48 protein-coding genes and 1 riboswitch are annotated in these 50,895 nt (G+C 69.6%); of the genes, 38 read left to right on the forward strand and 10 right to left on the reverse strand.

The window, feature by feature from the left end; all coding sequences use genetic code 11:
* Positions 1-363, reverse strand: a 363-nt coding sequence (locus tag IPV10_RS12420) for a hypothetical protein (protein ID WP_374192235.1), incomplete at its 3' end; no start/stop codon positions are given.
* A 185-nt stretch (positions 364-548) separates the two neighbouring features.
* Between IPV10_RS12420 and prfB the strand changes: the two genes are divergently transcribed.
* Positions 549-1,658: a peptide chain release factor 2 gene (gene prfB, locus IPV10_RS12425; RefSeq protein ID WP_207484336.1), complete on the forward strand. Its 1,110-nt coding sequence runs from the start codon at positions 549-551 to the stop codon at positions 1,656-1,658.
* Between the two features lie 52 nt (positions 1,659-1,710).
* On the opposite strand, the gene IPV10_RS17060 is transcribed toward prfB, so the two are convergent.
* Entirely contained in the window at positions 1,711-2,748 is a 1,038-nt protein-coding gene (locus tag IPV10_RS17060) for a DUF2510 domain-containing protein (protein WP_242684938.1), read from the reverse strand.
* Positions 2,749-2,769: 21 nt separating this feature from the next.
* Complete coding sequence (locus IPV10_RS12435; protein ID WP_207484338.1) at positions 2,770-4,089, reverse strand: DUF2510 domain-containing protein; 1,320 nt, start codon at positions 4,087-4,089, stop codon at positions 2,770-2,772.
* Positions 4,090-4,273: 184 nt separating this feature from the next.
* Between IPV10_RS12435 and ftsE the strand changes: the two genes are divergently transcribed.
* The 3 genes from ftsE to smpB are packed head-to-tail and all read left to right on the forward strand — an operon-like array spanning position 4,274 to position 6,789.
* Entirely contained in the window at positions 4,274-5,341 is a 1,068-nt protein-coding gene (gene ftsE, locus IPV10_RS12440; RefSeq protein WP_207484340.1) for a cell division ATP-binding protein FtsE, read from the forward strand.
* A complete protein-coding gene (ftsX, locus tag IPV10_RS12445) occupies positions 5,338-6,252 on the forward strand; it encodes a permease-like cell division protein FtsX (protein ID WP_207484341.1) in 915 nt (304 codons plus the stop codon). Before ftsE ends, ftsX begins: the two co-directional genes overlap by 4 nt.
* 60 nt (positions 6,253-6,312) lie before the next feature.
* Entirely contained in the window at positions 6,313-6,789 is a 477-nt protein-coding gene (smpB, locus tag IPV10_RS12450; protein ID WP_207484342.1) for an SsrA-binding protein SmpB, read from the forward strand.
* A 12-nt stretch (positions 6,790-6,801) separates the two neighbouring features.
* Here the strand turns inward: smpB and IPV10_RS12455 are convergent, their stop codons facing one another.
* Complete coding sequence (locus IPV10_RS12455) at positions 6,802-8,685, reverse strand: prolyl oligopeptidase family serine peptidase (RefSeq protein WP_207484345.1); 1,884 nt, start codon at positions 8,683-8,685, stop codon at positions 6,802-6,804.
* A 190-nt stretch (positions 8,686-8,875) separates the two neighbouring features.
* On the opposite strand from IPV10_RS12455, the gene IPV10_RS12460 reads away from it, so the two are divergent.
* Positions 8,876-9,817: a methylenetetrahydrofolate reductase gene (locus IPV10_RS12460; protein ID WP_207484347.1), complete on the forward strand. Its 942-nt coding sequence runs from the start codon at positions 8,876-8,878 to the stop codon at positions 9,815-9,817.
* Positions 9,818-9,932: 115 nt separating this feature from the next.
* On the forward strand, positions 9,933-12,245 hold the full coding sequence (gene metE / locus IPV10_RS12465; RefSeq protein WP_207484348.1) for a 5-methyltetrahydropteroyltriglutamate--homocysteine S-methyltransferase: 2,313 nt from the start codon (positions 9,933-9,935) through the stop codon (positions 12,243-12,245).
* Positions 12,246-12,297: 52 nt separating this feature from the next.
* Here the strand turns inward: metE and IPV10_RS12470 are convergent, their stop codons facing one another.
* A complete protein-coding gene (locus IPV10_RS12470; RefSeq protein ID WP_374192236.1) occupies positions 12,298-14,133 on the reverse strand; it encodes a flavin-containing monooxygenase in 1,836 nt (611 codons plus the stop codon).
* Between the two features lie 80 nt (positions 14,134-14,213).
* Here IPV10_RS12470 and IPV10_RS12475 point away from each other — a divergent pair, with 80 nt between their 5' ends.
* Positions 14,214-15,398, forward strand: coding sequence for a GAF domain-containing protein (locus IPV10_RS12475; RefSeq protein ID WP_207484349.1), 1,185 nt, complete (start codon positions 14,214-14,216; stop codon positions 15,396-15,398).
* 4 nt (positions 15,399-15,402) lie between these two features.
* On the opposite strand, the gene lexA is transcribed toward IPV10_RS12475, so the two are convergent.
* Complete coding sequence (gene lexA, locus IPV10_RS12480) at positions 15,403-16,089, reverse strand: transcriptional repressor LexA (protein ID WP_207484350.1); 687 nt, start codon at positions 16,087-16,089, stop codon at positions 15,403-15,405.
* Between the two features lie 262 nt (positions 16,090-16,351).
* Between lexA and IPV10_RS12485 the strand changes: the two genes are divergently transcribed.
* The 6 genes from IPV10_RS12485 (at position 16,352) to IPV10_RS12510 (ending at position 20,798) form a co-directional block, all read left to right on the forward strand.
* The gene (locus IPV10_RS12485; protein WP_207484351.1) at positions 16,352-16,723 is read left to right on the forward strand and encodes a LysM peptidoglycan-binding domain-containing protein; all 372 of its coding nucleotides are present in this window, start codon (positions 16,352-16,354) and stop codon (positions 16,721-16,723) included.
* 84 nt (positions 16,724-16,807) lie between these two features.
* Positions 16,808-17,902, forward strand: coding sequence for a histidinol-phosphate transaminase (locus IPV10_RS12490; RefSeq protein WP_207484352.1), 1,095 nt, complete (start codon positions 16,808-16,810; stop codon positions 17,900-17,902).
* Positions 17,899-18,516, forward strand: coding sequence for an imidazoleglycerol-phosphate dehydratase HisB (hisB, locus tag IPV10_RS12495; protein ID WP_207484353.1), 618 nt, complete (start codon positions 17,899-17,901; stop codon positions 18,514-18,516). Before IPV10_RS12490 ends, hisB begins: the two co-directional genes overlap by 4 nt.
* A complete protein-coding gene (hisH, locus tag IPV10_RS12500; protein ID WP_207484354.1) occupies positions 18,513-19,151 on the forward strand; it encodes an imidazole glycerol phosphate synthase subunit HisH in 639 nt (212 codons plus the stop codon). The genes hisB and hisH overlap by 4 nt, the downstream gene beginning before the upstream one ends.
* Positions 19,152-19,270: 119 nt before the next feature.
* A complete protein-coding gene (gene priA / locus IPV10_RS12505) occupies positions 19,271-20,017 on the forward strand; it encodes a bifunctional 1-(5-phosphoribosyl)-5-((5-phosphoribosylamino)methylideneamino)imidazole-4-carboxamide isomerase/phosphoribosylanthranilate isomerase PriA (protein WP_207484359.1) in 747 nt (248 codons plus the stop codon).
* Positions 20,001-20,798, forward strand: a complete 798-nt coding sequence (locus IPV10_RS12510) for an SseB family protein (protein ID WP_207484360.1) — start codon at positions 20,001-20,003, stop codon at positions 20,796-20,798. Before priA ends, IPV10_RS12510 begins: the two co-directional genes overlap by 17 nt.
* Positions 20,799-20,968: 170 nt before the next feature.
* On the opposite strand, the gene IPV10_RS12515 is transcribed toward IPV10_RS12510, so the two are convergent.
* A complete protein-coding gene (locus IPV10_RS12515; RefSeq protein WP_207484362.1) occupies positions 20,969-21,367 on the reverse strand; it encodes a DUF1844 domain-containing protein in 399 nt (132 codons plus the stop codon).
* A gap of 206 nt (positions 21,368-21,573) precedes the next feature.
* Here IPV10_RS12515 and infC point away from each other — a divergent pair, with 206 nt between their 5' ends.
* From infC to argH, 21 genes are all read left to right on the forward strand, one after another.
* The gene (infC, locus tag IPV10_RS12520; RefSeq protein ID WP_207484364.1) at positions 21,574-22,248 is read left to right on the forward strand and encodes a translation initiation factor IF-3; all 675 of its coding nucleotides are present in this window, start codon (positions 21,574-21,576) and stop codon (positions 22,246-22,248) included.
* A 74-nt stretch (positions 22,249-22,322) separates the two neighbouring features.
* Positions 22,323-22,517, forward strand: a complete 195-nt coding sequence (rpmI, locus tag IPV10_RS12525) for a 50S ribosomal protein L35 (protein WP_060927878.1) — start codon at positions 22,323-22,325, stop codon at positions 22,515-22,517.
* A gap of 33 nt (positions 22,518-22,550) precedes the next feature.
* Complete coding sequence (rplT, locus tag IPV10_RS12530; RefSeq protein ID WP_207484369.1) at positions 22,551-22,937, forward strand: 50S ribosomal protein L20; 387 nt, start codon at positions 22,551-22,553, stop codon at positions 22,935-22,937.
* A 103-nt stretch (positions 22,938-23,040) separates the two neighbouring features.
* Positions 23,041-23,853, forward strand: coding sequence for an RNA methyltransferase (locus IPV10_RS12535; RefSeq protein ID WP_207484370.1), 813 nt, complete (start codon positions 23,041-23,043; stop codon positions 23,851-23,853).
* Positions 23,854-23,857: 4 nt separating this feature from the next.
* Complete coding sequence (locus tag IPV10_RS12540) at positions 23,858-24,526, forward strand: response regulator transcription factor (protein WP_207484371.1); 669 nt, start codon at positions 23,858-23,860, stop codon at positions 24,524-24,526.
* A gap of 6 nt (positions 24,527-24,532) precedes the next feature.
* Entirely contained in the window at positions 24,533-25,909 is a 1,377-nt protein-coding gene (locus IPV10_RS12545) for a HAMP domain-containing sensor histidine kinase (protein WP_207484372.1), read from the forward strand.
* Positions 25,906-26,868: a TAXI family TRAP transporter solute-binding subunit gene (locus IPV10_RS12550; protein WP_207484373.1), complete on the forward strand. Its 963-nt coding sequence runs from the start codon at positions 25,906-25,908 to the stop codon at positions 26,866-26,868. The genes IPV10_RS12545 and IPV10_RS12550 overlap by 4 nt, the downstream gene beginning before the upstream one ends.
* Before the next feature lie 328 nt (positions 26,869-27,196).
* Entirely contained in the window at positions 27,197-27,943 is a 747-nt protein-coding gene (locus IPV10_RS12555) for an amino acid ABC transporter ATP-binding protein (RefSeq protein WP_207484412.1), read from the forward strand.
* A 46-nt stretch (positions 27,944-27,989) separates the two neighbouring features.
* Positions 27,990-28,904 (forward strand): glutamate ABC transporter substrate-binding protein, encoded by a 915-nt coding sequence (locus tag IPV10_RS12560; protein ID WP_207484374.1) that lies wholly within the window; start codon positions 27,990-27,992, stop codon positions 28,902-28,904.
* Positions 28,905-28,978: 74 nt separating this feature from the next.
* On the forward strand, positions 28,979-29,635 hold the full coding sequence (locus IPV10_RS12565) for an amino acid ABC transporter permease (protein WP_207484377.1): 657 nt from the start codon (positions 28,979-28,981) through the stop codon (positions 29,633-29,635).
* Positions 29,632-30,555: an amino acid ABC transporter permease gene (locus IPV10_RS12570; RefSeq protein ID WP_207484379.1), complete on the forward strand. Its 924-nt coding sequence runs from the start codon at positions 29,632-29,634 to the stop codon at positions 30,553-30,555. The genes IPV10_RS12565 and IPV10_RS12570 overlap by 4 nt, the downstream gene beginning before the upstream one ends.
* A gap of 67 nt (positions 30,556-30,622) precedes the next feature.
* Positions 30,623-31,663 (forward strand): phenylalanine--tRNA ligase subunit alpha, encoded by a 1,041-nt coding sequence (gene pheS / locus IPV10_RS12575; RefSeq protein WP_207484381.1) that lies wholly within the window; start codon positions 30,623-30,625, stop codon positions 31,661-31,663.
* A complete protein-coding gene (pheT, locus tag IPV10_RS12580; protein ID WP_207484387.1) occupies positions 31,663-34,191 on the forward strand; it encodes a phenylalanine--tRNA ligase subunit beta in 2,529 nt (842 codons plus the stop codon). The genes pheS and pheT overlap by 1 nt, the downstream gene beginning before the upstream one ends.
* Positions 34,192-34,292: 101 nt before the next feature.
* Positions 34,293-35,258, forward strand: a complete 966-nt coding sequence (locus IPV10_RS12585; protein ID WP_207484389.1) for an NAD-dependent epimerase/dehydratase family protein — start codon at positions 34,293-34,295, stop codon at positions 35,256-35,258.
* Positions 35,259-35,299: 41 nt separating this feature from the next.
* A riboswitch (TPP riboswitch) is annotated at positions 35,300-35,393 on the forward strand.
* Positions 35,383-36,924, forward strand: a complete 1,542-nt coding sequence (locus IPV10_RS12590; protein ID WP_207484391.1) for a bifunctional hydroxymethylpyrimidine kinase/phosphomethylpyrimidine kinase — start codon at positions 35,383-35,385, stop codon at positions 36,922-36,924. (Overlaps the previous riboswitch by 11 nt.)
* A 267-nt stretch (positions 36,925-37,191) precedes the next feature.
* Positions 37,192-38,256 (forward strand): N-acetyl-gamma-glutamyl-phosphate reductase, encoded by a 1,065-nt coding sequence (gene argC, locus IPV10_RS12595; protein ID WP_207484393.1) that lies wholly within the window; start codon positions 37,192-37,194, stop codon positions 38,254-38,256.
* On the forward strand, positions 38,253-39,410 hold the full coding sequence (gene argJ / locus IPV10_RS12600) for a bifunctional glutamate N-acetyltransferase/amino-acid acetyltransferase ArgJ (RefSeq protein ID WP_207484395.1): 1,158 nt from the start codon (positions 38,253-38,255) through the stop codon (positions 39,408-39,410). Before argC ends, argJ begins: the two co-directional genes overlap by 4 nt.
* Entirely contained in the window at positions 39,407-40,324 is a 918-nt protein-coding gene (gene argB / locus IPV10_RS12605; protein ID WP_207484397.1) for an acetylglutamate kinase, read from the forward strand. The genes argJ and argB overlap by 4 nt, the downstream gene beginning before the upstream one ends.
* On the forward strand, positions 40,321-41,526 hold the full coding sequence (locus tag IPV10_RS12610) for an acetylornithine transaminase (protein ID WP_207484399.1): 1,206 nt from the start codon (positions 40,321-40,323) through the stop codon (positions 41,524-41,526). The genes argB and IPV10_RS12610 overlap by 4 nt, the downstream gene beginning before the upstream one ends.
* Before the next feature lie 3 nt (positions 41,527-41,529).
* Entirely contained in the window at positions 41,530-42,465 is a 936-nt protein-coding gene (gene argF / locus IPV10_RS12615; RefSeq protein WP_207484401.1) for an ornithine carbamoyltransferase, read from the forward strand.
* Positions 42,465-43,895: an argininosuccinate lyase gene (gene argH, locus IPV10_RS12620; protein WP_207484403.1), complete on the forward strand. Its 1,431-nt coding sequence runs from the start codon at positions 42,465-42,467 to the stop codon at positions 43,893-43,895. Before argF ends, argH begins: the two co-directional genes overlap by 1 nt.
* Positions 43,896-44,003: 108 nt before the next feature.
* Here the strand turns inward: argH and IPV10_RS12625 are convergent, their stop codons facing one another.
* Together IPV10_RS12625 and IPV10_RS12630 are read right to left on the reverse strand one after the other, a co-directional pair.
* Complete coding sequence (locus tag IPV10_RS12625; protein ID WP_207484405.1) at positions 44,004-44,840, reverse strand: endonuclease domain-containing protein; 837 nt, start codon at positions 44,838-44,840, stop codon at positions 44,004-44,006.
* A gap of 194 nt (positions 44,841-45,034) precedes the next feature.
* A complete protein-coding gene (locus IPV10_RS12630) occupies positions 45,035-45,619 on the reverse strand; it encodes a DUF1349 domain-containing protein (RefSeq protein ID WP_207484406.1) in 585 nt (194 codons plus the stop codon).
* A 62-nt stretch (positions 45,620-45,681) separates the two neighbouring features.
* Here IPV10_RS12630 and IPV10_RS12635 point away from each other — a divergent pair, with 62 nt between their 5' ends.
* The 4 genes from IPV10_RS12635 to IPV10_RS12650 are packed head-to-tail and all read left to right on the forward strand — an operon-like array spanning position 45,682 to position 49,264.
* Positions 45,682-46,326: a SatD family protein gene (locus tag IPV10_RS12635; RefSeq protein WP_207484407.1), complete on the forward strand. Its 645-nt coding sequence runs from the start codon at positions 45,682-45,684 to the stop codon at positions 46,324-46,326.
* On the forward strand, positions 46,323-47,126 hold the full coding sequence (locus IPV10_RS12640; RefSeq protein WP_207484408.1) for a hypothetical protein: 804 nt from the start codon (positions 46,323-46,325) through the stop codon (positions 47,124-47,126). The genes IPV10_RS12635 and IPV10_RS12640 overlap by 4 nt, the downstream gene beginning before the upstream one ends.
* A gap of 28 nt (positions 47,127-47,154) precedes the next feature.
* Positions 47,155-48,456, forward strand: a complete 1,302-nt coding sequence (gene tyrS, locus IPV10_RS12645) for a tyrosine--tRNA ligase (RefSeq protein WP_207484409.1) — start codon at positions 47,155-47,157, stop codon at positions 48,454-48,456.
* A gap of 13 nt (positions 48,457-48,469) precedes the next feature.
* Positions 48,470-49,264 carry a DUF4184 family protein gene (locus IPV10_RS12650; protein WP_207484410.1) on the forward strand — a complete coding sequence of 265 codons (795 nt, stop codon included), beginning with the start codon at positions 48,470-48,472 and terminating at the stop codon, positions 49,262-49,264.
* Here the strand turns inward: IPV10_RS12650 and IPV10_RS12655 are convergent.
* Positions 49,249-50,562 (reverse strand): CoA transferase, encoded by a 1,314-nt coding sequence (locus IPV10_RS12655; protein WP_242684939.1) that lies wholly within the window; start codon positions 50,560-50,562, stop codon positions 49,249-49,251. The genes IPV10_RS12650 and IPV10_RS12655 overlap by 16 nt on opposite strands.
* Between the last annotated feature and the right edge of the window lie 333 nt (positions 50,563-50,895).

Consider the following 50,895-nt stretch of genomic DNA (forward strand, 5'->3'; position numbering starts at 1 on the left):
CCCGTCGAGCAGTGCTTCCCGCAGTGCGGGGTAGCGGGCCGGGAGTCGTTCCCCGGAGGTGACGCTGACCTCCCGGTGCACGGCATCCGCCGCCTTGCTCACTTTCGATGCACCGGGGGCATCCGTGAGGAGGGCCCGTTGCAGGAGCTCATTCAGGTTCCGGCATCCGAACCCGTTCGCGAAATCCACATCCGCACTCGCGACAGTCTCCACGACCACCGCCTCCAACAGCCGCAGCGCCTTCCCCGCACCCAGCAGCACCGTGAGCTTCTCGGCACCCGACAGGGTGCCGACCGTATCCGCACCAAGCATCCCGGCGAGGTCGGAGACGACCCCCTCCAGGACTGCCGCGGTGCTGTTCATACCCTCCATTGAACACCGGACCACCGACATTCCGACCCCGGAATCGGCCAGGTCAGCAAAGAAAAGCAGATACTTCTCGAGACCCCATCTGAGCGACGCTGTCGACGCGTCAGCCTCGTCTCCTCGAGGCGCCTGTAGGGCCTCGGGTGCTGCGTGCGCACCCGGCACGTTAGTCTTGAGGTGACATGCTCGAACTCGATCTCTCCGCCGACATCCAGGCCCTCCGCGTCACCTACGGTGACATCCGCGAGGTCGTCGATGTCGATGCGCTCCGCTCCGACATCGCCCGACTCAGTGAAGAGGCCGGTGCCCCCGACCTCTGGGATGACACCGTGCGGGCTCAGAAGGTGACCAGCGCGCTCAGCCACCGCCAGTCGGCGCTCGCCAGGATTGAGGGGATCGGGCGTCGCCTGGACGACCTCGAGGTGCTCATCGACCTCGCCAACGAGATGGGCGACGAGGACTCCGCGATCGAGGCACGCAACGAGCTCGCCGCTCTCACCGACATCATCAGCCAGCTCGAAGTGCAGACGCTGATGGACGGCGAATACGACGAGCGCAGCGCCATCATCACCATCCGCTCCGGCGCGGGCGGCGACGACGCCACCGACTTCGCCGAGATGCTGATGCGCATGTACCTGCGCTGGGCCGAGCGGCACAAGTACCCCGTCAAGGTCATGGACACCTCCTACGCGGAGGGGGCGGGCATCAAGTCCGCGACCTTCGAGATCGATGCGCCCTACGCATTCGGCACCATCTCGGTCGAGGCCGGAACCCACCGCCTCGCCCGCATCAGCCCGTTCGGATCGGCCGACAAGCGCCAGACGTCCTTTGCGGCCGTCGAGGTCATCCCGCTGATGGAGGAGGCGACCGAGGTCGACATCCCCGAGAACGACATCCGCGTCGACGTCTTCCGCTCCTCCGGCCCCGGCGGTCAGTCGGTCAACACGACCGACTCCGCCGTGCGCCTCACGCACCTCCCGAGTGGCATCGTCGTCTCGATGCAGAACGAGAAATCGCAGATCCAGAACCGCGCGGCCGCCATGCGCGTGCTGCAGACCCGACTCCTGCTGCTGCAGAAGGAGGAGGAGGCCGCGAAGAAGAAGGAGCTCGCCGGCAACATCACGGCGAGCTGGGGCGATCAGATGCGCTCCTACTTCCTCTACGGGCAGCAGCTGGTCAAGGACCTCCGCACCGGGCATGAATCCGGCAACCCGGCTGCGGTCTTCGACGGCGATCTCGACGGCTTCATCTCGGCGGGCATCCGCTGGCGCAAGCGCAAAGAAGAAGACTGAGCATACGAGTGAGGCCCCGGAGCGATCCGGGGCCTCACTCGTATGCGGTCGATCAGTAGGCGGCGCCCTCGAGCGTGCCGGTGACATCCTCGTAGCTGATGACGATGCACTGGATCGACCGATCGTCCCAGCGGGTCCACAGCGCCTGCGTCGGGTAGTACCAGTAGTAATCGAGTGTCGATTCGGTGTAGCTGATGCCTATGAACTCCTCGAACGCGGCGTGGCAGATGCGGTCTGTCTCGGCCTGGACCTCGCTGTCGCCCGGGAAGTCTCCCTCCGGCAGCTCGGTCACGAGGTACACCTCGTCGGTGTGCGGCTGGTCGCAGGGGACGACCGGCACCTCGAAGACCTCTTCCTCCCAGTCCTCGACGAGAGGCAGGCAGTCACCGACCTCGAGCTCGGCGACGACGACCATCTCGGCGCCCTCGATCACCGAGGGGCCCTCCGTCTCGTCCGCGGGATCGTCAGCGGCCGGCGGATTCGCGCTGGGTGCGACGACGGGGGAGTCGTCGGCTGTCAGGGCCGAGCCGATGCCGACCGAGATCAGTGCGATGGCTGCTGCGAGGACCCCGCCGAGCAGCGTCACGCCCAAGCCCGTGATCCCCGGCCACTTCGCGCCGCGAAGGAACAGCGACACCAGCGAGACGACGAAGGCCAGGCCGAGCACGATCCAGCCGGCCACCGCGATCGGCGGGATGCAGGCGAGCACGACGCCGACCACTGCCGCACAGAGACCGACGAGTCCGAGAACCGAGACCTTTCCTGCGGGTGCGGCAGCCGGTGCCGGGGCATACCCGGAGGCTGCCGGATATCCGGATCCTGTCGGGTATCCCGATGCTGCGGGGTATCCCGATGCTGCTGGGTATCCCGGGGAGGGAACAGCGGGCGACAGCGGAGTCTGCGACGGGATCGCGTAGGGAGGCGTGAAGGGCTCGGCATCGACCGCGGTGGCCTCCGGAGCCGGTACCTCCGGAACCGGCTCCGCCGGCGTGGCCGACGGTGCGGCCGTCACGTGCGTCGTCCACTGCGTGCCGTCCCACCAGCGGAGCTGGCCGGAGCCGTCGTCGTACCAGCCGGCCGGTGTCGTCATCGGATCGTCCGTTCCCGAGGATCAGCCGGCACTGGGTTCCACGGAGATGCGAGCGATCTCCTGCATGAACTCGTTGGTGATGACCACGGTGTAGGAGGTGCTCTCGGCGACGTCGAAGGTGATCAGTCCCTCGATGCTCTCGCCTGCGCTCAGGTCGCCGCTGTCGAGCTGTCCGTCCGCGAAGAAGTCGTAGGTGCCCTGGGCGCCGTCGGCGGTCTCGATCGCGAAGTACAGCGGATTGACGGAGGTGGTGCCCTCGACCCCGGTCCACGTCAGATCGACGATCAGGAAGCCGCCTTTCGTCGAGGGGAAATCCGTGCCGTCCGTCGTGCTCCAGGTCGCGGACTCGAGAGTGATCTCGCTCGATCCGGAGAGCTGCTGGATGATCACCGGTTCGCCGAGAGTGCCTTCTACGACCTCGGGCGGCGTTCCGAAGTCCTCGTCCGTCCCCTCGTCCGTCCCCTCTTCGGTGCCGAGGGACGGCGGCGCGGACGGAAGATCCGGCATGGACTGGCCGAGGGCGAGCGCGAAGAACACGAAGGACATGATCACGCCGAGGATGGTGCCCACGACGGAGACGATGACACCAGTGATGCCCGGCCACTTCCTGCCCTTGAGGAAGAGCGAGATCAGGGAGACGATGAACCCCGCCGGGAGCAGGATCCATCCGACGAAGGCGATGATCGGCACGCAGACGAGGATGAGACCGAGGACGGCGAGTCCGAGGCCGACGAGCCCGAGCACCGACATCGGCACCGGGCCTGCGGGTGCCGTGCCGTACGGTGCCTGGTAGCCGCCCGCGGGGTATCCCGGGATCGACTGCGCGTAACCGGGCGCCGCAGCCCCGGGATAGCCGGGTGCGGCAGCGGCGTAGCCGGGCGTCGCGGGGGTGTACGGCTGCGGAGCCTGGCCCGGGTATCCCTGGGCGGGCCCCGGGTGCGCCTGCGCCTGCGGAGCGGGGTATCCGGTGCCCGGATGCACCGGCGCACCTGCCGCGTACGGCGGCAGCTCGCCCGCACCCGGAGTCGCCTGCACCGTGGTTCCCGGTGCGATGAACGGAGTGACGGGCTGCTCCGCAGCCGGAGCCGACCAGCTCTGCGCGTCCTCGGGGGCGATCACGGTCTCGGACGCGGTCTCTCCCGCCGGCTCGGCCGGTGCGTAGGACTCCGCCGGGATCTCCGGAACAGCGGCCACCTCGGGCACTTCAGGCACCTCAGGCACCTCAGGCACCTCAGTTGCGGCAGGCTCGGCGACCGGAGCGAAATGCTCGGTCCACTGCTGTCCGTCCCACCAGCGATGACGCCCGGATCCGTCGTCGTACCAGCCTGCTGGTGTCGTCATCATGTCCCCTCGAAGCTCGGCGTCCGTGGGGCGCACGGACATCGCACTCTCATGTATATCAGCGCGAGGTTGCGCCGCATCCTCCGGATCATGGGCAGGATTCACCATCCCGCGACGACAGCCACGACGCCTGCGGGGTGTCGCTCGCAGGCAGACGAATGCCCGCGCTTAGGCTCGAAGCGCCATGATTCGGTTCGAGAACGTCACGAAACGCTATCGCGGGACCACGAGGCCCGCACTGTCCGGAGTCGATTTCGAGGTGCAGCGAGGGGAATTCGTCTTCCTCGTCGGCGCTTCGGGGTCGGGCAAGTCGACATGTCTTCGCCTCATCCTCCGCGAGGACGTGCCCACGTCGGGCCGCGTCGCCGTGCTGGGGCGCGACCTGCGCTCCCTCGCGAACAGGAAGGTCCCGTATTTCCGCCGCCACATCGGCTCGGTGTTCCAGGACTTCCGGCTGCTCTCCTCGAAGACGGTGTTCCAGAACGTCGCCTTCACGCTGCAGGTGACCGGTTCCTCGCGCGGGTTCATCCAGCAGGCCGTGCCGGAGGCGCTCGCGCTCGTCGGACTCGACGGCAAGGAGAAGCGGATGCCGCATGAGCTCTCCGGCGGCGAGCAGCAGCGCGTCGCGATCGCCCGTGCCCTCGTGAACCGCCCGCAGGTGCTCCTCGCCGACGAGCCGACCGGAAACCTCGACCCCGGCACCTCCGTCGACATCATGCAGCTGCTCGCCCGGATCAACGCCGGCGGCACGACCGTGCTGATGGCGACGCACGAAGCCGCGTTCGTCGATCAGATGCAGCGACGCGTGATCGAGCTCCGCGACGGAGAGATGGTGCGCGACGAGGTGCACGGCGGCTACGGCGACACCTCGAACATCCCGCGTCTGGTGCCGGAGGAGGTGCGCGGCGCGGCTGCGGCCGCCGCGCTCACGGCCGTGCAGGAGATCCAGCGTCAGACTGCCGACCTCTCGGTCGTGCGGGCCGCGTTCGCAGAGGAGCTGAGTGCGCAGCGCAAGGCCGCAGCCTCCGCCGCAGACGCCGTGCCCACGGCATCCGAGACCCCCGAGGCGCAGGCAGCGCCCATCGAACCGCAGGCGGCCCCCGAAGAGGAGGAGCCCGCCGCCGCTCCCGCCTCCGTCGGCCCGCGGACGCACCCGATCGTGCTCCCGCATGTGGACGTGGCCGAACTCGGGGTGGCCGACCGGCTCGGCCTCTCCGATGAGGGCACCGAGGAAGTGGGGCCGACCTCATGAGAATCGGACTCATCCTGATGGAGGCCCTCGGCGGTCTCCGACGCAACATCTCGATGGTGATCTCCGTCGTGCTGGTCACCTTCGTCTCGCTGACGTTCGTCGGCGCGGCGATCCTGATGCAGGCGCAGATCGGCACGATGCGCGGCTACTGGACCGAGCGCGCCCAGGTGGCCGTGTACATGTGCTCGGCCATCTCAGAGTCCCAGACCTGCGTCGAAGGCGGGGCCACAGAGGACCAGGTGAACGCCGTGCGGGCCCAGCTCGAGGGGGAGGCGCTTGCGCCGCTCATCAGCGAGGTGAGCTTCGACGACAAGGAGGCGACGTACGCCAAGCTCGTCGAGCAGCTCGGCGAGGAGCAGGCGAGCGTCATCACCGCAGACCAGGCGTTCGAGGTGTTCTTCGTCACCATGAAGGACCCTGGTCAGTCGCAGGTGATCTCCGAGGCGTTCAACGGGGTGGCGGGGGTGGAGCAGGTCCAGGACCAGCTCCAGTACCTCGAGCCGCTCTTCTCGGCGCTCACCGTCGCGACCTACATCGCGGTCGGCATCGCCGCGCTCATGCTCGTCGCCGCGATCCTGCTGATCGGCACGACGATCCGGCTCTCCGCCTACGCTCGGCGCAAGGAGATCGGGATCATGCGCCTGGTCGGGGCGTCGAACCGGTTCATCCAGACGCCGTTCGTGCTGGAGGGCGTCTTCGCGGCCTTCCTCGGCTCGGTGCTGGCCAGCGTCGCGGTCGTCGCCGGCATCCACTTCGGAGTGGACCGCTACCTCCGAGGGCGTGTTCCCTTCATCACGACGTGGATCTCGATGACGGATGCCCTCTATGTCGTACCCGTCCTGATCGGCATCGGGGTCGTGCTCGCGGCGCTCTCCGCCGGGTTCGCCATCCGTCGGTGGCTGCGCACCTGATGTAGGCTGGTGGGCTGGCCGAAACGAGCCGGCCGGAGCAGCAGAGAGAGCAGGAGCATCATGCCCAGGGAACGCGGGGAGAAGGTCGTCGCGACCAATCGTCGCGCACGTCACGACTACAACATCGAGAAGTCGTACGAGGCGGGGATGGTGCTCACCGGCACCGAGGTCAAGTCGCTGCGCCAGGGGCGCGCGAACCTCAGCGACGGCTACGCGTTCATCAAGGGCAACGAGGTGTTCCTCGACTCCGTGCACATCCCCGAGTACTCGCAGGGGCACTGGACGAACCACTCGGCCAAGCGCATCCGCAAGCTGCTGCTGCACCGCGAGGAGATCGAGAAGCTCGCGCACGCCGTCTCGGCTGGCGGCTACACCCTCGTTCCGCTCAAGCTCTACTTCTCCGACGGCCGCGCGAAGGTCGAGATCGCCCTGGCCAAGGGCAAGCGCGAGTTCGACAAGCGTCAGACTCTGCGCGAGCGTCAGGACACCCGCGAGGCGGAGCGCGCGATGCGCCTGCGCAACCGCGTCGGCGAGTGACCCGCCCCGCTCTCAGGGACCCAGTGCCGGCGTGAAGCCGAACACCCGCCCCAGGAACATCAGCTCGCGACCCAGCGCGTCGACGATCGTGTCCGCGCTGCGGAAGCCGTGCCCCTCGGGGTAGAGGACGTACTCGTGGTCGACGCCCCGCGCGGCCAGCGCGTCGCGGATCGCCTCGGACTGCGACGGGGGCACGACGCGATCGTCGCCGCCCTGCATCAGCAGGACGGGGACGTCGATCCGCTCGGCGTGCGTGAGCGGCGACCGTTCGATGTAGAGGGATTCGGATGCCGGGAGAGGGCCGACGAGGCCTTCGATGTAGTGCGCCTCGAAGTCGTGCGAGTGCGCGGCGAGCATCCGCAGATCGGCCACGCCGTAGCGGCTGATGCCCGCGGCGAACGTGCCTCCTCGCACCAGCGCCGACAGCACGGTCCAGCCGCCGGCTGAGCTGCCGCGGATCGCGATGCGAGCGGGGTCGGCGAGGCCTGCTTCGGCGAGGCCGCGTGCCGCGGCGATCACGTCGTCAACGTCCACGACGCCCCACTGTCCGCGCAGACGCTCGCGGTAGGCCCTGCCGTAGCCCGTCGAGCCGCCGTAGTTCACGTCGAGCACCCCGATGCCCCGGCTCGTGTAGAACGCGATCGCGCCGGATGCCGCCCCGGTGACGTGAGCGGTGGGTCCGCCGTGCACGAACACGACATAGGGCGCCAGCTCCCCGTCGGGGGCCGTCACGCCCGGATTCGCCGGCGCGTACGCGAACGCGTGCACGGGGCCGTGCATGCCATCGACCACGATCGGCCGTGCGGGCGGCATCCACGCGGCGTCGACCGCCGCCCCTCCTCGCACCGCGACGGTCTCGCCCGAGTCCACGTCGACGCACCACAGACCGGGGGCTGCGCCGCTGGCGTTGCCGGAGACCAGCACGAGGGAGTCCGTCACGTCATCGACGCTGATGTGGCCGTCGCACGGCACGTCGAGCGCGCGGGCCTCGCCTTCCGATGAGAGGAGCACGAGCTCGTCGCGGCCGTTCGTGCGCACGGCCACGACCCGGCCGTCCGCGAGCGGCTGGTACCACCTGTTGCCGAGCACCCACAGGCCGTAGCCGGTGTCGGCGTCGTCGGTCGCCTCGGCCGTGGTGCGCGGCTCCGGCTCGCCCTGCGGGATCGTGCCGTCCAGACGCAGACGGTGCAGCTGCCAGCGACCCGTCGGATCGTCGGCGTAGAGCAGTTCGGCGTCGCTCGTCCATTCCGGCTGCAGCGCCGACAGCGTGGGGATCGTCGCCCCTGCATCCGGGCCGTCGATCGCGGCGACGAGCAGCGTGGCGCTCTCCCACGGCATCTGCCTGCCGCTCCACTCGACCCACGCCAGGCGCGTCCCGTCGGGGGAGAGCGCGGGGTGCGCGAAGAACGTCGATCCCTGCACCAGCACGCGGATCGCCGACGGGTCGCCGGCCGCCGAGCCGTCGGTCGGGATCTCCACGATCGCGCGCAGGTGGGGCTCGGCCGTGAGGTCCTCGCGCACGGCCAGCAGCCGTCCGTGCTGGAACCGCAGGCCGCCGTGCGCCGGGCCGGGAGGGGTGAGCGGCACGGGGGCGCCGCCACGCGGCATCCGGTGCACCCGCTGGTCCGCGGAGTCGACGAAGTAGAGCGTGCCGTCGGCATCCGCCGTCCAGGCCCCGCCTCCGTACTCGTGCACTCGCGAACGCGCGCTCCACGGGGCGGGGAGCACCTCGTGACCGGTCGACGTGCGGACGCTGACCCGCCCGCGCTCGGCAGGCACCGACTCACCCCACCAGATCTCCTCGCCGACGAACCGCGCACCGTCGATGCGGGGGGAGGACGCCGCGACCGACGCGGCGGTGAACGGAGATGGCCAGGTCCCGTACGGCATCGACATGCTTCGAGCCTACGGCCGGATGACACACGGCGTCACAGAGGATGCGGCGCCCCCGCGACGTGCCGTAGGTTTCTGGAAACGCCCGGTTCGCGCCGAGCGTGGAGCGACAGCCGAGCCCGGCACCCGCCCGCGAATGATGCCGTCGGCATCGTCCGCGGCCCCGTGCCCGCCCTGTCCCCCTGGAGAGAAGATGTCTTCCGAGACTCCGAACCCCCGAGTGCCGTTCTCCTTCGAGCTGTACCCGCCGCGCTCGACGTCGAGCGAGCGGGCCCTGCACGAGACCGTGCGCAGGCTCGCGGCGGCCGGACCCGACTTCATCTCGGTGACCTACGGCGCCGGCGGCTCTACCGGAGGACGCTCGCTCGAGGTGCTCCGCTTCATCCGCGAGCACACCGACGTCGAGCCGCTCGCACACCTCACCTGCGTCGGCAACACGTACGCCGCAGCCGCGGCGCTCATCCGCGAGTTCCTGGACGCCGGCATCCTCCGCTTCCTCGCGCTTCGCGGCGATCCGCCGGCCGGGCACGACGAGCCCTTCCTCGGCGACCTCGAGAGTGCAGCCCAGCTCGTGCAGCTCATAGACAGGGTGCAGGCCGAGCGTGAGCCGTACGAGGAGTCGCTCCTTCCCGGGATGCCGGGCGCCGCGCGCGTCGACCCGCGCCGCAAGGCGACGATCGCCGTCGCCGCGTTCCCCAACGGGCACCCCCGCTCCGCGCACCGCTGGCAGGACGTCGACGCGCTCCTCGCGAAGCAGGCGGCCGGCGCGACCTCCGCGATCACTCAGCTGTTCTTCCACGCCGACGACTACCTGCTCTTCGTCGAGCGCGCCCGTGCGTCCGGGGTGACGATCCCGATCCTCCCCGGCATCATGCCGATCGTCTCGCCGGTGCGACTCGCCCGTGTGCTCGAGCTGACCGGCGAAGAGCTCCCGAGCGAACTCGCCGTGGCGCTGGACGTCGAGCCCACAGCGGAAGGTCGCCACGAGATCGGCGTGGAGTGGGCCGCACGTCTCACCCGCGAGGTCATCGAGGGCGGCGCGCCTGGCGTGCACCTCTACGCGTTCAACCAGCACCACACCGTTCTCACCGTCCTCGAGGAGGCCGGCGTCCTCCGCGCCGCCCGCACCCGCTGACCCCGTCCGGTCGACCCCACCGCACGCAGCTCGCGCTGCAGCGGTGTTCGTCGACGCCCGAATCCCGCCGATCCACCGCTGAACCACTCGTGAACCACCGCTGAAAGGAACAACAATGTCCGACTTCCCCGCTGGCACCATCCTCGGATACCCCCGCATCGGCCGCCGCCGTGAGCTGAAGAAGGCGGTCGAGGCGTTCTGGGCCGGACGCGTCGACGAGGCGGGCCTCGAGGCGACGTCCGCCGGGCTCCGTGCCGCCACCCGCGACCGCCTGGCGACCCTGGGTCTCGGGCGCACCGACTCGGCCATCCCGGAGTCGTTCTCGTACTACGACCAGGTGCTCGACGCCGCAGTGACCGTCGGCGCGATCCCGACCCGCTTCGAGGACCTCCGTGCGGCGGACGGCACCGTCGGCCTCTCCGCCTACTTCACGATCGCCCGCGGCGAGGGCGATCGCGCCCCGCTCGAGATGACGAAGTGGTTCGACTCGAACTATCACTACCTGGTGCCGGAGATCGGCCCCGAGACGGTCTTCTCGCTCTCCAGCGAGCGTCTGGTCAGCGAGGTCGCTGAGGGCGTCGCGGCGGGCTTCGTCACCCGTCCGGTCGTCGTGGGCCCTGTCACTCTGCTCGCCCTCGCCAAGGCATCCGATGACGCACCCGAGGGCTTCGACCCGCTGTCGCGCCTCGATGACGTCCTTCCGGTCTACGTCGAGCTGCTCGCGAAGCTGAAGGCCGCGGGTGCGGAATGGGTGCAGCTCGACGAGCCGGCGCTCGTCAGCGAGTCCCTTCCCGCGTCGATCGCGGAGCTTGCGGATGCCGCGGCCCGCGCGCTCGCAGTCCTCGGCGGCTCCGCCGCACGTCCGTCGATCCTGGTCGCGGCCCCTTACGCCGATCTCGGCCAGGTCTTCCCGGTCCTCGCCGCTGCGCCGGTCGAGGCGATCGCGGTCGACCTCGTCCGCGGCGGAGTCCCCGTGACCGCCGCCGGTCTCGAGAGCAAGACCCTCGTCGGCGGCGTGGTCGACGGCCACAACATCTGGCGCGGCGACCTGACTGCGGCGTTCGGCAGGCTGGAGGCGCTCCGCGGCCTCGGAGCGGCCGCGGTCACGGCCTCCACCTCGACCTCGCTGCTGCACGTGCCGCACGACGTCGCCGACGAGACCAGGCTCGACGCGCGCCTCGTCTCCTGGCTGGCATTCGCCGATCAGAAGGTCGAGCAGGTCGTCGTCCTCGCCCGCGGCCTCACCGAGGGGCGCCAGGAGATCGCGGCCGAACTCGCCGCGGCATCCGCAGCCCTGGAGGACCGCCTCTCCGCACCCGGCGTGCGCGACGGCGCCGTCCGTCGGCGCGAGCTCGACCGGGCGGACTTCTCGCGCGTCTCGTACCAGGAGCGCGAGACGGCGCAGGAGGCGCTCGGCCTGCCGGCCCTGCCGCTCACGACGATCGGATCGTTCCCGCAGACCGGTGACATCCGCCGCGCCCGCGCGCAGTTCACCCGCGGAGAGCTGCCGGCGGAGGACTACGACGAGTTCCTGCGCCGCGAGGTCGCGAGCGTGGTCTCGCTGCAGGAGGAGCTCGGCCTCGACGTGCTGGTCCACGGCGAGCCGGAGCGCAACGACATGGTGCAGTACTTCGCCGAGAACCTGGACGGCTTCGAGGTCACCGAGAACGGCTGGGTGCAGTCGTACGGCTCGCGTGCCACGCGCCCGTCGATCCTCTGGGGCGACGTCTCGCGGCCCTCGCAGATGACGGTCGAGTGGTCGGCGTACGCGCAGTCCCTCACGACCAAGCACATGAAGGGCATGCTCACTGGGCCCGTGACCATCCTCGCCTGGTCGTTCGTGCGCGACGACCAGCCGCTCGGCGAGACCGCGAACCAGGTCGCGCTGGCGCTCCGCGACGAGATCACGGATCTGGAGGCGGCGGGAATCGCGATCATCCAGGTCGACGAGCCCGCATTGCGCGAGTTGCTCCCGCTGAAGAAGGCCGACCAGTCGGCCTACCTCGAGTGGTCGGTGGACTCGTTCCGCCTGGCCACCGGCGGTGCGGCAGCGGGCACGCAGGTGCACACGCATCTGTGCTACTCGGAGTTCGGCGTCGTGATCGACGCGATCCGCGCCCTGGACGCCGACGTCACCTCGATCGAGGCCGCACGAAGCCGCATGGAGGTCGTCACGGACATCGCCGAGGTCGGTTTCGATCACGGCATCGGCCCCGGCGTCTACGACATCCACTCGCCGCGCGTGCCCACGGTCGAGGAGATCGAGTCGCTGCTGCGCCGCGCGGTCGACGAGATCCCCACCCGTCAGCTGTGGGTGAACCCGGACTGCGGCCTGAAGACCCGCGGCTACGACGAGACCACGGCATCCCTCCGCAACATCGTGGAGGCGACCCGGCGCGTGCGCGAGGACATCAGCGTCGCGGTCTGACCCGCAGAACGGCAGAAGCCCCCTCTCCGATCGAGAGGGGGCTTCTGCACGGTCAGGAGCGGTGATGGACCTCCTGCAGGGCGTACACCGGGGTGTCCAGCCCCGCATGGCGTGCCTTCAGCTGGAGCGCCAGGTACAGCGAGTAGTGACGGGACTGGTGCAGGTTGCCGCCGTGGAACCAGAGGTTCGGCTGCCGCGTCGGCTTCCACATGTTGCGCTGCTCGCCCTCCCACGGGCCAGGATCCTTCGTCGTGTCGGAGCCGAGTCCCCAGCACCTGCCCACGCGGTCGGCGACCTCTTCGCTGATGAGGTCGGCGACCCAGCCGTTCATCGAGCCGTATCCCGTCGCGTACACGACGAGGTCGGCCGGCAGGACGGTGCCGTCCTTCAGCACGACGGCGTCCTCGGTCAGATGATCGACGTCGCCTTTGGCGAGCTTCACGTCGCCGTCCGCCACCAGCTCGGCGGCGCCGACGTCGATGTAGTAGCCGGAACCGCGGCGCAGGTACTTCAGGAACAGGCCCGATCCGTCGTCACCCCAGTCGAGATCGAAACCCGCCGCCGTGAGGCGGTCGTAGAAGTCGGCATCCCGCTCCTTCATCCGCTCGTAGAGAGGGATCTGGAAGGTGTGCATGATGCGGTAGGGGAGCGAGGCGAAGACCAGGTCCGCCTTCTCGGTGGTCATGCCTGCGGCGAGGGCGCGCTCCGAGTAGAGATCTCCGAGACCGATGTCCATCAGGGTGTCGCTCTTCACGATGTGTGTGGACGAGCGCTGCACCATCGTGACGTCGGCACCGTTCTCCCACAGTGCCCCGCAGATGTCGAACGCCGAGTTGTTGCTGCCGATCACGACGACTCGCTTGCCCGTGTACGCATCGGGTCCGGAATGCTGCGAGGAGTGCTGCTGCTCGCCGCGGAAGACGTCCTGCCCGGGAAACGCGGGGAGGTTCGGCTTGCCTGACATGCCGGTCGCGAAGACGAGCTGGGTCGGATGCAGCGTGAGGGCCGTTCCATCGCGCACCAGATCGACCGTCCATGTCCCGGATGCCTCGTCGAAGGCGGCTCTCGTGGCGACGGTGCTCGACCAGTACGGAACCTCCATCACCTTCACGTACGACTCGAGCCAGTCGCCGATCTTGTCCTTGGGCGCGAAGACCGGCCAGTTCTCCGGGAACTTGACGTACGGCAGGTGGTCGTACCAGACGGGGTCGTGCAGGCAGAGCGATTTGTACCGGTTCCGCCACTGATCCCCGGGGCGCGGATGCTTGTCGATGACGAGCGCGGGGACCCCGAGCTGGCGAAGCCGCGCTCCGAGCGCGATGCCGCCCTGACCGCCGCCGATCACCAGCACGTACGGCTGGACGTCGAGGCCCAGGGAGTCCTCCTCGGCGCGTCGCCTCTCGAGCCAGGTGATCCGATCGCGACGTGCGCCGTGCTCAGCGCCCTTGGGACGGCGTTCACGCAGAGGCTCCTCGTGGCCCTTGAGCTCGTGGAGCGTCGTGAGCAGCGTCCAGGCCTTCGGCCCGTCCTCGTCGATGAGGCGGACGAGACCGCGGCCGCGGCCCACCGCGGTCTCGAACTCGAACCAGGCGGTGGTCACGCCGCCGACCGACTCTGCGGGCTCGGTGATCTGGAAGGCGCTCGGCCCGGTGCCGTCGAGGGCCGCGGCGAGCAGATCCGAGACCCCCGACGGATTCTCGACGGTCGTGAGGTTCCAGGAGAACGCGACCAGGTCGCGCCAGTAGCTCGTCGCGGCGAAGAGGCCGGCCGCTCGTTCGATGTCCCGCGCAGTCAGTGCGTCCTCGAACGCGATGAACCAGGCGGAGACGATATCAGAGGGGTTCGCTGCGGCCGGCGTCATTGCGGGCCGCTCATCGGTGTCGATCATCTCCCCAGGAGACGCCATCGAGCACCCGGCGGGGAAGCGTTGCACGGTGTTGCAACGGGCAGGTCTGTACGCTCGCGGCCATGGCAACGTCGCCGGATCTCGCGGACCTCGCCCGCAGCCTCGCGCGGGTTCACGACGCCGTGCTCTCCGGCGCCGCGCCGCCGGAGCCTCCCCGTGACGTCGTCGCCCGCTCGTGGCGCAGGACGATGGGACTCGGAGTGGATCCGGAAGGTCGGCGCCGTCGCGAGCCGCTGACGCCGGCGGACGTCGAGGCGCGGCGCCGGCACTCGCGTCTGTCGATCGTCATGGACGAGCTGCGGATGCCCCTGCTGGCCGCTGCAGACGCCTCGTCCTATCTGGTCGTCGTGACGGATGCCGATGGAGTGGTGCTGTGGCGAAACGGAGCGCCGCGCGTGAAGCTCCAGGCCGACCGTCTCGGCTTCGTCGAGGGGGCGCTGTGGACGGAGGGCGCAGTGGGGACGAACGCGATCGGCACCGCGCTCGCCGAGGCGGCACCGGTGCAGCTCTTCTCCGCCGAGCACTTCGAGATCGCGCAGGTGCCGTGGTATTGCACCGCGGAGCCGATCCACGACCCGATCGACGGCACGCTGCTCGGTGTCGTCGACGTGAGCGGTCCCGCACTGACGCTGCATCCCGCGATCCGGGCGCTCGTGACGGCGGCGGTGCGCCTTGCGGAGGCGCGGCTGTGGCGGACCCACGGAGAGCGGCTGGAGACGCTCCGCCGCTCCGTCCAGCCCCTGCTCGCGGGTGTGAACGGTCCCGTCCTCGTCGTCGACGAGCACGGGTGGGTGGCGGTCCAGCAGGGCCTCGCCGTTCGGGATCGGGTCGAGTCGCCCAGGGAGGACAGGACCATCGCGGTGCCGGGAATGGGCGTGTGCGTGCCCGAGCGGCTGCAGGGCGGCTGGCTCATCCGGCCGCAATCCACGGGCGCTGTGCTCGCAGCCGTGCTCGACCTCCGCGGAGCACAGGCGCTGCTCGAGGTCCGTGCGGACGCATCGGCGTGGCGGGTGCCGCTGAGCCCTCGGCATGCCGGGATGCTCGAGGCGCTGCAGGAGGCGGGATCCGCCGGCGCCTCCGCGGCGGGGCTGAGCCGTCGACTGCATGGTGACGCAGATCACCAGGTGACGATCAGGGCGGAGTTCTCACGACTCCGCCGAGTCGTCGGCGCGCTCGTCGCCGGCAGCCCTTACCGTCTCGCCGACGGCGTGTCCCTGACGGTGCTCCGCAGGGAAGAGGTGCGATAGCCGCTCAGACGGCCCGCAGCACCGCCACGACCTTGCCGAGCACTGTCGCCTCGTCGCCGAGGATGGGCTCGAACGCGGAGTTGCGGGGGAGCAGCCAGGTGTGGCCGTCGCGGCGGCGGAACGTCTTGACCGTCGCCTCACCGTCGAGCATCGCGGCGACGATCTCGCCGTTCTCGGCCGTGTTCTGGGAGCGGATGACGACCCAGTCGCCGTCGCAGATCGCGGCGTCGATCATCGACTCGCCGGACACCTTCAGCATGAAGAGATCGCCCTTGCCCACGAGCTGACGCGGGAGAGGGAAGATCTCGTCGACCTGCTGGTCCGCGGTGATGGGCACGCCCGCGGCGATGCGTCCCACGAGGGGGACCAGTGCGGCATCGCCGACCGGGGTCGCCACGTCGGCGGGGTTCTCGCCGCTCGTGCCGGGGAGGTCGATGAGCACCTCCATCGCGCGAGTCTTCCCCGGGTCGCGCCGCAGGTAGCCGCTGAGCTCGAGCTGCCCCAGCTGGTGAGTGACGCTGGAAAGCGACTTCAGCCCGACGGCGTCGCCGATCTCGCGCATGCTCGGCGGGTATCCGTGCCGGCTGATGGAGTTCTGGATGACCTCGAGGATCGCCATCTGCTTCGGGCTGAGGCTCTTCCGCCGACGGGTGCGCGGCGCCTCGGACTCGGGTGCGGAGTTCTCGCTCATGGTGCTCCTCAGGTGTGCGGTCCGGCGTCTCGATTCGAATGTCGGAGGCCCGTGTTGGGGTGTTCCTATCGAAACCGTATCCGAGAATCGCGCAGATGTGGAAGATCTGTTCGAGCGTGTCGGCGGATTGCAGGATCCGATTTCGAAGAACGCTTGACAGATGTTCGAACTCGAATATATCTTCGGTACGTAGCTTCGCATTCACGACTCCCGGCCGAGTCGCGAATGCGAACGCTACGCCAACTTGACCAGGGAGCAAGAGATGAGCACCATCACCTTCGGCAGCGCAGCAGTCATCCCGGCACGCCCGGCGACGCGACTCCGCCTGACGGCTCGTGGTCGCCAGGCGCTCCTGGTTCTCGCGGCGGTCCCGCTCGCGATCGGCATCGGCTTCGCGGCCATCAGCGGCGGCAGCGCGGTCGCCTCCGGTCAGGAGGCCGCGGCCTCCGGCACCGCGGTCTTCGAGACGATGACGGTGATGCCGGGAGACACGCTCTGGTCGATCGCCGAGAGCCTCGCTCCTTCGGCCGATCCCCGCGACGTGATCGGGGACATCACCCGTCTCAACCTGCTCCAGGGCGGCGCGCTCCAGGTCGGCCAGGAGCTGGCCATCCCGGCGCAGTACTCCGAGTGACCCGTTCGGCAGACCCCGGGGCCCGACGGCGGGCGTCCGCAACCTGACGTCACTCGGCGCGACCGCCCGTTCGGGAGTCCTACCATGGGAAGGGTGACCGCTTCACTCGCCGACCTCCCGCTTCGCGACGACCTGCGGGGGCTCACCCCCTACGGCGCTCCGCAGGCTCCGCTCCCCGTCGCGCTCAACGTCAACGAGAACACCCATCCGGTTCCGGATGCCGTCGCCAGCGATATCCTCGATGACATCGCCGTCGCCCTCCGCGACGTGAACCGCTATCCGGACCGCGAGTTCACGGCGCTCCGGGAGGGCTTCGCCCAGTACCTGGGCCACGGGCTGACCGCGGACCGGATCTGGGCGGGGAACGGATCCAACGAGGTGCTCCAGCACATCCTCCAGGCGTTCGGTGGTCCCGGACGCACCGCGTTCGGCTTCGCGCCGACGTACTCGATGTACCCGCTGATCGCGCAGGGCACCGGGGCGACCTGGGTGGCGGGCGCCCGCGAACCCGACTACACGCTCACGGCGGAGGAAGCGGTGGCCCAGGTCGAGGCCGTCGATCCCGACGTCGTCCTGCTCTGCGCGCCCAACAACCCGACGGGAACGCCACTCGGCCTCGACGTGATCGAGGCCGTGTACGACGCGGCACGCGGGATCGTGGTTGTCGACGAGGCGTATCAGGAGTTCGCGCCGCGGGATTCGGCATCCGCGCTGACCCTTCTGGAGGGGCGTCCGCGGCTCGCCGTGTCGCGCACGATGAGCAAGGCGTTCGCCTTCGCCGGTGCCAGGGTCGGCTACCTCGCCGCCGACCCGGCGTTCATCGATGCGCTCCGTCTCGTGCGGCTGCCCTATCACCTGAGCGCGCTCACGCAGGCCGCGGCCGTCGCGGCGCTGCGCAACTCCGACGTGATGCTCGGCATGGTCGAGGAGATCGTGGAGCAGCGTGACCGGATCACCGCGACGCTCGAGGCGCTCGGCTACGAGCCGCACGAGTCATGGTCGAACTTCGTCCTGTTCGGCGGGGTCGCAGACCCCAAGGAGACGTGGCGGAAGCTGTACGACCGGGGAGTGCTGATCCGCGATGTCGGCATCCCCGGCCACCTCCGCGTCACCGCCGGCACCGAGGCGGAGACCACCGCGTTCCTCGACGCCCTCGCCTCGATAGGATCGGGTTCATGAGCAGTCCCGCACAGACCCCGCGCACCGCGAGCCGCGTTCGGAGCACTTCGGAGTCCACCGTCGAGCTCGAGCTGAACCTCGACGGCACCGGCGCCAGCCGCATCGACACGTCAGTGCCGTTCTTCGACCACATGCTCACGGCGTTCGCCAAGCACTCGCTCACCGACCTCACCGTCCGGGCATCCGGCGACATCGACATCGACGCCCATCACACGGTGGAGGACATCTCCATCGTCCTCGGGCAGGCGATCCGCGAGGCGCTCGGAGACAAGACCGGGATCTCCCGCTACGGCGACGCGCTCGTCCCGCTGGACGAGGCGCTGGCGCAGGCGGTCGTCGACATCTCCGGCCGGCCGTACCTCGTGCACGAGGGCGAGCCCGCCGGGTTCGAGCACCACCTGATCGGCGGGCACTTCACCGGCTCGCTCGTGCGCCACACATTCGAGGCCATCGCGTTCAACGCCGGTCTCACCGTGCACGTCCGCGTGCTCGGCGGGCGCGACCCGCACCACATCGCGGAGGCGGAGTACAAGGCGTTCGCGCGCGCATTCCGTCAGGCCAAGGCCCTCGACCCGCTCGTCGAGGGCGTTCCCTCCACCAAGGGCGCGCTGTGACCAGGGCTCCCAAGGTCGCCGTCTTCGACTACGAGTCGGGCAACGTCCACTCGGCCGTCAAGGCGCTCGTCGCGGCGGGAGCGGATGCCGTGCTCACGCGCGATCGCACCGAGGCGCTCGAGGCGGACGGGCTCGTCGTGCCCGGCGTCGGAGCTTTCCAGGCCGTCCGTGACGCGCTGTACGCGCACGGCGGCGACGAGATCATCGACCGCCGCCTCGCCGGCGGGAGGAAGGTGCTCGGCATCTGCGTCGGCATGCAGGTCCTGTTCGCGCACGGTGTCGAGCGCGGTCACGACACCGAGGGTCTGGCCGAATGGCCGGGCGCCGTCACCGAGCTCAACGCCCCGGTGCTGCCGCACATGGGCTGGAACACGGTCGAGCCCGGTGCCGACACCGTGCTGTTCAAGGGCATCGAGAACGAGCGCTTCTACTTCGTGCATTCCTATGCCGCGCAGACGTGGGAGCTGGACGTGATCCCGCCCTTCCCGCAGCCTGTGCTCACCTGGACGACCTACGGGGATCCGTTCCTCGCCGCTGTCGAGAACGGTCCGCTGTCGGCCACGCAGTTCCACCCGGAGAAGTCAGGAGAGGCCGGCATCCGCCTCCTACGCAACTGGGTGTCCAGCCTGGGCTGACACGCATCATCGAACCCCCGGCGTCATGGAACGTCCCGCGCATTTGAGTGCGGCCGATCAGGGGGGTACCCTCGGTTCTCGTGCCTGCAAGAGGCACTTCCTCTTCACCCAAGGACGTCATGAACGACTTCGCGCAGTCCCCTTCGCTCACGCTGCTTCCCGCTGTCGACGTCGCGGGCGGCAAGGCCGTCCGCCTCACTCAGGGCGAGGCCGGTACCGAGACGAGCTACGGCGATCCGCTGGACGCCGCGGGGGAGTGGGTCGCGCAGGGCGCCAAGTGGATCCACCTGGTCGACCTCGACGCGGCGTTCGGGCGCGGCAGCAACGCCCCGATGCTGCGCAAGGTCATCAAGCAGTTCAAGAACGTGAACGTGGAGCTGTCCGGCGGCATCCGCGACGACGCGACGCTCGAGGCGGCGCTGGAGAGCGGCGCGACCCGGATCAACCTCGGCACCGCCGCGCTGGAGAACCCCGAGTGGGCAGCCGACGTGATCGGCCGCTTCGGCGAGGCGATCGCCGTCGGTCTCGATGTGCGCGGAACCACGCTGGCCGCCCGCGGCTGGACCAAGGAGGGCGGTGACCTCTGGGAGGTGCTCGCCCGACTCGAGGATGCCGGATGCAGCCGCTACGTCGTCACCGACGTCACGAAGGACGGCACGCTCAAGGGCCCGAACCTCGAACTCCTGCGCGAGATGACCTCGCGCACCCCGAAGCCCGTCGTGGCATCCGGCGGCATCGCCAGCCTCGACGACATCGTGGCGCTCCGTGAGCTCGTCCCGCTCGGCGTCGAAGGCGCGATCGTCGGGAAGGCACTCTACGCCGGCGCATTCACGCTGGCCGAGGCGCTGGATGTCGCAGGAGACTGATCCGCATTCGTGCGGCCCGGATCCGCACAACCACGGCGATTCCGCCGGCGTGCCCTGGGAGGGGCGCGGCTTCGAGTCGAACCCGCATGCGGGCGACGACGGCTCCGCCGATCCCGCACTGCTCGCGGCGCTCCTGCGCTTCCGCGCGGGGGAAGGCTCCCAGGCCGAGGTCGTCGACGCCTTCCGCACCGCCAGGGTGCTGATCCCGCTCGTCGCCGAGAAGGGCGAGGAGGGGGTCGCGCCGAACGGTCTCGCGGTCGACAAGACCCAGGAGCTCTCGATCGTCACGGTGGCCGCTCCCGACGGCCGCCGGGTGCAGCCGGTGTTCTCCTCGGTCGACGCGATGCGGCGATGGGATCCGAAGGCGCGGCCGATCCCGGTCGAGGCACTGCGTGCCGCGCTCGCGGCATCCGCCGAGGACACCGACCTCATCGTGCTGGATCCGACGTCGGAGACGGAGTTCGTCATCCGCCGGCCCGCAGTGTGGGCGATCGCCCAGGAGCACCACTGGGAGCCGAGCTTCCTTTCGCCCGAGGTGTTCGCCGCCCTTCAGGAGAGCGTCGCGCATGAGCTCGCCGTGATCGACGTGGCCGTCGCGTCCGGAGACCCGGATGCGCGGCTGCGCGGCCCCGAACTCGTCGTGGTCCTCGAGCTGGTCGACGGCCTCGAGCGCGAGGTCCTGGACGTCGTGCTGGCGCGCCTGGCCCAGCGCTGGGCGTCAGACGACCGCATCGCCGTCCTCGCCGACTCCCTGACGGTCAAGCTCCGCCGCTCCCCATAGAGCGTCAGCCGCTCCTGCAACTCCAGCCGCTCCCTACAGCTTCAGCCGAAGTCAACGGGATGTCAGGGCGCAGGGGCGCTCTCGTGGGGCAAATCGGGGAAGGGGCCCCGCTTGCGGGGAAGGGGCACCCGCTCTTTGCCCCACGAGAGCGGCCCGGAGCCCGCCGCGTCTCAGTTGACCGGCCCCGTCCACTTCTCGCCAGGGCCCTTGCCGATCGGGTCGGGGATGGTCGACGCCTCGCGGAACGCGAGCTGCAGCGAGCGGAGGCCGTCGCGCAGCGAGCGCGCGTGCATGTCGCTGATCTCCGGGGCCCCGGCGGTGATGAGCCCGGCGAGGGTGTTGATCAGCTTGCGCGCCTCATCGAGGTCGATCTGCGCGGCGGCATCCGGGTCGTCGGCGAGGCCGAGCTTCACGGCTGCCGCGCTCATCAGGTGCACCGCGGCGGTCGTGATGACCTCGACGGCGGGCACATCGGCGATGTCCCTGGTGGCGGACGATGCCGCCTCCTCCTGCCGTGCCCAGCGCTCTTCGCGCTCGCGTGCAGTCTCGTCCGATGCCTGGTTCGTCACTTCGCCTTGCCTTCTGTTAGACTTTGTCGGGCTCCGGAGCGTCATGCTCCGGTACGAAAGAGGATTCACTTCCCACCCGCGCTTGCCGTTCCAGGCTACCGGGTCTTGCACTCCGCCGGCTCCGGTCGAAAGACCGACCGGTAGACAGGGTGCGAAGCCGGCGTCTGGATGCCGGCGGGTGGGGGACGATTCCGATTTCGCCCGGGATGCCGACAGCATCCTGGTGGCCGAAACCATCGTCTAAGGAGTTCCGCATCAGCGATCCCCGCACCAATGAGCGCATCCGCGTCCCCGAGGTCCGCCTCGTCGGCCCCGCGGGTGAGCAGATCGGCGTCGTCCGCATCGAGGCGGCGCTGCGCCTTGCGCAGGAAGCCGACCTCGACCTCGTCGAGGTTGCCCCCAACTCGAAGCCGCCCGTGGTCAAGATCATGGACTACGGCAAGTTCAAGTACGAGGCTGCCCAGAAGGAGAAGGAGGCTCGCCGCAACCAGGCGAACACCATTCTCAAGGAGGTCCGCTTCCGTCTGAAGATCGAGGCGCACGACTACACGACCAAGCTCAAGCGCGCTGAGGGGTTCCTCAAGGCGGGCGACAAGGTCAAGGCCATGATCCTGTTCCGCGGTCGTGAGCAGTCGCGTCCTGAGCAGGGTGTCCGCCTGCTGCGCAAGTTCGCCGAGGACGTCGCCGAGTTCGGCACCGTCGAGTCGAACCCGACGATCGACGGCCGCAACATGGTGATGGTGGTCGCACCGCTGAAGAGCAAGTCCGAGGCGAAGCAGGAGCAGAACGCGATCCGCGATGCACAGCGAGCCGCGAACAAGCAGGCCGCGCGCGAAGCCAAGAGCGAGTCGGATGCTCCGGCAGGCGCTCCGGCGGAGTGACATCCGCCCCCACACACTCCCGCACCGCGGGTTGACACCGTCGCCTGAGAAGGCGCCTTACGAAGGAAGAGAAGATGCCGAAGCAGAAGACCCATTCGGGTGCTAAGAAGCGCTTCAAGATCACCGGCAGCGGCAAGCTGAAGAAGCAGCAGGCCGGTATGCGCCACAACCTTGAGCACAAGTCGAGCCGACGCACCCGTCGCCTCAACCAGGACCAGGTTCTGTCGAAGGCAGACTTCAAGGTCGCGAAGAAGCTTCTCGGTCGCTGACGCGCCCGATCGCAGGAATAGGAACACAGGAAAATGGCAAGAGTCAAGCGGGCGGTAAACGCCCACAAGAAGCGCCGGGTCATCCTCGAGCGCGCCTCCGGCTACCGCGGTCAGCGTTCGCGCCTCTACCGCAAGGCCAAGGAGCAGGTCATCCACTCCCTGGTCTACTCGTACCGGGACCGTCGCAAGCGCAAGGGTGACTTCCGTCGCCTGTGGATCCAGCGCATCAACGCGGCTGCACGCCAGAACGGCATGACGTACAACCGCTTCATCCAGGGCCTCGGCCTCGCGGGTGTCACGGTCGACCGCCGCATGCTCGCCGACCTCGCGATCAACGACGCTGCGACCTTCACGTCGCTCGTCGAGACGGCCAAGAAGGCTCTTCCTTCTGACGTCAACGCACCGAAGTCGGCTGCGTAAGCAGCTCTTCACCACTGAGGACGCCTTCCTTCGGGAAGGCGTCCTCAGTCGTTCTCCCGACGTTCGGTGCGGAGACACCACCGGTGTTCCCTAGACTGTGATCGTGCTGGAGAACCCCCGGTCCCCCCGAGTCCGTGCCGTCGCCAAGCTGACCAAGCGCAGCGCGCGAACGGAGACGGGCCTGTTCCTGCTCGAAGGACCCCAGGCGGTCCGTGAGGCGCTCACGTATCGCCCAGAGGCGATCGTCGAGCTGTTCGCGACGCCCACCGGCTGGGAGAGGCATTCGGACATCAGAGCGAAGTCCTCGGATGCCCGCATCACCGTCGAGCACGTGACCGAGTACGTCCTCAACGCCATGGCAGACACGGTGACGCCGCAAGGGCTCGTCGCCGTCGTGCGGCAGACGCCGACCTCGGTGCGCGACATCTTCGCGGCGTCGCCACGGCTCGTCGCGATCTGCGAGGAGGTCCGCGACCCCGGCAACCTCGGCACGATCATCCGCGCAGCCGATGCCGCGGGCGCTGATGCGGTCGTGCTGACGGGTCGCACCGTCGATCCGTACAACCCCAAGGTCGTCCGTGCCACGACGGGCTCGCTCTTCCACCTCCCGGTGTCGATCGGAGGCGACCTCTCGGACGTCATCGATCGCGCCCACGACGCAGGTCTCCGCATCCTCGCCGCCGACGTCAAGGGCGACGACCTCCTGCAGGCACGGGCGGATGGCCTTCTCGCCGAGCCCACCGCGTGGCTCTTCGGCAACGAGGCCAGGGGCCTCGAGGATGCGTCGCTCGACCTCGCCGACCGCGTGCTCAAGCTGCCGATCTTCGGCCGCGCCGAGTCGCTGAACCTGGCGACCGCGGCGAGCGTCTGCCTGTACGAGAGCGCCTTCGCGCAGCGGGCGGCATCCCAGGGGTGAGCCGATGCGGATTCTGATCGTGGAGGACGACGAGCGCGTCGCCACCGCGCTCGAGGCGTTCCTCGCGAGGTCTGGATATGCGACCGTGCGAGCCGCCGACGGCGCGTCCGCACTGGACATGCTCGGTGCCGACACCGAGGTGGTGCTGCTCGATCTCGGGCTCCCCGACGTGGACGGGATAGACCTGTGCCGTCGCATCCGCGGGCGATCCGAGGTCCCGATCGTGATCGTGACGGCCCGGAATCAGGTCACCGAGCGCATCAAGGGGCTGCGCGCGGGCGCCGACGACTTCGTCGTGAAGCCGTACGACGTGCAGGAGCTGCTCGCGCGGATCGAGGCGGTCACGCGTCGCTCGCGGCCGGTGCACCCGGAGGCGGAGGCGCGCGTGCAGCTGCAGGGCGGCGCGGTGCAGATCGATCTGATCGCCCGGCAGGTGCTCGTGGATCTGGCGCCGATCGAGCTCACCAGGAAGGAGTTCGACATCGTCGCCGTCCTCGCGAGGTACCCCGGTGTCGCGGTGCCGAAGGAACGACTGATCCGCGAGGTGTGGAACACGGACTGGCGTGGATTCGGCCACTCCCTCGAGGTGCACGTCGGCGCGATCAGGAAGAAGACCGGGGAGCGCCACCTCATCGAGACCGTCCGAGGCGTCGGCTACCGGCTGGCGGGCTGACCGGACATGCGCAGGCGCCTCGTCGTCGTGTTCCTGGTGCCGCTCGTCGCGATCCTCCTCTCCCTCGGCGGCGCGACGGTCTGGAGCGCGACCCGCAGCACGCAGCAGGCGTTCTACACGGAGCAGCTCGGTGATGTCGGCTACTTCGTCACGAGTGCCCGTCAGGCGCTGCTGTCGGGGAGCGCCACCGTGATCGACGCCGAGGCGTGGCGGTTCAACGAGGTCTACGGCATCGACGTCGTCGTGTTCGATCTGACCGGCGGCGTCTGGGCGGCCGGCGGAACGGTCGCCGAGATCCTCCCGGAGGACGACGCGGCACGGGTCCGGCTGGCGCTCTCAGGACGCAGGGCGGAGGTCCCGGAGCCGGTGTTCCCCTGGACGGTGGCGGATGCCTCGCTGGTGGAGCCGGTCTTCGACGACGGCGACGTCATCGGCGCGGTGATGGTCTCGACCGACGTGGAGGCGCCGCGCTCCGAGATCCGCCTGCAGATCCTGATCCTCTCGCTGGTCGCGATCGTGTCGATCGCACTCGGGGTGCTGCTGGTGTTCCAGCTGGCTCGATGGGTGCTCTCGCCGGTGCGGCGACTCGACGACGCCATGGTCGCGATCGAGCGCGGTGAGATGGACGCCAGGGTGGCCGAGGACACCGGTCCGCCAGAGCTCCGGCGGATGACGAGGGTCTTCAACGGCATGGCGGACGAGATCGAGCGCGTGATGACCAGGCAGCAGGAGTTCGCCCTGAACGCCTCGCACGAGCTGCGCAACCCTCTGAACGCGCTGCTCCTGCGCGTCGAGCATCTCGCGACCGGGCTCGGTGACGAATGGCGCGACGACGTGGAGGAGACCAGGGAGGAGGGGCGGCGGATGGCGCGCATCCTCGAGACGCTGCTCGGGCTCGCGCGCGGAGGGCGCGGGGACTCGACATTCTCGGCCGTCGATCTGGCGACCCTGGCGGCGCGGCGTGCCGACGCCTGGCGTGAGGTGGCGGCGCGGCGGGGGATCGTCGTGCGCTCCACGGGAGCGGGCCCGGTGATGAGCGTGACGGATCGCACGATCGTGGAGAGCGCGCTCGACGCGGTCATCGACAACGCGGTGAAGTTCTCGCCCGGCGGCTCGGCTGTCGAGGTGGGTGCGCATCGGGACGCCGGCGCATGCCGGGTGACGGTCCGGGATCGTGGTCCCGGTCTCACGCGGGAGGAGGCCGCATACGCCACGGACCGGTTCTGGCGAGGCGACGGCGGTGCAGAGGCCCCGGGTTCCGGTCTGGGGCTCGCGATCGCGACGGACCTCCTCGCAGCGATCGGCGGCGAGCTCGCGGTGGATTCTCCCGACGGCGGCGGACTGCTGGTCTCGCTGCTCATCCCGGACGGAGCGGTCGCATGAGCGCGCTCGGACGGCGTGTCGTCGCCGGTGCGATCGCGCTGGCGCTGATGGTGGCCCTCGGCGGGTGCGTCCAGCGATCCGGTGAATGGGCGGATGCCGAGTACCGGATCGCCGGTGGAGGGCCCACAGGGGTCTACTACGCGTACGGGAGCGGCCTTGCGAGCGAGTTGTCCGAATCGCTCGACGTGCGGATGACGGCGCAGGAGACGGCCGGGTCCGTCGACAACCTGCTGCGCGTGGGCTCGGGGGAGTCCCTGCTCGGCTTCGCGCAGGGCGATGCGGCCGCGGATGCCGTCGCCGGAGTGGGCGCCTTCGACCAGCCTCTGCGCGTCGAAGCGCTGGCGCGCCTGTACGACGAGTACGTGCACGTCGTGGTGCGTGAGGACTCGGATGTCGAGACGATCGCGGATCTGGCGGGCAAGACTGTGTCGCTGGGGGCGGAGAACTCGGGCGTGAACGTGATCGCGGCGCGGGTGCTGGATGCCGCGGGAGTGCAGGCGTCCTCCGTGCAGGACCCGCAGCTCGATCTCGCAGGCTCCATCCGCGCCATGGAGCGGGCGGAGATCGACGGATTCTTCTGGGTCGGCGGCATCCCCACTCCCGGCATAGCCGATCTCGCGGCGACTCTGCCTGTGCGGCTGCTGCCGATAGAGCAGAGCTGGGTCAACCACGTGAACGAGCAGTACTCGGACGCGTACCGGCCCTCCGACTTCCCGGTGGGGCTGTACGGACTCGAGGAGTCCGAGCCGACCATGGCCGTGCCCAACTACCTGGTGACCTCGTCGGAGACCCCGGACGGGGTGGTCCGCGATGTGCTGCAGGGTCTGTTCGACGCCCGTACGCGCCTCGGTCTGGAGGTGCCGGCCGCGGCGCTGCTGGACCGCAGGCAGGCGATCTTCACCGGCCCGGTGGCGCTGCATCCCGGTGCGATCGAGTTCTACCGAGAGCTGCGGGACTGAGGCCTCAAGAAATCCTCAAGAAGTCTCGATCGGCCGCGTCCTTCTGCCACTCTGAGACTCGATCGCGCTCGATTCGACGGAGAATTCAGATGCCAGTGAGCACACGCCGCACCCGCACGCCGGTGCCCAGTGCGTCTGCGACAGCCTGCCGTCCCGTCTCCCCGGGGGGAGAGACGAGGAGGCGGGAACGCCCCCACGGCCTGCGGGGGCAGGCCGTGGGGCACTTCGGCGCGCCTGTTCCGATGGTGCGTCCTCGTGGTCACGAACGTGTAAATCTCGACGCAGGTGCCTGGAGCGCGACGGTCGACCTGGCTAGTTTGGAGAAATGATGACCTCTGGTAAGCCTCTCGTGGTGGTTGAGAACGTTCAGAAGCACTACGGCGATTTCCAGGCGCTCACCGACATCGACCTGACCGTGAACGCGGGCGAGGTCGTCGTCGTGATCGGCCCGTCCGGTTCGGGAAAGTCGACGCTCTGCCGCACGATCAACCGCCTGGAGACGATCACCAGCGGCACGATCCGCATCGACGGCAAGGAGCTGCCCGCCGAGGGCAAGGGGCTCGCGCACCTGCGCGCCGACGTCGGCATGGTTTTCCAGTCGTTCAACCTCTTCGCCCATCTGACGATCCTCGAGAACGTCACACTCGGGCCGATCAAGGTCCGCGGACTGAAGAAGGCGGCTGCCGACAAGGAGGCGATGGCGCTCCTCGAGCGCGTCGGCGTCGCCCAGCAGGCCTCCAAGCTGCCGGCGCAGCTCTCGGGTGGCCAGCAGCAGCGCGTCGCGATCGCCAGGGCACTGGCGATGCGGCCCAAGGTCATGCTCTTCGACGAGCCCACCAGCGCGCTCGACCCCGAGATGATCAACGAGGTCCTCGACGTCATGGTCGGACTCGCGAAGGAAGGCATGACGATGATCGTCGTCACCCACGAGATGGGCTTCGCGCGCAAGGCCGCGAACCGCGTCGTCTTCATGGCGGACGGCCGGATCGTCGAGGAGGCGACGCCTGAGGAGTTCTTCACGAACCCGAAGAGCGACCGTGCCAAGGACTTCCTCTCGAAGCTCCTCACGCACTGACCACGACCCACAGACCCTGCACACACAGCACACGAAGGAGACGCACATGCGACGTACACGGACACTGGCAGGCATCGGCATCGCGACCGCCGCGCTGCTCGCGCTGACCGCCTGCAACAGCGGCAGCCCGTCCACCCCCGGTGGAGGCACGGAAGGCGGCGAGGAAGGCGGCGAGGAGACCACGTGGTTCGAGGTCGCCGAGGACGTGCAGCTGGAAGGCAGCCCCACCTTCGACGCGATCACCGAGCGAGACAAGGTGATCGTGGGCGTCAAGGAGGACCAGCCGGGTCTCGGCTACCTCGACGTGACGACCAACGAGCGCACCGGCTTCGACATCGACATCGCGCGCTGGATCGCGGCCTCGCTCGGCTACGACGAGGACAAGATCGAATTCAAGCCGATCGCCTCCGCCAACCGCGAGCAGGCGATCACGAACGGCGACATCGACTACTACGTCGGCACCTACTCGATCAACGACAAGCGCAAGGAGCTCATCGACTTCGCGGGTCCGTACTTCATCACCGGTCAGGGCCTGCTCATCGCGGCCGACGCCGAGGATGCCGAGGCGCTCGAGGACTTCAACGGCAAGACCGTGTGCTCGGCGACCGGCTCCACGCCGATCCAGAACATCAAGGCGAATTTCCCCGACATCAAGACGCAGGAGTACGACCTGTACTCCGCCTGCGTGCAGGACCTGATCGACGGCAAGGTCGACGCGGTCACCACCGACCAGGCCATCCTGATCGGCTACGCGGCGCAGTACCCGGACGAGGTCAAGGTCACCGGCGGTCTGTTCACCGAGGAGCGCTACGGCGTCGGACTCCAGAAGGGTGATGACGCGCTCCGCGCGCACATCAACGACCTCTTCACGGAGGGCGGCGACATCTGGCAGGCCATCTTCGACAAGAACCTCGGCGAGTCCGGCATCGAGGTCGAGCAGCCCGCGGTCGACGCGTACTGATCGGAACGGGGTGGTCTCCCGCAGGAGGCCACCCCGCACAGTTTCCAGCAGAGCCTGAAGAAGGGGAGGGTGGCGTGGACGTCATCTTCGGAAACCTCGACCTGTGGGGAGAGGCGATCGGCAACACGCTGATCGTCTTCCTCGGAGGTGGGGTCATCGCGCTCGTGCTCGGCATCATCGTCGGCGCGATGCGCGTCTCGCCGGTGCCGATCGCACGAGGCGTCGGAACCCTGTACGTCAACACCGTGAGGAACACGCCACTCACCCTCGTCTTCTTCTTCTTCGTCTTCGGCTACCCCCAGCTCGGGCTGCCGAAGCTCTCCAATCTGGTCCTCGGCATCCTGGCGATCGGCATCTACACGGCCACCTACGTGGCCGAGGTGCTGCGGGCGGGCATCAACACGGTGCCGGTCGGGCAGGCCGAGGCGGCGCGAGCGATCGGGCTGCCGTTCGGGCAGGTCATGACCCTCGTCATCCTGCCGCAGGCGTTCCGCTCGGTCGTCCCGCCGATGATGAGCGTGTTCATCGCCCTGCTGAAGAACACCACGGTCGCTGCCGGCTTCTCGGTGGCGGAGCTCGCAGCGCTCCGCTCGACCGTCAACGACTCTGCCGACCGCCCTGGCAACCCGATGGAGGTCCTCCTCTGGGTCGCGGTGGTGTTCGTCGCCCTGGTGATGCTGCTGAGCTGGCTGCAGCGCCATCTCGAGAACCGATGGAGGATCGCGCGATGAGCTCCGTACTGTACGACGTGCCAGGGCCCCGGGCGATCGCACGCAACCGCATCCTCGCCGTCGCCACGATCGCCGTCGTGCTCGCCGCGATCGGCTTCGTCGTGTACCGCATGATCGAGACCGGCCAGTTCGCCCCGGAGAAGTGGTACGTGTTCACGTTCTCCGCAGTCTGGGCCGGCATCTTCAAGGCGCTCGGCAACACACTCGCCGCCTTCGCCGCCGCGGCGGTGCTCAGCATCGTCCTCGGATTCGTGCTCGCGATCGGGCGCCTCTCCGACCACGCCTGGGTGCGGGTGCCCGTCACCGTCATCACCGAGTTCTTCCGCGCCGTGCCGGTGCTGGTGTTCATGATGCTGCTCTACTACGGCCTTCCCGTGGTCGGCATCAAGATGGAGCCGTACTACGCCGTGGTGATCGCGCTCATGGTCTACAACGGCTCCGTGCTCGCCGAGGTGCTCCGCGCCGGCGTCGAGTCGCTGCCCAGGGGGCAGAAGGAGGCCGGATACGCCATCGGCCTCCGCAAGAGCGGGGTGATGCGGCTCATCCTGCTGCCGCAGGCGATCCGCGCCATGCTCCCGGTGATCGTCGCCCAGCTGGTCGTCACCATGAAGGACACCGCGCTCGGGTTCATCATCACGTATCCCGAGCTCCTCTACTACGCCAAGCAGCTGACCTCCCAGCAGGGCCGTCCGATCCTGCAGTCCGCGTTCATCATCGGCGGCATCTACATCATCATGTGCCTCATCCTCTCCGGCATCGCCAAGTGGGTCGAGGTCCGCACGCGCCGCTCGCCCAAGGTCCAGGCCATCGCTCAGGACCCGGACGACGATCCGCGCCGGCATGATGGCGGCACCAACACCCGGCTCATCACGCTCCAGCGGGGTAGCGGCTTGGACGGCGGCTCGACAGCCGCGGTATGACCGTGCGCCGGCGCCTCCCTGCGCCACGGACGGGAGCGCGACGTCGCCCCCGGTAGACTCAGTTCTCGTGTCTGACGTACCTGAGATCACCCCCGAAGCGGTCGAGGCCGCTGTCGCCGCAGCGCTCGAGGCCATCGCCGCCGCGGGCGACACCGCCGAGCTGAAGGCCGCCCGCGCCGCGCACGTCGCCGACGGATCGCCGCTGGCCGTCCTGAACGCCTCGATGCGCCAGGTCGCCCCCGAGAACAAGGCCGCGTTCGGCAAGCTGGTCGGCCAGGGCCGTGGCCAGGTCTCACAGGCGCTCGCCGCCAAGGAGGCCGAGCTCGCCGCAGCCGAGGTCACAGCGCGCCTCGAAGCCGAACGCGTCGACATCACCGCGGTGCCCTCCCGCACGCGCGTGGGCGCGCGGCATCCGCTCACCCTCCTCAGCGACCAGATCTCGGACATCTTCGTCGGCATGGGATGGGAGATCGCGGAGGGACCCGAGCTCGAGCACGAGTGGTTCAACTTCGACGCCCTGAACTTCGACGTAGACCACCCCGCACGCCAGGAGCAGGACACCTTCTACGTCGACCCGGCCTCACGCCACCTCGTGATGCGCACGCACACGAGCCCGGTTCAGGTGCGCTCGATGCTCGAGCGCGAGGTGCCGATCTACGTGCTCTGCCCCGGCCGCGTGTACCGCACCGACGAGTTCGACGCCACGCACCTGCCCGTGTTCACCCAGTTCGAGGGCCTGGTCGTCGACAAGGACATCTCGATGGCGCACCTCAAGGGCACCCTCGACCACGTCGCACGGCAGCTTTTCGGACCGGAGGCGAAGACCCGCTTCCGCACGAACTTCTTCCCCTTCACCGAGCCGTCGGCCGAACTCGACCTGTGGCACCCGACCTTCAAGGGCGGCGCCCGCTGGATCGAGTGGGGTGGCTGCGGCATGGTCAACCCGAACGTGCTTCGGGCTGCGGGGATCGACCCCGAGGTGTACAGCGGCTTCGCGTTCGGCATGGGCGTGGAGCGCGGGCTGATGTTCCGCAGCGACGTACAGGACATGCGCGACATGGCCGAGGGCGATGTCCGATTCAGCGAGCAGTACGGGATGGTGGTGTGATGCGCGTCCCGCTTTCGTGGCTGCGTGAGTACGTCGATCTGGCAGCGGATGCCACGCCCGAGGACGTCCTCGCGGCGATGGTGACCGTCGGCTTCGAAGAGGAGGACATCCACCGCTTCGAGATCTCGGGTCCCGTCGTCGTCGGGCAGGTCGTGTCCTTCGAGGAGGAGCCGCAGTCGAACGGCAAGACGATCCGCTGGTGCCAGGTCGATGTCGGCCCGGAGCAGGGCGGCATGCGCGGCATCGTCTGCGGTGCGCACAACTTCGCAGTCGGCGACAAGGTCGTCGTGACGCTGCCTGGTGCGGTGCTCCCCGGTCCGTTCCCGATCGCTGCGCGCAAGACCTACGGGCACGTGTCCGACGGCATGATCGCCTCCGCGCGGGAGCTCGGGCTCGGCGACGAGCACAACGGCATCCTGATCCTCGCCGAGCTCGGCGTCGACGCGCCGGTCGGCACCGACGCGATCGCGCTGCTCGGCCTCGACGACGTCGCCGTCGACATCAACGTCACCCCCGACCGCGGCTACGCCTTCTCGGTGCGCGGCGTCGCCCGCGAGTACTCGCACGCCACCGGCGCGGCATTCCGCGACCCGGCGGAGCGCGACTTCGCGGAGCTGCAGCCAGGTACCGGGCACACCGCGATCGTCGACGACGCCGCCCCCGTCCGCGGGAACGTCGGCGCGAGTGAGTTCGTCACGCGCGTCGTCCGCGGCGTCGACCCCTCACGTCCGACGCCGCCGTGGATGATCGCACGCCTCACGCTGGCCGGCATGCGCTCCCTCGGCATCCTCATCGACATCACGAACTATGTGATGCTCGAGCTCGGCAACCCGATCCACGGCTACGACCTCGACAAGCTCACCGGCGGCATCACCGTCCGGCGGGCGACTCCCGGGGAGACGATGACGACCCTCGACGGGCAGCAGCGCGCGCTCCACGTCGAGGATCTGCTCATCACCGACGAGTCCGGTCCGATCGGCCTTGCCGGCGTCATGGGCGGCGGCACCACCGAGATGTCCGCGACGACCCGCAACGTGCTGATCGAGGCGGCGTCGTTCGATCCGACGACGATCGCCCGCTCGGCCCGCCGTCACAAGCTGCCCAGCGAAGCCTCCAAGCGCTTCGAGCGCGGCGTCGACCCGCTCGTCCCGTTCGTCGCGGCCCGCCGCGTGGCCGACCTCATGGTCGAGCTGGCGGGCGGCACGCTGACCGAAGAGGGCGGCGCCCTGTTCGCCGAGGTCTTCATCGCGGAGATCGAGCTGCCGGCCGGCTTCGTGCAGGGCCTCATCGGCGTCGACTACACGGATGCCGAGATCACCGGCGCCCTGACCACGATCGGGGCCGAGGTCACCGCGACCGACCCTTCGACAGGCTCAGGGCCCCAGTCCGGATGGGTGGTCATCCCGCCGACCTGGCGCCCCGACCTCACCGACAGGTGGTCGCTCGCCGAGGAGGTCGCGCGCATCCACGGACTCGACCGCATCCCCTCCGTGCTGCCGACTCCGCCGTCGGGTCGTGGCCTCACCGCGCACCAGCAGGGCCGCCGCCGTGTGGCGAACGCTCTGGCCGCCGCCGGTTTCGTCGAGACTCCGGCGTTCCCGTTCACGAACGAGGCGCAGAACGACTTGCACGGCTCGGCGACGGGGGAGCACATCCCGAGCATCCGCATGGCCAACGCGCTCGACGGGGCGAACCCGTTCCTGCGGCGCTCTCTCATCCCGGGGCTCCTGCAGATCGCGCACCGCAACATCTCCCGCGGTCTCACGGATCTCGCGATCTTCGAGACCGGGACCGTGTTCCTGCCCGAGCCCGGCGTCGCCTACGGCACCGATGAGGTCCCCCCTCTCGGCGCTCGTCCGTCGGACGACACCCTCGCCGCGCTGAACGCGTCTATCCCGCCGCAGCACCGGCACGTCGCGGCGCTCCTGACCGGCAACGTCGTCGCGCGTCAGCCCGGCCGCGCCGCCGAGCCCGTCGGACTCTCCGAGGCGCTGGACGCCGTGCGAGTGATCGCCGCTGCCGCCGGCGTCGAGATCGACGTCGTCCAGGCGCAGCGCGCGGCCCTCCACCCCGGACGCACTGGGGCGCTGCGCGTCGGTGACGTCGAGGTCGGGTACGTAGGCGAGCTCCACCCCGAGGTCGCCGAGGGTGCGGACCTTCCCGGCCGCGCCGTCGTGCTCGAGCTCGATCTCGACGGCATCCTCGCGCTCGCCGGCGACCGCACCGTCGCCGCGTCGCTGTCCACCTACCCCGCCGCCACGCAGGACGTCTCACTCGTGCTCCCGGCAGACGTCCCCGCAGGCGATGTGCGGGCGGCGCTCTCCGAGGGGGCGGGCGCACTCCTCGAGGCGATCCGCCTGGTGGACGACTACCGCGGTGACGGCGTCAGCGAGGGCGAGAAGAGCCTCACCTTCGCGCTGCGCTTCCGCGCAGACGACCGCACACTGACGGCGGCCGAGGCCACCGACGCCAAGCTCGCCGGCGTCGCGGTCGCGACCGAGAGGTTCGGCGCGACGCTGCGCGAGTGATCGGCACCCGTTCCGATGCGCGGGGTCGCGCCTGCGCGGAGTTGCGTCTGCTCTGAGCGGAAGGGGTTCCGCGCGCGTGCGGATGCTGCTGACATGGACGCATGACGGATGTGCTGATCCTCGGCGGTACCGGCTGGCTCTCCGGGCGCGTGGCGCGGCGGTGGCTCGACGCGGGCGCCACGGTGACCTGTCTGGCGCGCGGCGGGCGGCCCGCCCCCGACGGTGCGGTCCTGGTGACGGGCGACCGGGACTCGGCCGACGCCTACGCCGCCGTGTCCGGCTGTGACTGGGACGTGATCGTCGACGTCTCCTCCCGGGCCGACCATGTGGAGGCGGCGGTCGCGGCCCTCGGCGACCGCGCCGGCCGGTGGGTCCACGTGTCATCGATGTCCGTCTACGCCGACGATGCCACAGTCTGCGCGGACGAGTCGGCGCCACGGCATCCGCCCGCGCGCCCAGGAGACGACTACGAATACGGTGCGCAGAAGGTCGCGGGGGAGGACGCAGTGCTCGCCCTCGGAGGGCGGGCCCTCGTCGTGCGCCCAGGACTCATCGTCGGGGACGGCGACCCGAGCGATCGCTTCGGCTACTGGGCCGCGGCCTTCCTCCGTGCGGGGGAGGAGCCCGTGCTCCTCCCTCCGCTCGACGGGCGGAGCACCCAGGTGATCGACGTCGCCGACGTCGCCGAGTTCATCGTGACAGCGAGTTCCTCCGGTGCGGTGAATGCGATCGGCGACGTGCGCCCGCTCGAGGAGGTTCTCGATCGGGTGCGCGCTGCCGCGGGACACGTCGGTGATCTCGGCGTGGCGGACGAGGCGTGGCTTCTCCAACAGGGCGTCCAGCCCTGGGCGGGCGAGCGATCGCTGCCGCTCTGGCTGCCCGAGGACATGACGGGCTTCATGACCCGGTCGAACGTGCGATTCCGCGCCGCCGGGGGCTCGCTGCGCGCACTCGACGATACGATCGCGCGTGTCGTCGCGGACGAGCGTGCCCGTGGCGTCGACCGGGAGCGTCGCGCGGGGCTGACCAGGCCAGACGAGCTCGCTCTGCTCGCGATCCTTCCCTGAGCCGGCCTCCCGCGCCAGGGGCGGAGCGTCGCTAGACTGCCAGCAGTGACACGGGGTGCCGCGACCGCGGCTGAGAACAGACCCGTCGAACCTGATCTAGTTAGCACTAGCGAAGGGATGTCGCATGAGCGATCTTCTGCGTCCAGCGTCCGCCTCCACCGTCCTCGAGCGTCTCGAACCTGGGGTCGCAGCGCCCCGCGTGCTCAGCATCGCGGGCAGCGACCCCTCCGGAGGCGCCGGCATCCAGGCGGATCTCAAGTCGATCGCCGCGAACGGCGGCTACGGCATGGCGGTGATCACCGCCCTGACCGCGCAGAACACCTGCGGCGTGCGCGGCGTGCACGTGCCGCCGCCCGAGTTCCTCCGCGCGCAACTGGAGGCGATCTCCGACGACATCGTCGTCGATGCGGTGAAGATCGGGATGCTGGCCAGCGCGGAGGTCATCGGCGTGGTCGCCGGCTGGCTCGACGCAGTCCGCCCGCCTGTCGTCGTCCTCGACCCGGTGATGGTGGCCACGAGCGGTGACCGCCTGCTCGACGCCGATGCGGAGACGGCGCTCGCCGCCCTCCTGACACGCGCGCACATCGTGACGCCGAACCTCGCCGAGCTCGCAGTGCTGGCAGGCCGACCGGTCACCGGCTGGACCGACGCGCTGGACGCGGCCGAGGAGCTGTCGGCCCGAATCGGCGCCACCATCCTCGTCAAGGGCGGACATCTCGACGCGGACCAGACGCCGGACGCGCTCGTCGACGCGGCGAAGGGCGTCCGCCGGGAGTTCGGCGGCGCCCGGATCGTCACCGGGAACACGCACGGCACCGGATGCTCGCTGTCCGCGGCGCTGACCACTCGCCTCGCACTCGGCGAGGACCCGGCGGATGCCGTCGCTGCCACCCGCTCCTGGCTGCGCGAGTCGCTGCGCGCCGGCGCAGGGCTGATGGTCGGCCAGGGGCACGGACCGGTCAGCCACTTCGCGGGCATGTGGTCGCGCGGGGGCGTCGACACCCGGCCCGCGCCCGAGTCGATCGCGCATGACTGGTGGCAGCACATCTCCGGCATCCGATCCGGCATCGACGAGCTGCCGTTCGTCCGCGCACTCGCCGACGGCACGCTGCACCGGGAGCCGTTCCTGTTCTACCTCGGGCAGGACGCACTGTACCTCCGCGAGTACGCGCGGGTGCTGGCCGAGGCGGCGCGTCTCGCGCCCACCTCGGCCGAGCAGTCGTTCTGGGCGAACGCGGCGCACGGCTCGATCGCCGGAGAGCTCGAGCTGCACTCGTCGTGGCTCGGACCCGGCGACGGCGCGACGTTCGCCGCGGAGCCCTCGGCTGCGACCACGGCCTACCTCGATCACCTGCGCTCCGTGGCGTTCGGCGGCGACCACGCCGAGCTCATCGCGGCGATCCTGCCGTGCTTCTGGCTCTACACCGACCTCGGGCGGCGCCTGCATGCGGGGGAGTTCGGGGAGTACGCGCGTCAGGCCGAGCATCCGTACGCCTCCTGGCTCACCACGTACGCCGATCCGGTGTTCGAGGAGGCGACCGAGCGGGCGATCGAGTTCGTGACGCAGGCGGCCGCAGCGGCGGATCCCGCGCTGCGGGAGCGCATGCTGCGGGCCTTCGAGACCTCCAGCGCTCACGAGCTCGCGTTCTTCGCGATCGTGCCCTGAGCTCCGGTGTTACGCGCGTGATTTGCGGATGCCGTCGCGCCCGCGCTATCGTCGCGGCATGCCTTCGGCCGCCACCGCGACACTGACGCTCGTTCCGAGCGTCATCGCTGTGCACCGACGCCGCGGCGGCCGCCGACTCTAGGCGACCCTGCGCTCCTGCCTGCACATGCACGGCGGTCGAGAGCCGGTGTCGCCGCCCCGGCCCCCGACCCCTTGCCTGCCGAGAAGCGAGAGCTTGTCGAAAAGCATGACCGTTAAGGTAGAAGCATGACGTACACCGTCGCCGTCTCCGGCGCATCCGGCTATGCGGGCGGCGAGATTCTGCGCCTCCTCGCCGATCACCCCGACATCGAGATCCGCACCGTCACGGCGCATTCGAACGCGGGACAGCCGCTCATCGAGCACCAGCCGCACCTGCGCTCGCTCGCCCACCTCACCCTGCAGGACACGACTCCCGAGATCCTCTCCGGCCACGACATCGTGTTCCTCGCACTGCCGCATGGCCAGTCCGGGCAGTACACCGACGCGCTCGGCTCCGTTCCGCTGATCATCGACGCGGGCGCTGACCACCGGCTCACCTCGAAGGACTCGTGGGACGCCTTCTACGGCGGGGTCTTCCACGACCCGTGGACCTACGGCGTGCCCGAGCTGATCGTCGAAGGGACGAAGCAGCGCGAGCACCTCCGCGGCGCCACGCGCATCGCCGCCCCCGGGTGCAATGCCTCGACTGTGAGCCTCAGCCTGGTGCCGGGTGTCGCCGCAGGGGTCATCGATCCCGCGGACATCGTGAGCGTCCTCGCGGTCGGCCCTTCGGGTGCGGGCAAGAGCCTGAAGCCGAATCTGCTCGCCAGTGAGATCCTCGGCAGCGCCAACCCGTACGCGGTCGGCGGCACGCACCGGCACATCCCCGAGATCCGCCAGGCGCTCGGCGCGGCCCTTCGACGGGCTCAGGGCTGGGACGCCGACGGCATCCGCATCTCGTTCACCCCTGTGCTGGTGCCGATGTCACGCGGCATCCTCGCCACCTCCTCCGCCCCGATCGTCGACGGCGTGAGCGACGCGCAGATCCGCGACGCCTGGCAGGACGCATACGGCGACGAGACCTTCGTGCAGATGCTGCCGGAGGGGCACTTCCCGCGCACCGCCGACGTGATCGGCGCCAACACGGCGCTGATCGGCCTCGCCATCGACCGCGCCGCGAACCGCGTCACCGTCGTCACCGCTGTCGACAACCTCGTCAAGGGCACCGCGGGAGCCGCCATCCAGTCCATGAACATCGCGCTGGGTCTGCCAGAGGCCCGCGCCCTCTCAGTGAACGGAGTCGCGCCGTGAGCGTCACCGCACCCGCAGGATTCGAGGCGGCAGGCGTCGCCGCCGGCCTGAAGTCCACAGGCAAGCCCGATGTGGCCGTCGTCGTCAACCGCGGCCCCCGAAAGGTCGGCGCCGCGGTCTTCACCAGCAACAGGGCGAAGGCGAACCCGATCATCTGGTCGCAGCAGGCCGTCGCCGACCGCATCGTGGAGGCCGTCGTCCTCAACTCGGGCGGCGCGAACTGCTTCACAGGCAGCTTCGGGTTCCAGACCACGCACCAGACCGCGGAGAAGGCGGCCGAGCTCCTCGGCGTCAGCGCCGGCGACGTGCTGATCTGCTCGACCGGGCTGATCGGCGTCGGCGACGAGGTCTTCCGCGGCAAGGTGCTCGCGGGCACCGAGCAGGCGATCGCCGAGCTCAGCGCCGACGGGGGAGAGCGCGCGGCGCAGGCGATCATGACCACGGACACGGTGGCCAAGACGGCCGTCGTCAGTCGCGACGGATGGACGATCGGCGGTATGGCGAAGGGCGCGGGGATGCTCGCGCCGGGGCTTGCGACCATGCTCGTCGTCATCACGACGGATGCCGTCCTCGAGCCGCTCGAGGCGGACGCGGCGCTCCGCGGCGCGACGGGGCGGACGTTCGACCGGCTCGACTCCGACGGCTGCATGTCGACCAACGACCAGGTCACCCTGCTCGCCAACGGCGCCTCCGGGATCGTGCCGGATCTCGACGAGTTCGCGGCAGCGCTGGCGGAGCTCTGCCAGGAGCTGGCGGTGAAGCTGCAGGGCGACGCGGAGGGCGCGAGCCATGACATCACGATCGAGGTGCAGCACGCGGCATCCGAGGCCGACGCCGTCGAGGTGGGCCGCTCGGTCGCGCGCAACAACCTCTTCAAGGCCGCGATCTTCGGCAACGACCCGAACTGGGGTCGGGTGCTGGCTGCGATCGGCACCACCGCCGCCCAGTTCGACCCCTATGACGTCGACGTCTGGATGAACGGCGTGCGCGTGTGCAGCGAGGGCGGGCCCGATCGCCCGCGCGACGAGGTCGACCTGACCCCGCGGGCCACGCACCTGGTCATCGACCTGAAGGTGGGCGACGCCACCGCGACGATCCTCACCAACGACCTCACCCACGACTACGTGCACGAGAACAGTGCGTACGCCTCATGACCGACATCCAGGACACCACGCCCGACGTCGCGGCCGTCAAGGCGGGCACGCTCATCGAGTCGCTGCCGTGGCTGAAGAAGTTCCGCGACCAGATCGTCGTCGTCAAGTACGGCGGGAACGCGATGGTCTCCGACGAGCTGCAGGAGGCGTTCGCGCAGGACATCGCGTACCTACGCTATGTCGGCGTGCTGCCGGTCGTCGTGCACGGCGGCGGCCCGCAGATCTCCGACATGCTGCAGCGGCTGGAGATCCCGAGCGAGTTCAAGGGCGGCTACCGGGTCACCAACACCGAGGCGATCGGCGTGGTGCGCATGGTGCTCACCGGCCAGGTGAACCCGCAGCTGGTGTCGAAGATCAACTCCCACGGTCCCATCGCGACGGGGCTCAGCGGCGAGGACGCCGGACTCTTCGGCGGACGCCGCCGCGGGGTCATGATCGACGGCGAGGAGATCGACCTCGGACGCGTCGGCGACGTCGTCGAGGTCGACCCGACGCCTGTGCTCGACCACCTCGCCGCAGGGCGGGTGCCCGTGGTCTCCAGCATCGCGCCGGATCTCGACCACCCCGGGCAGTCTCTCAACGTCAACGCGGATGCCGCGGCCGCGGCTCTCGCGGTGGCGCTGAACGCCAGCAAGCTGGTCATCCTCACCGACGTGCCAGGGCTCTACGCCGACTGGCCGAACCGCGACTCTCTCGTGTCGCACCTCACCTCGGACGCGCTGATCGAGATGCTGCCGGGCCTGGAGTCCGGCATGATCCCGAAGATGCGGGCATGCCTCGACGCGGTCGAGGGCGGCGTGGACGCCGCGGCGATCATCGACGGACGGGTGCCGCACTCGGTGCTCGTCGAGCTCTTCACCAGCAAGGGAATCGGAACAGAAGTGGTCATGGGAAGCACGGAGTCGAAAGCATGAGCAACTGGCAGGATGACGCGGCGAGCCACCTGGTCCTGAACGCGGGACCGCGCCTGGCGATGCTGGTCCGCGGCGAAGGCTCCTACCTCTGGGACTCTGAGGGAAGGCGCCACCTCGACTTCCTCGCGGGGATCGCGGTGACCTCGCTCGGGCACGCGCACCCCGTGTTCGTCGACGCCGTCTCGAGGCAGGCCGCGACCCTCGCACACGTGTCGAACTACTTCGCGACCCCGCCGCAGCTCGCCCTCGCTGCACGCCTCAAGCGGCTCGCGGGTGCCGGCATCGACGGTCGTGTGTTCTTCTCGAACTCCGGCGCCGAGGCGAACGAGGCGGCGTTCAAGCTGGCCCGCCTGCACGGCGGCACGGAGAAGCCCCGCATCATCGCTCTGGAGAACGGCTTCCACGGTCGCACCATGGGCTCGCTCGCCATGACCGCGAAGGCCTCGATGCGTGCGCCGTTCGAGCCGATGCCCGGCGGGGTCGAGCACATCCCGGCGACGATCGACGCGCTGGAGCAGGCCATCGACGACCGCGTCGCCGCCGTCATCGTCGAGCCGATCCAGGGCGAGGCCGGCGTCGTCGAGCTGCCGGACGGCTACCTCGCGGCCGCTCGGGCGCTCACCCTCGCACACGGCGCGCTGCTCATCGTCGACGAGATCCAGACAGGGGCGGGTCGCACCGGCGCCTGGTTCGGTTTCAGCCACGAGGGCATCACGCCCGACGCCATCACCCTCGCGAAGGGGATCGGCGGTGGCTTCCCGATCGGGGCGCTCGTCACCTACGGCGCAGCGAGCGCGCTCTTCACGCCCGGATCCCACGGCTCGACGTTCGGCGGGAACCCGCTGGCGACCGCGGTCGCCGACGCGGTGCTCGCGGAGATCGAGCGCGCGGGGCTGGTCGACAACGCCGCCCGTCGCGGCACCGAGCTGCAGGAGATCATCTCCGGCCTCGACTCGCCGCTGATCGCCGGCGTCCGCGGACGCGGCCTCCTGATCGGCGTCGCACTGTCCGCACCCGTGGCGGGAGATGTGGTCTCCGCGGCGCAGGAGCGCGGCCTCATCATCAACGCCGCGAACCCCGAGACCGTCCGCATCGCGCCGGCTCTCAACATCGGCGACGCCGAGCTGGCCGAGTTCCGCGAGCTGTTCGCCGCCGCGCTCGCCGATGTCGCCGCATCCCTCACCACCTCCGGAAAGGCCTGAACCGTGACCCGCCACCTGCTGCGTGACGACGACCTCACCCCCGCCGAGCAGGCGGAGATCATCGACCTCGCGATCGAGCTGAAGAAGGACCGCTGGGCGAACAAGGCCCTGGCCGGGCCGCAGACGGTCGCCGTGATCTTCGACAAGTCCTCGACCCGCACCCGCGTCTCGTTCGCGGTCGGCATCGCGGATCTCGGTGGATCGCCGCTCATCATCTCGACGGCGAACAGTCAGCTCGGCGGCAAGGAGACCCCGTCAGACACCGCGCGGGTGCTCGAGCGCCAAGTGGCCGCCATCGTCTGGCGCACCTATGCGCAGGCGGGGCTCGAGGAGATGGCCGCCGGCACCCGGGTGCCGGTCATCAACGCGCTCTCCGACGACTTCCACCCCTGCCAACTGCTCGCGGACCTGCTCACGATCCGCGAGCACAAGGGCGAGCTGAAGGGCCTGACGCTGACATTCTTCGGCGACGCGCAGAGCAACATGGCGCACTCGTACGCGCTCGCGGGAGTCACCGCGGGCATGCACGTGCGGATGGCGTCTCCTGCGGAGTACGCGCCCAGGGCCGACGTGGTCGAGGCGGCCGACCGCCGCGCGGCCGAGACCGGCGGCTCCATCACGCTCTACACCGACCCGGTCGAGGCGGCGGCCGGCGCCGACGTCATCGTCACCGACACCTGGGTGTCGATGGGCAAGGAGGAGGAGAAGATCGCGCGCATCCGCGATCTCGGCGGCTACAAGGTGACGCCGGAGACGATGACCCTCGCCGACTCCGAGGCGATCTTCATCCACTGCCTGCCCGCAGACCGCGGCTACGAGGTCGACTCCGAGGTCATCGACGGCCCGCAGAGCGTGGTCTGGGACGAGGCGGAGAATCGCCTGCATGCGCAGAAGGCTCTGCTGATCTGGCTGCTCGAGAAGAACGGGCAGGTCGCGTGATGACCGACTCGAAGAGCGACGGCACGAACGAGGGCGCGCTCTGGGGCGCCCGCTTCGCCAGCGGACCCTCTGCGGAGCTCGCCGAACTCAGCCGCTCGACGCACTTCGACTGGATCCTCGCGCCCTACGACATCGCGGGCTCGCACGCGCACGCCAAGGCGCTCGCCGCGGCGGGATACCTCGAGGCCGACGAGGAGGCCAGGATGCACGAGGGACTGGAGGCCGTCGCGCGCAAGGTCGCCGACGGGACCATCGTCCCGCTCCCCTCGGACGAGGACGTGCACGGCGCACTCGAGCAGGCGCTGATCGCCGAGCTCGGGTCGGAGCTGGGCGGACGCCTGCGGGCAGGTCGCAGCCGGAACGACCAGATCGCCACGCTCGTGCGGATGTACCTGATCGACCACGCCCGCGTGATCGCCCGTGACATCCTCCGCGTGGTCGACGCGCTGGTCGCCCAGGCCGAGGCGCACCCCGACGCGATCCTGCCGGGGCGCACGCACCTGCAGCACGCGCAGCCCGTGCTGCTCGCCCACCACCTGCTCGCGCACGGCTGGCCGCTGGTGCGGGAGCTCGAGCGCCTGGTCGACTGGCGCCGGCGCGCCGGCGTCTCGCCGTACGGCGGGGGAGCGCTCGCGGGGTCGACCCTCGGTCTGGACCCGGCGCTGGTCGCTGCGGAGCTGGGTCTCGACCGTCCGGCGGAGAACTCGCTGGACGGCACGTCGGCCCGCGACGTGGTCGCCGAGTTCGCGTTCGTCACCGCGATGACCGGCGTCGATCTGTCTCGCCTCGCGGAGGAGATCATCCTCTGGAACACCCGCGAGTTCGGCTTCGTCACGCTGCACGACAGCTACTCGACCGGGTCGAGCATCATGCCGCAGAAGAAGAATCCCGACATCGCGGAGCTCGCCCGCGGCAAGTCGGGTCGCCTGATCGGCAACCTGTCGGGTCTCATGGCGACGCTCAAGGGACTCCCGCTCGCGTACAACCGCGATCTGCAGGAGGACAAGGAGCCGGTCTTCGACTCGGTCCAGACCCTCGAGGTCGTCCTCCCCGCGTTCGCGGGCATGATCGCCACGCTGCGGTTCGACACGCAGCGCATGGCGGCGCTCGCGCCGCAGGGCTTCTCGCTCGCTACGGATGTCGCCGAATGGCTGGTCAAGCGCCGGGTGCCGTTCCGTGACGCCCACGAGGTCTCCGGTGCGCTGGTCCGGGCGTGCGAGGAGCAGGGGATCGGCCTGGAGGACGCATCCGACGAGCTGCTGCTCTCGGTCTCGGATCATCTGGTGCCCGAGGTCCGCGAGGTCCTCACGATCGAGGGCTCGGTGGCTTCGCGCACCGGTGCCGGCGGCACGGCTCCCGTTCGCGTCGCCGAGCAGCGCGCCGAGCTCGTCGCCAGGGCGCAGGCCGCGGCGCACGCCCTCGGTCTCTAGGCGGCGATGACGATTCGCGGAGGTCGTGACGATTCACGGAGGTTCTCGTGAGTCGTCTCCGTGATCCGTCATCGTCTCCGTGATCCGTCATGGTGAATCCGTGAATCATCAGCGGATCAGTCGGAGCCGGCGCAGGGCGCCGAGAAGGGCCGCCTGCACAGTCGGCCAGTGATGGACGATCTGCGCATAGTCGAACCTAAGGGTCTCGTAGCCGAGTGCGGATGCCGCGGCATCCCGCGCCAGATCGCGATGGCGATGCTCGGGCTTCCCATGATTGTCTTCACCGTCTGCTTCCAGGATCAGTCGCCCGGCGATCACGAAATCGACTCTCCCCACCCCATCGATCTCGACCTGACAGTCCAGTCGGATCCCGAGTACGTGCAAGCGCAGCCTCAGAAGCGATTCGAGTCCGCTGTCGGCATCCGCGCGGGCGAGATCGACGAGCCAGCGTGCCGTTCTCGGCAGCGCAGCGCGGATCCGCATTCGTGTCGCCCTGGTGATCTTCCCGAGTCGCCAAGCAGATTCGAACGCGGCGAAGAAGGCCTCGTCGCCTGCACACCGACGCAGATGGAGCAGGGCTGTGTCGATCGTCACCGACCCGAGCGGCGGTTCGCCCGAGTAGTAGTGCGACGTGCACGTGCACGTCGCGTGCCGGAGTGGGTGCTGCTTCGGTCCCAGCCATACGTGCGGACCGTCAGCCGCGGGCAGCACCCAGATCCTGTGACGGCGCAGCACGCTCGCGCAGCTGAGGGCTCCGCCGTGCTCGATGGCCGCCTTCACCTCGGAGCTGAGCGAAGCAGTGGCGAACACGCCACCGCGGATACGCTCTATGGATCCGCCCCTGACCTGCGCGGCGAGCGACTGCCGGGTGAACCCGAGTCCCTGCAGGGTGGAGCCTCGGGCGATCCCGCCGAGTCTGTCGATGGTGTCCTTGGCTGAGAGCATGCGAACAACCGTGCCGCATCGGTCCACCGGAACGGTGCTCGAAAGCGCGGCTGTGGACGGATTCTTGTGAACTGGTGAATGTGCAGAGCGAGTGACGACGACGACGAACCGATGAGTTCATGACGATCAGCGGAGGATCAGTTGCCATTCCTCCGTGAATCGTCACCGGCTCCGTGAATCGTCATCGACCGTCCTCAGTGCAGGGCCGCGTCCGCCGCGCTCCGCTCCCACCGCGTGAACCGCACGGTGAGCCCGGCGCGGGTGGGAGCGGCCAGGAACGGGCCGGCGGATGCCTCGGCGTCGCCGTCGAACGGAGCCACCCGCACCAGCCGCCATTCGCCTTCGTCGGCGCGGGCGCGCACGATGAGTGCATCCGGCCAGCGGCTCACGCGCACGGTGATCTCGCTGCCGTGCCATTCGTCGACCCACCCGACGGACCAGTCCGAGTTCCGGTCGGTGACGACGGCGCCCAGCCCGAGATGACCGTCGGCGTACTCGACGCCCGCCTTGACCCAGCGCTCCTCGTCGATCCGCACGAAGGCGCCGGCCTGATCGAACTGGCCGTCCCAGGGTGCGCGGAACGAGACCTCGATCGCCTCTCCGACGGCGAGAGGTGCGAGGAGGGCATGCTCGGTGTCGTGCACGAAGCCGTAGGCGGTCCGACGCCACGCGTCGCTTCCCTCGGCGGCGGTGACATCGAGATGGCCGTCTGCGGAGAGTGCGACGGGAGCGTGGGTCCAGGCGCCTTCGGTCCAGGCGATGATGTTCGATTCAGGCATGACACTCAGAGTATAGACAGATAGGGCATAAATCTAGAGTTATTCGTGATATGGTTATGTTCATGGTCATCGCAGTGCTCGCCGACATCGTGGGGTCCCGCAGGCTCGACGATCGCTCGGCCGCGCAGCAGGTGCTGGACGAGACCATCGCCGCCGTCGAGATCGACCTCCCGCTCGCGGTGCAGCCTCTGACGCCCACCGTCGGAGACGAGCAGCAGGGCGTCTACCGGGACCTCGGCGACGCGATGATCTCCCTGCTGATGATCCAGCTCAGACTGCCCGACGGCATCGCCTTCCGGTTCGGGATCGGGATCGGCGAGGTCAGGGCGGTCAGTTCCGTGCACGGGGAGCTCGCCGACGGGCCAGGCTGGTACGCCGCACGCGCCGCGATCGAGACGGTGCACGACCGCGAGGGTCGCGCCGTGCCGCGCACGCGCACATGGATTGTCGGCGCCCCGGGGCAGGATGAGGTCATGGAGCACACGATCGCGGCATCCAACGCCTATCTCCTCGTGCGCGACGAACTCGTCGGCGCCATGAACGAGCGCGAGCGGCGCCTCACCTACGGCCGCCTGATCGGACGATCGCAGCAGGAGCTCGCGATCGGGGAGGGCATCTCTCAGCCCAGCGTGTCCAAGTCGCTGAAGCGCGCGGGGACAGCGGCGATCCTCGAAGGCGTCGCAGCCCTGCGGGAGGAGTCGCGATGATCGTCGCCGGATTCCTCCTGCTCGCCGTCGGCGCCGCCGATCTCGTGCGTCAGTTCGCGCCCCGCCGCTGGATCGGCCACCTCGCCGTCGCCATCATCCTGCTGCTGCTCGGCAGCGTGAGTGACGCGCTGCTGCCGATGATCGCCGCACTCGTGGTCGGCGCGCTCTGGATCTGGTGCATGCCCGACGACAGGGTGGCGCCACTGGGCTTCTGGCCCGCCGTCCTGCTCGGAGTCGCCAGCATCGGCGCCGTGGTCTGGATCGGCTCTCGCGCCGAAGCCGGCCTGATCGGCGAGGTGTGGAGCCTGCGCTCGCCCTTCGGCGACGTCTCCTTCGATCTCGCGATGCTCGTGCTCGGCGCATCCGTGTTCCTCCTCGAGTCCTCGAACCTGGTGGTGCGCGCCGCCCTCGACGGCGAGCACACCTGGCGGCCGATCGACGTGAACCTCGCTGCGGCGGTCGCGCCGGGCGTCGCCGCGGCGGGTGACGATGCGGCGAAGGCCGCCGACCCGGCCTTCGTCGCGGATGCCGCAGCAACGGCCCCCGACCGGCGCAACGGCTTCAAGGGCGGCCGCCTGATCGGCCCTCTCGAGCGGATGCTCGTGCTGATCCTGACCCTCGCGGCGGCGTATCCGGTGCTCGCCGCGATGCTGGCGGCGAAGGGCATCGTCCGGTTCCCGGAGATCTCGCGCGACGGCGAGACCGGTGCTCGTGCCGAGTACTTCCTCGTGGGCAGCCTGGTCAGCTGGGTGATCGCGCTGGGCGCGGCCTTCCTGGTCTGGTGGGCGGCGCACAGCTGACCCGCCTGCCGCTGATAGCCTTGAGCGCGTGTCAAATCCCGCTCTGACGACCGCGGCCCCTGCGATCGATCCCACGTTCGAGAACGTGTGGGACGAACTCGTATGGCGCGGCCTCGTCCACGTGTCCACCGACCAGGAGGCGCTGCGCGCCCTGCTCGCGGGAGACCCCATCACGTATTACTGCGGATTCGACCCGACGGCTCCCAGCCTGCACCTCGGAAACCTGGTGCAGCTGCTCACCCTGCGTCGCATCCAGCTCGCCGGGCACAAGCCGCTAGGTCTCGTCGGCGGCTCGACCGGACTCATCGGCGATCCCCGCCCGACGGCGGAGCGCACGCTGAACACCCGCGAGACCGTCGAGGACTGGGTCGGTCGCCTGCGCGCCCAGGTCGAGCGCTACCTCAGCTTCGACGGCGACAACGCCGCGCGCATCGTGAACAACCTCGACTGGACGGCGCCGCTGTCGGCGATCGACTTCCTGCGCGAGATCGGAAAGTACTACCGGGTCGGCACGATGCTGAAGAAGGACGCGGTCGCCGCGCGCCTGAACTCCGACGAGGGCATCAGCTACACCGAGTTCAGCTACCAGATCCTGCAGGGGATGGACTTCCTCGAGCTCTACCGCCAGTACGACTGCGTCCTGCAGACCGGCGGCAGCGACCAGTGGGGCAACCTCACCAGCGGCACGGACCTCATCCGGCGCGCCGAGGGGGTCTCCGCACACGCGATCGGCACCCCGCTGATCACGAACAGCGACGGCACGAAGTTCGGCAAGAGCGAGGGCAACGCGATCTGGCTGGATGCCGACATGTGCAGCCCGTACCGCATGTACCAGTTCTGGCTCAGCACGACGGACGACGACGTGATCGAGCGGCTGAAGGTGTTCACGTTCCTCAGCAGGGCCGAGATCGAGGAGTACGCGGCCCTGGTCGAGACGGAGCCGTTCCGTCGCGCCGCGCAGAAGCGACTCGCACTCGAGGTCGTCGCGACCGTGCACGGCATCGATGCGACCGCGGCCGTGATCGCGGCATCCGAGGCGCTGTTCGGGCAGGGCGATCTGACCGCGCTCGACGCGTCGACGCTGCGGACCGCGCTGGAGGAGCTTCCGAACGCGACCGTCGCCGCGGGGACGTCCGTCGTCGAGGCGCTGGTCGCGACCGAGCTGGTGTCGAGCCTGTCCGAGGCCCGGCGTGCGATCGGCCAGGGAGGCGTCTCGCTCGACGGCGACAAGGTCGACGACGAGGCAGCACTGGTGCAGGGTTCGCTGCCCGGGGGAGTCTCCGTGCTCCGTCGCGGCAAGAAGACCCTCGCCGGCGTCTTCATCGGCTGAGCCCTCAGAGCGGATGCCGTTCACCCCGAGTCACGCGCTGATCGCGCTCCCGTTCGTGCGCACGCCGCTCGTACCCGCGGCGATCGCGATCGGCGCGATGACTCCGGACCTGCCGCTGTTCGTGCGCGGCGCGGGCGTGGACTACTCGTTCACCCACACCTATGCGAACATCGCGTGGACCGCGCTGCTCGCCTTCGGCCTGTTTCTCGTCTGGCGGGTCGTGCTGCGGCCGGCGGCACTCGAGCTCGCGCCACTCCGGCTGGCGCGACGCCTCCCCGCGGACTGGGCGACGAGTGGACTCGCTGCTCTGCGCCGGGCCGTCGGCATCGGTGCCGGCCCGATCTTCCCGCTGCTGCTCGCGGTCTCGCTCCTGCTCGGCGTGGTGTCGCACATCGTCTGGGACTCGTTCACGCACGAGGGTCGATGGGGCGTCGAGGTGCTGCCTGCGCTCGACTCCATGTGGGGTCCGCTGACCGGGTTCAAGTGGCTGCAGCACGGCTCCAGCATCGGCGGCCTCGCCATCATCGGCGTGTGGGCGGTCGTGCGTCTGGCGGGGACCTCCCCGCGGTCGGACGTCACGCGGGCGCTGCCGGCCGGCATCCGCATCGCCTGGTGGGTCTCGCTGCCGGTCATCCTGCTGACGGCATGGGCGGTGGGCCTCGCCGCGTACGGTCCGTTCACCGATGGGTTCACGCCGCAGCACCTCGGCTACCGGGTGCTGCCACCGGCGTGCGCGGTGTGGGGAGCCCTCACCCTCGGGCTCTGCCTGGTGCTGCCGCCGTTCCGGCACCGTCACCAGCGCGGCTGATCCGCGCCCCACGGCCGCGGTGCGCGGAACTCGAGCCCCGGCAGGGCGGGGCGGGCTGTGGTCAGCGTCCGCGACCCGACCCGGAACGTCGCGATATGCGGCGCAGGATCGATGTCGATCTCGGTATCCGGCTGCGAACGACGCGGCATCCCGAGGAGCTCGGCGGCGATCCGCCGCAGGGAGGTGCTGACGTGCCATGTGCCGCCCTCGCGGCTGCGCCGGTCGAGCAGTCGGACCACGGATGCCGCGAGCAGATAGCCCGCGCTGTGATCGAGAGCCTGCGCCGGAAGCACGCCGGGGCGTTCGCCGTCGGGGGATTCGACGAGCGCTATGCCGGATTCAGCCTGGACCAGGCTGTCGAAGCCTGCACGGTCCGGATGCTCCACGCCCCACGCGCTGAGCTGGGCGATCACGAGACCGGGATGCCGTTCGGCGATCGTCGCGGGATCGAGACCGAGACGGCCGAGTGCGGCGGGGCGATAGCCGAGCACGACCGCATCCGCGCGGTCGAGGAGCTCGTGCATGACGGGGGAGCGCGCGTCGAGCACCGCTGAGCGCTTGCCGTGTCCGGTGTCGAGGTGCTGCCATTCGGGCTCGGGCGGCTCGGGCGGATCTATGCGCAGCACGTCCGCGCCGAGCAGGGCGAGGGTGCGCGTGCAGACGGGGCCGGCGATCACGCGGGTGAGGTCGAGCACGCGGAAGCCGGTGAGCGGAAGGCCGGCCTGCAACGGGCGCGTCGACTCCGCGCGAGTCGCCTCGATGCGCTGCACTCCCAGCAGGGGAGTCGTGCGGAGCGCCGCGTCGTGAGCGTCGTCCTCGGGGGCGACCGTCACCGCGAGACCGCCCGTCGCCGTGATCGCGGTGATCGCCTCGGCGGAGGTGCGCTCGGCGAGTGCGGCGCGCACGAGCTCGGGATCGCCCGTCACTCCCAGCGCAGCGAGAAGCCCTCGCGCATGATGCGGGTAGTTGCCGTGCGTGCGCACCCAGCCGTCGCGGCTGCGCCAGAACCCGGAGAGGGGCGACCAGACGTCGGGCGCGGCTGCCCCGATCGTCAGAAGTCGGTCGCTGCGATACGAGAGTGCGATGCGAGACGGATCTGGCGCGACGCGGATGCCGGCGGCGAGTGCCGCCGCCGAGACGCTGGCGGAAGCCAGCTCTCCGACCGCGAGTCGTGAAGGCAGTGGCACCCTGCGGTCCGCGACGCTGCCAGGGGGAACGGAATCGTCGTCGCCGGCGAGCTCACTCCAGACGCGCTCGAGAAGGATCGCTGCGGGCCCGATGCGCGACGTCGATGGCATGCTGCGATCGTACGCCCGGGCGCAGCTGGGGGCGATTTGCCCACTGGACTGGGAGAAACCTTCTGTGCGCCGTCACGACACGCCCGGGTGGGGTGGCTCGATTTGCCAGAACCCCTGGATCCGCGTAACTTATTACTTGTTCGCCCCACAGGGAAGCGGAGAAGCCGAGAGCTTCACCCCCCTCAAGCGGAGAACCACCTCCCGATCCCTCACTTGTGAGAACAGACGCGTGCGTCTAGGATGGGAGATCCACCCCTTCTGCGGCTGTCTTCAGCTGCGCAGCGGATCTCAGATTCGCATGGCGCGCCGATTTGACAAGCGAGACAGGGTGGC

Source organism: Microbacterium sp. SD291, from assembly GCF_017355365.1.
Classification (GTDB): domain Bacteria; phylum Actinomycetota; class Actinomycetes; order Actinomycetales; family Microbacteriaceae; genus Microbacterium.

Excerpts from the sequence above, each read along its gene's own strand:
- rpmI (WP_060927878.1), top strand. The coding sequence starts at position 22,323 with ATGCCGAAGCAGAAGACCCATTCGGGTGCTAAGAAGCGCTTCAAGATC.
- IPV10_RS12460 (WP_207484347.1), top strand. The coding sequence starts at position 8,876 with ATGTCTTCCGAGACTCCGAACCCCCGAGTGCCGTTCTCCTTCGAGCTG.
- argH (WP_207484403.1), top strand. The coding sequence starts at position 42,465 with ATGACCGACTCGAAGAGCGACGGCACGAACGAGGGCGCGCTCTGGGGC.
- prfB (WP_207484336.1), top strand. The coding sequence starts at position 549 with ATGCTCGAACTCGATCTCTCCGCCGACATCCAGGCCCTCCGCGTCACC.
- IPV10_RS17060 (WP_242684938.1), bottom strand. The coding sequence starts at position 2,748 with ATGACGACACCGGCCGGCTGGTACGACGACGGCTCCGGCCAGCTCCGC.
- IPV10_RS12540 (WP_207484371.1), top strand. The coding sequence starts at position 23,858 with ATGCGGATTCTGATCGTGGAGGACGACGAGCGCGTCGCCACCGCGCTC.
- IPV10_RS12550 (WP_207484373.1), top strand. The coding sequence starts at position 25,906 with ATGAGCGCGCTCGGACGGCGTGTCGTCGCCGGTGCGATCGCGCTGGCG.
- IPV10_RS12490 (WP_207484352.1), top strand. The coding sequence starts at position 16,808 with ATGGGAAGGGTGACCGCTTCACTCGCCGACCTCCCGCTTCGCGACGAC.
- IPV10_RS12510 (WP_207484360.1), top strand. The coding sequence starts at position 20,001 with ATGTCGCAGGAGACTGATCCGCATTCGTGCGGCCCGGATCCGCACAAC.
- IPV10_RS12625 (WP_207484405.1), bottom strand. The coding sequence starts at position 44,840 with ATGCTCTCAGCCAAGGACACCATCGACAGACTCGGCGGGATCGCCCGA.
- IPV10_RS12570 (WP_207484379.1), top strand. The coding sequence starts at position 29,632 with ATGAGCTCCGTACTGTACGACGTGCCAGGGCCCCGGGCGATCGCACGC.
- infC (WP_207484364.1), top strand. The coding sequence starts at position 21,574 with ATGCCGACAGCATCCTGGTGGCCGAAACCATCGTCTAAGGAGTTCCGC.
- argB (WP_207484397.1), top strand. The coding sequence starts at position 39,407 with ATGACCGACATCCAGGACACCACGCCCGACGTCGCGGCCGTCAAGGCG.
- rplT (WP_207484369.1), top strand. The coding sequence starts at position 22,551 with ATGGCAAGAGTCAAGCGGGCGGTAAACGCCCACAAGAAGCGCCGGGTC.
- IPV10_RS12650 (WP_207484410.1), top strand. The coding sequence starts at position 48,470 with ATGCCGTTCACCCCGAGTCACGCGCTGATCGCGCTCCCGTTCGTGCGC.
- priA (WP_207484359.1), top strand. The coding sequence starts at position 19,271 with ATGAACGACTTCGCGCAGTCCCCTTCGCTCACGCTGCTTCCCGCTGTC.
- lexA (WP_207484350.1), bottom strand. The coding sequence starts at position 16,089 with ATGAGCGAGAACTCCGCACCCGAGTCCGAGGCGCCGCGCACCCGTCGG.
- ftsX (WP_207484341.1), top strand. The coding sequence starts at position 5,338 with ATGAGAATCGGACTCATCCTGATGGAGGCCCTCGGCGGTCTCCGACGC.
- IPV10_RS12610 (WP_207484399.1), top strand. The coding sequence starts at position 40,321 with ATGAGCAACTGGCAGGATGACGCGGCGAGCCACCTGGTCCTGAACGCG.
- IPV10_RS12560 (WP_207484374.1), top strand. The coding sequence starts at position 27,990 with ATGCGACGTACACGGACACTGGCAGGCATCGGCATCGCGACCGCCGCG.
- ftsE (WP_207484340.1), top strand. The coding sequence starts at position 4,274 with ATGATTCGGTTCGAGAACGTCACGAAACGCTATCGCGGGACCACGAGG.
- IPV10_RS12435 (WP_207484338.1), bottom strand. The coding sequence starts at position 4,089 with ATGACGACACCAGCAGGCTGGTACGACGACGGATCCGGGCGTCATCGC.
- pheT (WP_207484387.1), top strand. The coding sequence starts at position 31,663 with ATGCGCGTCCCGCTTTCGTGGCTGCGTGAGTACGTCGATCTGGCAGCG.
- smpB (WP_207484342.1), top strand. The coding sequence starts at position 6,313 with ATGCCCAGGGAACGCGGGGAGAAGGTCGTCGCGACCAATCGTCGCGCA.
- IPV10_RS12640 (WP_207484408.1), top strand. The coding sequence starts at position 46,323 with ATGATCGTCGCCGGATTCCTCCTGCTCGCCGTCGGCGCCGCCGATCTC.
- IPV10_RS12545 (WP_207484372.1), top strand. The coding sequence starts at position 24,533 with ATGCGCAGGCGCCTCGTCGTCGTGTTCCTGGTGCCGCTCGTCGCGATC.
- IPV10_RS12555 (WP_207484412.1), top strand. The coding sequence starts at position 27,197 with ATGACCTCTGGTAAGCCTCTCGTGGTGGTTGAGAACGTTCAGAAGCAC.
- IPV10_RS12630 (WP_207484406.1), bottom strand. The coding sequence starts at position 45,619 with ATGCCTGAATCGAACATCATCGCCTGGACCGAAGGCGCCTGGACCCAC.
- IPV10_RS12455 (WP_207484345.1), bottom strand. The coding sequence starts at position 8,685 with ATGTCGATGCCGTACGGGACCTGGCCATCTCCGTTCACCGCCGCGTCG.
- IPV10_RS12485 (WP_207484351.1), top strand. The coding sequence starts at position 16,352 with ATGAGCACCATCACCTTCGGCAGCGCAGCAGTCATCCCGGCACGCCCG.
- hisB (WP_207484353.1), top strand. The coding sequence starts at position 17,899 with ATGAGCAGTCCCGCACAGACCCCGCGCACCGCGAGCCGCGTTCGGAGC.
- IPV10_RS12590 (WP_207484391.1), top strand. The coding sequence starts at position 35,383 with ATGAGCGATCTTCTGCGTCCAGCGTCCGCCTCCACCGTCCTCGAGCGT.
- IPV10_RS12635 (WP_207484407.1), top strand. The coding sequence starts at position 45,682 with ATGGTCATCGCAGTGCTCGCCGACATCGTGGGGTCCCGCAGGCTCGAC.
- metE (WP_207484348.1), top strand. The coding sequence starts at position 9,933 with ATGTCCGACTTCCCCGCTGGCACCATCCTCGGATACCCCCGCATCGGC.
- argC (WP_207484393.1), top strand. The coding sequence starts at position 37,192 with ATGACGTACACCGTCGCCGTCTCCGGCGCATCCGGCTATGCGGGCGGC.
- IPV10_RS12470 (WP_374192236.1), bottom strand. The coding sequence starts at position 14,133 with ATGATCGACACCGATGAGCGGCCCGCAATGACGCCGGCCGCAGCGAAC.
- IPV10_RS12585 (WP_207484389.1), top strand. The coding sequence starts at position 34,293 with ATGACGGATGTGCTGATCCTCGGCGGTACCGGCTGGCTCTCCGGGCGC.
- IPV10_RS12655 (WP_242684939.1), bottom strand. The coding sequence starts at position 50,562 with ATGCCATCGACGTCGCGCATCGGGCCCGCAGCGATCCTTCTCGAGCGC.
- IPV10_RS12475 (WP_207484349.1), top strand. The coding sequence starts at position 14,214 with ATGGCAACGTCGCCGGATCTCGCGGACCTCGCCCGCAGCCTCGCGCGG.